Source organism: Psychroflexus maritimus, assembly GCF_011089875.1.
Lineage (GTDB): Bacteria > Bacteroidota > Bacteroidia > Flavobacteriales > Flavobacteriaceae > Psychroflexus > Psychroflexus maritimus.
This window is the reverse complement of sequence record NZ_JAANAS010000050.1, coordinates 1-57,671: the sequence shown is the minus strand read 5'-3', so window position 1 is coordinate 57,671 and position 57,671 is coordinate 1. Positions and strand designations below refer to the sequence as shown.

Sequence of the window (57,671 nt, the reverse complement as noted above, 5' to 3'; positions counted from 1 at the left end):
TTTGTTTGTTTTTTTCTAGTTGAGGCCCTAAATAATTATTCACAAAATCAGTCATTTCTTGGGGTGTATAGTGCATACTCTCCCAATTATTTCCATTTCCGTGTGGTTCATTTTCTACAGTAAACCCCCAAATTTCAATGCCATGATTGGCATAAGCTTCTGCATATTTAGAAAAAAACATGGCCCAAGTAGGATAGTATTTTTTCTCTAGTTTTCCACCTACCCAATCCTTATTATTTTTCATCCAAGGGGGGGCTGTCCAGGGTGAAGCAATAATGTTGAAGCCCTCTGAAGAAATTGCTAAAGCATCTTTAATCATAGGAATGATGTCTTCTTCGTCTTCTTCAACCGAAAAATGCTTCAACTCCATATCGCCTTCAACAGGAGCATAGCTATATTGACTCAAGGAAAAATCGGTTGAATTCATTGGGGTCCTTGTTAATGAATACCTAGCGCCTTCATCTGAAAAATAAGCTTCAATTATTTCTTTTCTTTTGGTCTGACTTAATTGATTCAATAAATAAGCTGAGGCTTCAGTAAATGAACCTCCAAATCCAAGAATAGTCTGGTAGGTAATCGCTGGTTTCAGTTGAATTTTTATAGCCTTTGAAGTTGAAGAATCAATTGGTTTAACCAATGCTAATTGATTACCTGCTCTTGAAGTTTCAAATATTTTAAGTTGACTACCTTCTGCTTTCATGGGTACATTTTCTTGGCAAGCAGAAAACAGCAACAAAAATAAAGGCATTATTTTATATAGTCTTCGCTGCATATTTATTGGGTTAATGATTTACATTCATTTCTTTTCTAACTGGTGGCATATCTACCTCTAACAGTAAATTTTCTAACTTTCCGTTATAGGTCTTTTGAACTGGATTTTCGCCTCGTTTTAAGCTATTAAAAACTCCCTGATCAACTTGATTCCAAAGGGCGTATTTGGCTTTCCCTTCAACGGTAAAAAGACCAAAAAAGTTTTCTGAACCCAAGGGATTATGCGGATCTTTCCAAGGCTCATCAAAAGCCTGAAAATAAAAACAAGCCACCTTGTTTTCTTTGCTCCAAGTCCTCATTTTTTGATAGTACAATGCTTGTTTATACTCATCGGTAGCCTTAGATCCATTTGTTCCGTAAAACCCACTTGAAACACTAGCCCAACCTGTTTCGCCTATATGCACTGGTTTTTCAATATGAAGCGATTTCATGTAATTAACCACAGAATCATATTGAGAAACCGCATAATTTAATGACCTGCTCATAGCTAAATCTAATTTTTTAAGGTTACCTAGCTTAGCTTCATCTGCGGAAGTTCCCCAAAAAATAGGGTTGTAATGCGTGTCGTGCATTGGATAAGTATGAATTGACAAGTAATCAACTTCAGCTATAAGTTGGTTCAAATCTTCCGTATGGTATTGCGCATCACCACCTCCCCAAGAGGCAAAATTATCTGAAGAAGTAATCCATAAATCTTGGTTTAAATCTCCAGCCGACTTTAGGTTTTGAAGATATTTTACCCATTTTAAAATAGTTTTAGGTTGCACGTAATAAGCGGCTGCCCATTTAACCATAGCTTCATTTCCTACAGCAATAATCTTCACTATATCTTGGTATTCTTTAGCTAATTCAACTGCTCGTTCAATTTCCGAAGCATTTTCTTCACTTTCTTCAAAATGATTGATAGGTAAGTCTGTCCATGCGTTTTTACAATCTATCCAAGCACCAAGCATAACGTACATTTCAAACTTATCATCTTCTTGTTTAAGCTGATGAATGGCTTTTAAAACATTAGATGCATGAGGCAATCTAACATTATAAGTCCGCAAAATTTTTATTCCCATAGCATGAATAATCTTCAAATCTTCTTTTAATTCATCTATTGTGGGCTGAATATCTCTTGTTTCTTTTCGGTAACCCCCGTAAGAAATTGCCAAATAATCTGGATTACTTAAAATTTGTTCAGCCGTAAGGTTTCTTTGCATAGTTGTATTTTTTTTCTCTTCCTTATCAGATTGATAAGGCCGCTTATTTTGCTCACAAGAAAACAGTAAGCCTAGGCAGAGCAAACTAATTAGGTAAGCCATTTGTTTTTTCATTTTATACAGTATTAAAAACCGCCCATGAGCTATTTTCTATGATTACTTTAATATTTCCTTGTTTATTGTTACCTTAATATGGTGTATTTCACCTGTTCGTTTTACTAGTTTTTCAGAAAGTTCTAAACTTAACTCGTTGCCATGAATGAGTACTTCCTTTCTGCTACTAAAGGTAATCTGAATACTATTTTCTGTACTTATTTCATAAACAACAGGTACCTGACAAAAGGTAAAAAACAATTGATTTTGAAATACGTCTAAGGTTTGTAACTGAGTATTTAAATCAAAATACTCTACCTTTGAGGCAGCTTTTAAAAACTCATCTTTTCTTAGTAATGTTGGAGAGAAAATTAACTTTCCTGTTTCAATTTTTAGTCCTAGCTCTCCAAATCTACACAGCACATCCTCCTTAACTTGCCCAGTCATACCTGGTTGTTGGGCGCCTTTTCCATAAGGTGTATGCGAATAAGGATCGGTAGGGAATGCGCCGTAAAGTGCGGGCGATTTATGTACGCCAATACCTGCATTAATTTCATAATAATGCTCTAGTAACCTGCCCACTGTTTCTGCTGAATCATTTTCGTTAATGGCTTGAAAGCAAGTTTCTTGAACAGCCAATTGAAGTTTAGAAACCATGTGCCAATAAATAGACCCCAAGCCTTCGTATCCGTAAAATGTACCTGACCTTCCTGTAAATTCTTTATGGTTAAAAACCTCTTCGTAAATAGATAGAATTTTATTTTTTTCCTCTTCGGAAACTAAATAACTGTCTTCAGATATAACTTCGATAGCTTGCTGAAGCTTTTTCGCATTATTAAAATTCGGATTAAAATGATAAGCTCCATTCACGTCTTTTTCAACAATACTAGTATCTTTCATATCAATCATGTGGATCAATAATTTAGACGAATGTACTAGGTTTTTTGGAATATTATTACGTGCTAAAAAGCCTTTAAGTTCTTTGTTAGGATAAAGCAAATAAGAATATTGATCTTTTCTGAAAAGCGCACTAGACTTTAAGGCATCAAGCAATCTCAATGATTTTTCAGGAGATAATGTACCGGAACTTAACACCGCAACTTGACCTTCTAGCATTTCTTGCAGGTAGCTTATTTCGATTTCATCTTTGGTGATGCTAACTAAGTTATAACCATGGTACAGCTCATCTTGGCGTTCATTAACTTTTATAGTTTGATCTAGATAATCTATGCAAATACTAATGAACTTTTGTAATTTTTCTGTTGAAAGACCTCTCTTTTTACCTGAAAAACCATTTTGATAAATAGCGGCTCGATAGTTACTTGCTGGGATCCCCAATCCGTCTAAAACTGCTTTCCTTTCTTTGTTAGAAAAACCATTTTCTAGTTGCTGATGGTGTTTTTCTAAAACGAAATGAGTAGCTTCAAACAACACTACCAATTCTTCTGAAACTTCAAAGTTTTCACTTTTATTAGGTTGGCTAAGTACTTGATTAAAGAAGTTAAAAAACCTTCTTAAGTAAGCTAAAGTCACCAATGAAACTCCATTACCCACTAAGGCATTATTGGCATCATTCCATTCGGGACGTTGGGTATTCATCCAAATGCCTGCTTCTGGAATAAAGTTGGCCATTTTAGCAAGACTAGTAGCTAGTATTTTTTCTAAAAAATTAACTTTTAAGACACCGCCTTCTTTCGTTTCAAACAAAGCGCCATCGGCCCCAATTTTATTTCGTTTAGCTCTAATTTTTTGATCTAATTCGTGATCAAATTCAATAGTGTCTTTTGGGTCATTAAGTAACTCATCATAAGCTTTGATTACATAAGGTACCTTGGCATAAACAAAAACCTCTTTACCGAACCATTCTTGCATAGCTTTAGGTTGTGAGGCTTGGTAAAATTCTAAAAACTTAAGCAAGTAAATGATTTGATGATCACCCCAATAACCAATATAAGACCAAGGATCGTCTGGTTCTATAGTTTCCCAATCAAATCCATCTTTAGTTACACGGTAAGGATTATAACCATCAAAAGTTGTAGCATTTAAAAATTTAAATAACATCCCTTCAATAAATGCCGGATAAGAATAAGCTAAACTTTCCCAGTTTTGAAAAATATCACGCCAATTTCCTTCATAATCTAGTATTTTATTTCCATTATCATCCTTGGTATTGATGGAAAATTTATTCCATGGGCGACTCGGGTCTCCGTGTCTTCGGCTAAATTTTAATGGAAGGTATTCTGTTGCTAAACGCGTGAAATCGGCATCATTTAAATGCTTAACAAGTTGATCTAAATCGAATTTAGAAAAAACCTGATTCAATGATTGAACATCTGTATGCCAGTTTTTAGCTAATTTTTTATTTGCTTTCTTGAGGTAGTTTGTAAAATCAGCTTTTTCAATTTGATAATTATGGTCAAAAACTCCCCCGCGCATAATATTGAACAAAGAGTTAGAAAAATGCCGAATATCTTTCAAAGAATCTTGAGAAAACTGAATGCCATCTGCACTAGCAACTAATTGTTTTAAACGATTAGTTCCTTTTTCTACATCTTGATGAAGTTGTTCTTCAATAGAAGTTTGAGCAATTAAGTTAGTTTGTAATTGAATTAATTTAGCGTGAGTATAATTTACGTCAGCTATAATTTTCCACTGCTTTTGTTCTTCAGCATGGAGCACCAAATTTTGATGCGATAGATAAGCTCCTTTTTCAGCTTTTACATCGGTTTCTTCCTGAATAATTTGGCCTGACCGAAACTGATCTAATTGAACAGAAGACAGTAAAAACTTAGGGTTTTCAAGTCCTAAAGACCATGCTATATTAGCTTTAAGGGCTTCGCTTGGTTCGGCTTTATCTACTGGAATTGCGCTTAAGGCAAAAATTCCTAAGCCAGATTTCTTATCTAATTCGCTTCTTTTGTAAGCATCTACTAAATTACTACTTTGTTTTTGTAATTCGCTATCTACAGAAGCAGGCAAGATATTTTGAAAACCATCAATAATTTCAATTTCAACTGCTGCAAAATTGAGATTAGTAAGCGCAGAAGTTTTTACAAAACCATACTGATCACTAGTAGAAAGTTGATACGTAAATTGAAGATTTAAACTGTGATTAATTTCTTCAAAAATTACTTTATTACCAAAACTATTCTTATAAAGATTTCTTGAAATTTTGTATTTCTCAATAGATTTATTTGTAAAAGGTTCCCAGTATTTATTCCCTTCTGGACCAATAAGTTTTATTAAGGTTTTACTGCCTGTGGTTAAATAAGATTCGGTAATTTTATCGTCTGTATAATATGGAAAGAGAGCTGATTCTGAATTTCTCCTACCGGCTGTTAATCCACCATTACTAGAAATAAAAAGCCAATGATTAGAATAACTTACAATGCTCATAAAAAATGGACGCAACTGATTAGCCTCAGAAATTTTGAGAAACTTCTCTCCATTAATGACTACTTGTTCTAAATCATTGGTGGTGTCATTATTAATTACCTCAACTTGGGTCATAGTTTATTTTATTTTTTTATTTGATCTTTAATTTCTTCTATTTCTACTTCAATATCACGAAGTAAAGTTTTTGCTTTTTGGTTAATTTGTTGCACGCCTATAGTTTCTTGAAAAGGATTAAGTTGGTGCATTTCTTTTAATTTGTGATAAGCTAATCGTGGTCTAAGCTCAAACAAATTATTTTCATTTGGTGGTTGCTTAGTCATTATTCCAAACCACTCTTCATTCATGTTATTTTGATTGGCTTTATAATCTAAATAATACCCCCCATTAGTCCAAGATGCGGTTGTATCCTGAACATCAAGGTTGTAAGTTTGCCCGTGTTTCCACCAGCCGTCGCTCCACTGAAAACTATAACCACCAAGCATATTTTCAGCTTTTCCTAAGTTATAGACATTGGTGTAAATTTCTTTCCAGTTATGTATAAAATAGTAGGCCTGAGCTACTTCGTCTTCCTGTTGAAGCAGGGCATTGTAGGCATCTGCTCCAAACTCTGTAAAGATGAGTGGTTTTCCGTATTCTTTTTTTACTCGTTCAAAGGTATCATCAAACGAAATACCTCTGTAAATATTGATACCAAAGATGTCTATGTCTGTACATTCTTCAGCAATAACATCAAGGTACATTAAATCGCCATTGCAAATTGAAGTCAATGTTTGTTCATCTACAGATTTGATTAAATTGCTAGCCTTATTCATTAAACGATACATTGGTCTAGCTTGATTTTCTATTATTTCTGTATCTAATTCTGCTTGGCTAGGTAAATCTTCAGTTTCAGCACCGTGCCAGAATAAACCATAATTATTTTCATTGCCTAATAAATAAATAAGAAGGCCTGGGGTTTGCTTATAGGTTTCAGCCATTTCTTTGACCTCATCAAGAAGAATTTCTTGTGTTTTTGGATCTGCGTAATTGATTTTTGCAATCCATTTGTCATTAATAGAAAGACCGTATCTTCCAAAAGAATGATTTAGTAAGGTGTAGATTTCGTAGTTTTCATAAATATAAGTAATCCATTTTGGAGGAATTCCAGTATAAACTCGAATGCTATTTACTCCCATTTTTTGTAGGAGTTGCATTTCGTAATCTAAAGCTTTTTGAATAATTTCATCAGATTCATTCCAAAGTGAATAATCGTAATTGGTTTCAATAGGAAAGTAATCCCAATTCATTCCATTAATCACAAAATTTTCACCATCAACAACTAACCGATGGCCATTTTCATCCTGTATTAGTTTAGTTTGCTTATCTGAAGCACAGCTTACACTAAGGAGAAAAATTAGAAAAAGGGGTAAAAACCTGAAGTACATGAGCAACAGTTTTGAAATAATCAATTTTTTTTCTATAAAAAACTTAGGTATTATCCTCATCAAGTGAAGATAACACCTAAGTAGTATGATTTATTATTGATAAACGCGAATGTATTCAATTTCCATATCGCTCTCCTCAAAATCAGGGTCAACGCTATTTCCAACGAAGGTTCCCCCCATGGCTACATTTAAGATAATAAAGAACTCTTGATTAAAAGGTAGGTCTCCATTATTTTGGAAAGTCTGAAAAACTTCATCATTAATGGCCCATTGAATTTGATTTTCATCCCATTCAATAGTATAATTATTAAATTCATTAGAAACTCCTTCTTGAACAGTTGTACCGCCAATAGCGTTTCCTCCAGAGTTCCCTGGGAAGTGAACCGTACCATGGATAACGTCTTGGTCATTTCCACTATGTTCCATGATATCAATTTCTCCACATTCTGGCCATCCTACGCTTGGGAAGTTAGCTCCCATCATCCAAATTGCTGGCCAAGTTCCACCTCCTTCAGGAAGTTTTGCTCTAACTTCTAATCTACCATACTGGAAATCGAAGTTATTTAGTGTATTCATTCTTGAAGAAGAATAATCGAATCCAAAGGTGGGTTCTGCATTAAGGTTAATGACAAGTTTACCATCATCTACAATAGCATTATCTTCTGTATAGTATTGCAATTCTTCATTACCCCAACCAGGAATACCTTGATCTGCGCCATTACCAGTTTCAAAATTCCAAATACTTGGGTCAGGTGTACCGTCCACATCAAATTCATCAGACCAAACTAAATCTTCAAATTGAGTTTCAAGGGTATTATCCTGATCTCCATCTACATCGGTAGTAAATTTAAAATACCAAGCTAATTGATTAGTAGCCGAACCAGACAATGCTCTAACGTATAGAAAATCTTCTGTTATTTCAAGGATTTCATAAGTACTGGTGTTAATGTAGTAACTCATAAATCCGTCATCACTAATGGTGAATTGAGTTCCTGTAGTTATCTCCTCTGGAGTATTAAAACCAGCAGGAGCCAAGCCTAGATTTTTTAGTCCTGTAACATCATAAGGTAAACATTGGTCGTCTGGACCACCACCCCCTCCAACGGTGTTAAATTCTCCGTTAAAGAAAGTTACTCCTACACCATCAGGATTGGTATTGTCATGTTCAAAGGATATTGTTCCATTTATTCCACCAGTTAAAGTAATTGCGTCATCATAAAGACATTCGGCTAACTGATTAGGTTCAGCTGCAAAAAAGTCTGGACCAAAGCTGTCTAAAGGACCAACGCCAAGATGACCTGGTTCATTTCTAGCAATTTTCCATTCCTTAGATTGCCCTTCTCCACCGGTTAAAAATTCATAACTTACCGGATCGTTAAATAAGCTCAAAACTTTCACTTCAATAGTTTCAGTACTCTTTGTTCCACCAGGGCCACTAACCGTAACTTTAACTAGATAGTCGTTAACACCATCTCGTGAAAACCTATGTCTTACTTCACCAGAGGATTGGCGTTGAGAATTGCCGTCACCAAAATCATAGCTATAGTTAATGCCGTTATCGGCGGTTGCTTTGAAATTAACAAAGCCACTACCATCTCCAAAAGGAAAATCTTCGCTTACCCCTTCAATTTCAGTTTCTATTTGAATATTTGTTGGGGCTTTCACTTCGCCTATACTATAATCATCGTCCTGACATGAGGTCAATGATATAAGCATAATTAAGCTTAATAAACTCACTATTTTGTTCGTATTCATAATTTAATGATTTTCAATTATTGTTTCTCTAATTCATATTGCCAAAACACACCATCTCCAGATTCAACATAAATTTCCATTGAAGTAGCACTTAAAGAAGTAATGTTATAAGTTACCTGAGAAGGAACGGGAACATTTGGAAGTTCACCAGCATTCATTGCTTTTGCTAGACCAATGTAAGCTCCTGTGCCGTTCAGGGTTATGGTGTTGTTTTGTTGATTATAGACATAACTTGCAGAGTTAGACCCATCATGTGGAGATACAGGATTGTCACATGAATCATTAGCTACGCCTTGCCAAGCTTCAATCCACGATTCACCGCTAGTACCAAAACCATTTGTGAAGCTACCATCAGCACTGAAGGTATAAGTATCATCAAAATAGCAAGCTCTTTCTTGAACACAACCTGCATCACAAGAAAACCAACTTACATCTCCTACTGCAGGACCAACACCAAGGGAACCGGCTTCGTTTACCATTTGCCAAGTTCCCACTAAATCGTCTGAAATAGTAGTTACATAATCTAGGTCATCAAAGTAAAATTCTAAATTAGCACCAGGGTTGCCAAAATCGAAGAAAAACACAAGAACATCCCAGTTTTCATTAGTATCTGCGGCAGAGAAATCGAATTCTACCTCTACCCATTCATTGGTTGTATTGACCACCTGACTAGCTTCAATTTCAGCATCAGAAGTAGAGCTTTCAAGTTTCAGAATTACTTCATTGTCTGCAATGGGTGACCAAACTTTCATTTTTAAGGTAGAAGAAATACCTAAGTCAATAGGCTCATCTATAGTTAAAACTGAACCTGCAAAAGTAGCTGCTCCAGAAGCCTTTAAAGTTTCAGAAACGTTTGCGCTAGTGTTAATTCCTGACTGATCAGGATTGGGAACAACTTGAGTTGGAGCTCCTTCAAATTCAGTAAAATTATAAAAAGACGCTCCTTGCTCAAAGTCTAATGGAAGACCTAAAACAACAGGGTCTGTCAACCTGATATTATCAAATAAATAAGTTTCACCTTGCCCCGCATTATCGAAATTGAAAAACAGAGCAATAATAGCGAATTCGCCTAAGGTGTTAGCTTCAGGTAAATTAAAGGTAAGCGTTTCCCATTCGTTTGAAGTAGTTGTATTTTGTGTACTTTCTACAAAAATATCTGGGTCACCATCTTGTTCAATTTTTAGTAAAACTGGAGTTCCAACTTCGGGTGAATACACATCAACAGCAACAGTTGTTGTGTTTGAAAAATCGATAGTTTCATTTAAAAATGCTGAAGTTCCAGCCCATGTTTCTGAACCGCTAACTTTAGTATAGGAACCTACTTGGTTACTTGAATTTATCTCATTAGGTGCTGGATTGTCAACAATAACAACGCCATCATCTTCACCTCCTCCAAAATTATTAAAATTATAATTTATGGTTTGAGATTCAAAAGTAATAGGAAGCACAAATGGATCTGTAATGGTGATTTCCTCTGTATAAGTAGTTGTAGCTTCACCACCACTCAAAGCTTCAACAGCAATAGTAAAAGTGCCAATATCTGAATAAGTATAAGTAGCTTCTTCATTAGCTAGAACAAAAACAGGCTCTTCATCATCTACTTCCCCAAAAGTCACATCAAATCCTGCGGCATTATCTGCTGTGGCAGTTACTATGACCGTAAAAGAATCATTAGGATCGGTTGAAATTTCAACTTCCAAATTTTCCGGTGGATCAAAAGAAACTAACAAATCTTTAGTTTGTTCGGAAATATCACCTGCAAGATTTTCAGCAATAATAGTTACTTCATACTCTCCCTCTTGATAGGTATTGATTACGCTATTTCCGGGTTTAATATTTTCTTCCAGTTCACTTCCGTCTCCGAAATTTATGGCAAATTGCTCTACTCCCTCGCCTTTAGGAGTTATGGTTACCTCTCCAGAATTATCTGTTGCAATGCTAAATTCTGCATCGACATTTTGTGGAGCTAACTGTGTAAAGTTAGTTATACCATCATCTTCATCGCAAGCTAAAAATAAGATTACGATAGCTAAACTTATAAATTTTTTCAAATTATTCATCATCATTAATTTTTAATACCCTTGATTTTGTTCCCAATTGTCTTGAGCAAATTGCATTTCTTCCTGCGGAATTGGGAAGACATTATTTTTAGGAGCTACAAAACCATCAATACGATTAGCCGCTCTATTTGTTCTTACTAAGTCGAAAAAGCGATGCCCCTCACCTACAAGTTCTAATCTTCTTTCGTTATAGATGGTCTCCAGTAATTCTGTTCCAGAAGATTGTACACTGCTTAAACCGGCACGATTTCTTACTTGGTTTAGGTAATTTCTTGCTGGTTCATCACCTCCTGTGCCCAACACATTGGCTTCTGCGGCCATGAGTAATACATCTGCATAGCGAATTGCGCGATAATTATTAGGCTGCGTTAAATTTGCATCTGGCAAATTGTCGTTTTCTCTAGGCAAGTATTTTCTATTATAGTAACCTGTATGACCCGTTTGTTCATCTTGGTTACCAATATTAAAACTAGCCCCTGTATCTGAAGCCCAGGCTTCAATATCTAAAATACTTAAATCCCTTCTTAAGTCGTTTGACGAATACGCATTATATATATCTTCTGTAGGCAGTATAAAACCAAATCCAGGTTCAAAGGTTGGTCCGCTGTAACCTCTAACGCCGCTAAATCCAACCATTACATTTCCTGTGCTACATTGTAAACAATCAAAGCCAGCACCTTGAACACCAGTATATTGGATTTCAAAAACAGACTCACCACTATTTTCCCCTTCAAATTCGAAAAGGTTAGCAAACTCCTCATCACCTTGAGTTCCATATAAGTGAAAAGCACCCGTATTAATTACATCAGTTAATTCAGAAGCTGCCTTATCGTATTCTTCCATATAAAGATAAACCTTTCCTAACAAGGCTTTAGCGGCATATTGATTAACTCGCCAAGGTTCTACAGAAGTAGTAGCCATATTTTCAACAGCGTATAATAAATCATCTTCAATATGAGCATAAACATCCTCTACGCTAAATCTAGGTATTGAAAGCTCATCTCCAAGTTCAAATCTCCCTTCAGGTTTAATAGGAATTTCACCGAAAAAACGAACTAAATTAAAGTTATAGAAGGCTCTTAAGAAACGAGCTTCAGCTAAAAATTGTTCTTTTCCAGGGAAATCTGTTTTGTCTTGATTTTCAATCATGAAACTAGCTCTATACACTCCAGCAAAATTGAAGTCCCAAACATCTTTCACTTGTTGATTAATAGGTGTGTGGATCATTCGGTCCACTTGTTGCCAACCAATCACATCGGTTGGGCTTTCACCACCTGTGTTAATATCATCAGAAGCTACTTCAGCTAACATCACACTGGCATAATTTGCATTTAAAAGGTCATAAATTGCAACTAATCCATTTCTATAATCTTCTTCAGAAAGAAAAAAGTTTTCTGTATCTACTGTATATGGTGGATCTGTTTCAACAAAATCATCTGCACATGAAATACAACAGAGAGTCAGCACCGTTATTAATATATATTTTTTCATCTTTATTAAATTTTTCGATTAAAATTGTGCGGTTAAACCTAAAATAGCTGTTCTTGGTAGAGGATAGAAACCGAAGTCAATTCCTTGTCCAATGGGTTGTCCTGTAGAAGCTGTTGGATCATAGCCTGAGTAACCTGTAAAGGTGTAGATATTATCTACTTTAGCATATAATCTTAAGTTACTCACTTTAATTTTTTCAAGCAATTCTGGTTTAAAACTATAGCCAACACTTAGGGTTTGTAGTCTTAAGAACGATCCATCTTCAACAAAGAAATCTGAAAAGACATTATTAGCTGTAGCTCCCGAGGTGAGCCTAGGAACGGTATTGGTAGAACCTGGCCCTGTCCATCTTGCTTTATTATAAGCTAGCATATTCACATTGGGCTGGTCACGTTCAAAATTCCTAACAATATCATTACCAATATTAGCAAACATGTAGGTAGAAAAATCCCATTGTTTATAATTCAAACTTAAATTATAACCTAAAGTAACATCAGGAATTGGATTACCAATATTAACTCGGTCACTTTCATCGATAACACCATCTGCATTAGTATCTACAAATCGTAAATCACCTGGTTGTGCATTTGCACCAAGCGCCTGTTGAGATGGATGAGCATCTACTTCAGCTTGATTTTGGAAAATTCCATTGGTTTGGTAACCGTAGAAATATCCTATTGGCTGTCCCACTTGCATTCTTGAGGGTAAGGGTTGCCCTACGCCAAACTGACCGCCTTCAATAAAATCAGCTCCGTTTATAGCGGTAACTTCGTTATTAATGGTAGAAACATTAAAGCTTGTATTGATACTCAAATCATCTGTCCAATTATCTGAATAGGATAATTCAATTTCAATTCCTTGGTTTCTTACCGAACCTGCGTTTATAACTGGTGCGCCAGATCCTGGAGCAGCAATTCCTGTAATACCCGTTACTGGTAAGCCAGGAATTAATAAATCGCGGGTATCTCTTCGGTAATAATCCATCACTAGATTTACTTTATTATTCCATAAGCGTAAATCAAAACCAATATCGAACATTGTATTTTCCTCCCATTTTATTTCTGGATTAGGCAACAAGGCTGGAGATTGTCCGGTAATGATACCTCCTGATGCATCTACATAACTAGCAGCACCAGAGGCCAGTGATGAGCGATAAGCAAATTGGGGAACTCGATCATTTCCTAACACCCCAAAACTACCTCTAATTTTAAAGAAATCGATGGCTTCAATTTCAGGAAAGAAATCTTCATCTGAAGCAATCCAACCCGCTGTAGCTGATGGGAACCAGCCTACACGATTATCTGACGCAAAAATATTGGAGGAATCTCTACGTAACATTCCTGAAAACAAATAACGATCTTTTAATGTGTATTGCACACGCGCAAAGTAGGATAAACGCCTTAAGTCATAGGCAAATGAAGTGGAAGTATTTTCGTCTCCTGTTCCTGTTGCTGTTCCTATATTAGCAAACTCCCATGAATTGTTTGGCACACCTGTTCTTGAGCCTCCAACAAACTCTCCATATTGTCTAAATGCATTCATTCCTATCATTATAGTCACCTCGTGAATATCGGCAAACTTATTCTCGTAAGTATTGAAAACATCAATGGTATAATCATAATCACTTTGTTGGTTTTGATTAACCAAATTGTCTTCTAATCGATTAAAAACCTTATTGGGTCCATAATTGAAAACTGGTAAAAATTCTCTAAATCTTGTATTAGCCGAATTAAAACCAATTCTTGCTTGTAAATCTAAGTTATCGTAGTATTCCCAAGTTCCATGTACATTACCACTAATGCGGTTGGTGGTACCTTCATTAAAGGTATTTCTTATTTGTGTAAGTGGATTAACTACTTCATTCCCTAAATCAATAAAGCCTGTGAGGTTATCTACATTTGTACCAATAGTAGGCGCCATATTAATGGCATTAAAAAGTACAGAACCTAATCCAAAATCGTTTAATCCTCTATTTTCTGTATGGAAATAATTAAGGTTAGTTTTTAAATTTAAATTGTCTTTTAAATCTGTATCTAAGGCCAGTTGTGCGGTTTGTCTTTTAAAACCAGACTTATCCCCTCCTACAATACCTTCTTGTCCTAGATGCGAGGCGCTAATTCTGTAAGAAGTTTTTTCTGAACCACCACTCACCGATAAATTATGACTTACTACGGGTGCCGTCTCAAAAACCTCATCTTGCCAGTCTGTTCCTCTTCCTAAGCCAGTGATATTGCCTAGCGGACTTACCTGACCAGCATTGGCGTACTTTTCGTTAATTAAAAGACCGTACTCGGTAGCATTTAGAAGCGGTAAAGTTCTTGTGGTTTGTTGTAAACCATAATACGTTGAATAATCAAATTTGGCTTCTTGATTCCGCTTTCCTCCTTTAGTGGTAACCAAAACTACACCGTTTGCACCAAGTGTACCATAAATAGCGGCTTGGGCATCTTTTAAAACAGTAACTTCTTCAATATCTTGTGGGTTAATTGAATTAAGACCACCCTCATATTGAATACCATCAAGAATAATTAATGGTCTGTTATTTCCATTGGTGGAAATTCCGCGAATACGAATATTAGCTTCAGCACCAGGAGAACCTCCAGTTGGGGTAACATTTACCCCAGAAACTGTTCCTTGAAGCGATTGAGCTGCGTTTAACGGCTCTAATTTTTTGATATCCTCGCTTCCTACTTTAGAAACCGAACCTGTTACATTACGTCTGCTCTGTTTACCGTAACCAATAACAATGGTTTCTTCAAGTTGTTCAACATCCGATTCAAGTTTTAAATCGTAAACGTCTCTATCATCTATTGTTACCTTTAAAGTTTTAAACCCTATATAGGTAAACAACAAGACATCACCGGAGCTTAAGCCATCTAGCATAAACTCACCGTCAAAATTTGTAGTTGTTCCTTGATCTGTTCCTTCTACCTGAATTTCAACACCAGGTAAAGGTATGTTTAGGTCGGCATCAACTACAGTACCGGAAACTTGTTTTTCTTGAGCATAAAAAACACTCGTCATGAAAAACAGTAATAATGTAAATTTTTTCAACATATTTTTTGAGTTTGATGTAAAACTAAATCGTTTTCTTGAGATTTTACTAAAAATTCCGTTTACAAAATACATACAATGTAAATAATGATAGTGATTTTTAAATTAATGATAGCAAATTCAAGGAAATACCTAAACTTTAAGCTAATGTTAAACTAAGGTTTTTTTAAGATAAACAAAAGCAAAAAATAAGAATGTAGTGGTTTTGTATAGGCAAAAAAGCTAATTGTATAGTATTATAATTCAAGTATATAATTGGTTAGACTAACGTCTCTATCTAAATCCATTTTTTTACGCAAACGATAGCGTTTAACTTCTACACTTTTTGTAGAAATATTAAATAATGGAGCGATTTCTTTTGAACTTAAATTTAAACGCAGGTAAGCACACAATTTTAAATCGTTGGGTGTTAAGTTAGGATGAATTTCTTTAATTTTCTTAAAGAAATCTTGATCGGCGTTATTGAAGGCTTTTTCAAAAAACTCCCAATCGCTATTTTGATTGAGTTTACGATTAATAATTTTACCAATCTGAACAATCCCCTTCTTTGGTTCTTCTTTGTATTTATTAATTTCGGATTGCAATTGATTTAAAAATTCATTCTTTTTAATAAGGCTCATTGTAGAAATAGCAAGCTCTCTGTTTTTACTTTCAATATCCTTTTCTAGTTGCTGATTTTTCACTTCAATTAATCGCAATTCGTTTTCGCTTTCTTTTAACTGAAGTTCCCTCTGGTTTTGTAATTGAATTTTTTGCTTTTGCTTCTTGTAATAAAGTTTATAAGTATTATGAGTAATTAGAACAATAATGATAAAAGCAATAATGTATAGTACAATCATCAAGTTAGACAGCCAAAAAGGTCGTTTAATTGAAAAATCATAAATCTCTGCTTCAGAAAGCATATCATGACCCATTCTAGCTCTCACCTGAAACTGATAATTTCCAGGATTTAAATTACTAAATCTAGCCGTTGAATTAGAAGACCAATCGCTCCAATCTTCAAACAAACCTTTTAATTTATATTGATATTCAATATTGAGGTAATTGGTATATTCTGGAACACTATAATCAATCTCTAGCGTATTGTATTCCGCTTCAAATTTATTTATTTGATTAGCAAATGAAACTGGCAATTGATGTCCATCTACAGATGAAATAGTAACCGCATTAATATTCATGGCTAAGTCACGCTGAAATTTTTCGTATAAATTGAAATGGAAAGTCAAGTAACCGGAATGATTTCCAAACAAATATTGGTCGTCTTTGAGTCTTATAACATTCTCATAACCAACCAATGAACTTCTCATCGTATTAGTAAGTGGAAAGCTTTCAACAAGTAAACTATTGTCTAGTGTATTTTTAGAAACACGATAAGTAAACTTTTTGGTAAACAAGAAGAAATCCTCTTCTGAGGTGGGCACTAACTTTCCCGTAGTGTAGGTTTCTTCAGAAAGTAAGTCACCAATTTGCGGATGTAATTCAAATTTTTCTTTTGTAGGATGATAAGCAAATATTCCATTACTATTGGCATACAAGACCTGATTTTGGAACTTAATAAGACTAGAATACAGTCCTTTTTCAACTGAAGAATCTTGTTCTTGAGCGATTACATTATTAAAATCTTCATCAAATTTGATTCGGTAAACCCCTTTATATTCGTGATCTAGAAGGACAGAATAATCGTCTATAAATTCAAATGCTTTAGCTGAAACCTGAAAGCCATCAATTGAATTTCTAAATTTCCAAGTATCATTTACTTTCTCTAATAAGCTAAACCCCTGGTAATTTCCCTGTAACAACAAATTAGGATGATTAGGCACTTCTTTAAAATTCCATGTACCAGGTTTAGCACTTACTGGGTTAAAATTCTTTTCTTGAACTAAAAAAGTTCCGTTATTGTGTCCACAAAAAAGTTGATTATCAAAAATAAATAACTCCCAAACCTGACCAGTACTCCCTTTAATAAGCTCAAAATCTGAATTTTTATCATTTAACTTTTTATAAAACAGACCTTGATTAGTTCCTAAAAAAAGTTGGTTATTAAAAACTTTGGAAACGTAAACAGTGCCTAGTCTTCCTGTTTCGTCTGTATAATTTTTAATAGGCGAAAATGTGTTAATAAAGCTAATTCCATTATCTAAGCCCAACCAAATATTTTTATCTCTATCTTCATATATTGAGAGAACCGTATTATTAGCAAGACCATTTGTTCGGTTAATTTGATACTCTATTTCTCCAGTACTAGAAATGCGATAAACACCATTTGAAATTGTACCAAGGATTAAATCTCCACTTTCAGTTTGCAAGCTATTATAAACATCAATTGATTCAAAGATAGGTAAATCAAAAGAAGGGTGTTTTTGAGGAGTTTCAGCTAAGGTGAAAATACCTTTTTTATTGGTTTGTACAACGAGCTGATTCTCTACGGAATACATATTGATGATTGTATTCTCTTTGAAAATGGAGTGATTGTTTATTAATTTGGGTTTTGCATTTACTATCTGAAAAACACCATTACCAGGTTGGCTAAAGTAAATCTTGTTATTCACTTTAAAAACTTTGGTTACAGCATGCGAAGTATCAATTTTCTTAATTTCTTCAGATGAAGTATTGTAGAGATAAATGTTATTTAAGGATTGAAAAATAATCCAATCTTTGTAATCTATAATTTCCCAAAACTGCTCGTCTTCATTTAATTCAATTTGAGCTGAAATAGAAGCATAGGTTAAGTGGCCGTATTCATTTTTTTCCCAAAAGCCAAACTCCCTAAAACAGCCTGTATAAATACGCTCTCCAACAGCGTGAACAGAACGAATTATACTCTGGTTAGGCGATTTATACAAACTCCAATTCTCACCATCATAAGAAAGTAAGCCTTTATTATTAGCTACATAAATCCATCCTTCCTCCGATTGTGTAATGGACCAATTTTGATTATCTGCTTTATAATCTTCAGCGCCATAAGAAACCACGGGAGGTATTTCTTGGGCAACACCAAATTGAAAGTAGAGGAAAAAGAAAAATATTGGCAATAATCGCATGGAAAGTATTTAGCGCTAAAGGTAATTAAAAATCAGGAATAGTAAAAAGCGAGTTTACAAAAAGCACAAGTAGTTTATTTACCAATAAGGCTCACCCCACAGACTATCTACATTTCTTTTATGAAAATAATGTTCCTTTCTTTTTAAATTATCCCAACTTGCAGCCCTACTACGTGGCTTTGTTTTGGCCTTTAAAATGGTAAGCGAATCAATTATTTCATACACATTGAACCTATATCTTCCACTTGGTACAAAAAATTCAACAAGTATTTTCCCATCCTCAAAAGTATAATACCCAACAGTAGCTCTGTTAAAAGTTGAAAAATCCTTACCAACAAACTCTTCATCATATTTACCTGCCAAAAAAACATGACCACTACTAAAAAATCGTAAAAAACTATATTTATTATCAAAATGATATGGGCCCGCATATCCTTCTCCATAATTAATAATATATACTGCTGTAGTATCAATTAAAAATTCACCTTCATATTCTTTTAACTTTCCCTTTAAGCTAAAATCAGGTTCTTTTGGAAAAAGTGTCCCGTAACTATTATCAAATGCTTTTCGTTTGTTAATATTAGGTCTAAGGAAACCATCTCCATCCAAATAGACACTTCCACACGCAATAAAGCAGAGAGTTGAAATGGAAAATAATAAAAAGTTGAGTTTAGTTTTTATTTTATTCATTGCTGTATTTTTTTCTATAAATCTTCAATTCAAGTACTTTATCGAACCAATGCTTTAGATTTGAACGAAAGTCTGTGTAATTTACTATTTCCATATTACAAAGATAATAAAAAGTACTTGGTTAAGTACGTTTTATTTAACAGTCAACTTTTAGGATTTAAGTTATTAAATTTAAACTACAATCTGAAACAAAAGAAGTTTAGTCTTTGATGATTTGAAGCCTAATGAAAGTTATACCATTTATCAATTAAAGTCACCTTACTAAAATACCTTTTTTAAGTTTCAATTTGAAGCACGAAAAGACGAAATACAATTAGTTGCTATCGCTTTGCTGACCAATAGGTTTGCCTGTATAAGACACAATCGCTACATCAACTAAAAAAACTTTTACTCCTCCCAAACATTCTCCAAATCTTCTAGGCTTTTGCCTTTGGTTTCAGGTATAAACTTGTAGGTAAAAAACAAGGTAAAAAGGATAAATACGGCGAATATGTAATAAGGTAAAGAACCATTCCACGTTGAACTCATGTTGAGTTCACTTTCCGATAAAACTGGAAAAAGCTGAGAAACCAGGTAATTGGTGAACCATTGAAAAGCAACGGCAATCGACATGGCTAAACTTCTAATTTTATTTGGAAAAATTTCAGATAAAATCACCCAAACAACGGGGCCCATAGACATGGCAAAAGAAGCTATAAACAATAAAATACCTATTAAAGAAATCCAACCTACTTGTTCTGTTTGCAAACTTATAGCCAGCATTAAAAACCCAGTTAACATGCCTGCGTCTCCAATATAAACCAACTTTTTCCTGCCAAATTTATCTACCGTGAACAAAGCCACAAAAGTGAAAATTAAATTGATTAAAGCGAGTATAGTTTGTTGAAGCAAAACATCATCTTTGGTAAATCCAAGGGTCTTTTCAAAAATATCTGACCCGTAATAAAGTACTGCGTTAATCCCCGTTAATTGCTGAAGCGAAGAAAAAACTAATCCAATTAATATAATTTTGAAAAAAGGACTTTTCAATAAGTTAATCTTCCCTCCTTTTGATGCTTTTTTGATGGATTCTAATATGCCTATTTGAACAACACTTGCTTGCTTCTTACCATTTATTTTCTTTAATATGGTATAGGCTTCAGGCTCTTTTCCTTTCAAGTAAAGCCACCTTGGACTTTTCGGAACAAAAAACAAAAGAATAAGAAACAAAATACTAGGAATTAGTTCAGACCAAAACATTCTTCGCCATCCAAATTCTATATTTTGTGCTTCGGTAAGGTTTTTTCCTATAAAATAAGTCACCAAAAAAACCACAAAAAAACCAATTACAATTGCCAATTGATAGTAAGAAACTAGACTTCCTCTTTTTTCAGGTGGTGCTATTTCGGCAATATACATTGGTGCCGACATAGAAGCTATACCAATTCCAAACCCACCAATAATTCTAAAAGTTACTAATAAGCTTACCGATTCAGGTAAAAATGAAGGCATACCAGAACCCCAAGCAGAAACAGTAAATAAAATAGCCGATAAAATAAGTGCGTTTTTTCTTCCTATTTTAAAATTGATTGGCCCGGCAATTAAAGCGCCCACTAAACACCCCAACAATGCGCTTCCTACTACCCAACCTTTCATGGTTGCATCTAAATCAAAATGCTTGCTTAAAAAAAACTGTGCGCCATTTATTACACCTGTGTCATAGCCAAAAAGCAAGCCTCCTAAGGCAGAAACTACAGTAATCAGGAAAAGGTATAATTGTTTGGTCATTTGTTAAATATTTTAGCGAAAGTAGTAAGAAGTAGAGGAAATAAAAACCCCTATTTTCATTTGTATAGTTTTTGTATAGGGAAATAAATTGTAATTCGCTTATTTACAGCCACCTATAAAAAACTATGTTAAGTGAATAAAACAAATGTGATGTTTAAAAACTTCGATTAAAAAAAACCAAGCACGCTAAACTAATTGGCTTTCGAATTATAATATGCTATAATAGCTTCAGAGGATTTACCAAGGGCTCATTGTTTGTTAGGTTCTTACTTTATTAAAGCTTCATGATAAACTATTCGTAACGATCCTAGAATTCAGAATTATTATCATAAACACTTAGGAAAATAACTATTAAGGTAACCCGAAAACTAGTAAGTAGAAAATTAGCAGTAAATAAGAAGGAAACACCTTGTCAAGTTGGGAATGTAAGTTAAACAGAATTAAGTTTTCTAGTTCTAAACTAATAGCTTCTTTGTAGTAAATTAAAAAATGGTCCATCTTTTTTATATAGGTTTTAGACTCTTGATTTAAAGGGTGATTATTAACTTCATCAAAAGCTTCTTGAAAATCTTGTGCCACGGTATTTTCTAAAATTTTATCTAAATTCATTCCTTCTTTTTCTGCCCACTCGTTAAGCAACTCTGTAGCAATTTCAAAACTTTTTTTAATGTTTTCAAAGATGTTTTTTTCGTCTTTTTGATTATTTGCATTTTCAACAGAAGCAAGCATACAACGATTAGTGAAATTACATTTTTCACACCATCTATTGCAATAATTGTAGATTCCCGAAATTAAATTAGAATTTTGGGCAGCTTTTTTGAAGTCGTCTGAACTCATCATTTAAATTTTTAAAATAAATTTCAATTTAAAAAAAAATTGAGAAACAGAGAGTAGATATGCAACTACAAGAAAGAGTCAAAAAAACATAAAACAAAAGCTACAAACCATCTAATATTGTCTATTTTTGGTTTAAAAAAGTTAATGGAAGTAAGTCAATTAATTCATTCAGCTCTAGAAAAGGCGCAAAATTACAAGAGCTTCAAAAGCTATATTCAAGATTTGTTTAGCCAAGGAAAAACCACTGGAGATAATCAATCTGAAGCTTATATAAATTACACCGAATTGAGCTTACAACGCATGAAGCGCTGGGAAAAGATAGGAAAAATAAATCCGGAACTTGCCGAAAAAATAAAAAGTGTTGAGCAAGAACAAACTTGGTTACTTATTACAGAAGCCTGGTGCGGAGATGCCGCTCACGCGCTTCCATTTATTGAAAAACTAGCAGGGCTCAATCCAAAAATAGAGTTGAAAATTGTTTTAAGAGATGAAAATGAAGAGCTTATGAACCAATTTTTAACCAATGGCGGAAAGTCTATTCCTAAGCTAATTGCTTACGCAAAAAAACAAAACGAAGTCTTGTTTACCTGGGGCCCTAGACCAGAAGAAGCAATGCAGCTAGTCAAGAAAGAAAAAGAGTTAAAGGGTGAGTTAGATGAAGCGTTTAGAAAAAAACTACAACAGTGGTTTAACAAAGATAAAGGAAAAAAAACAGTAAGTGATTTGGTTGAGTTAACTGTGAAAAACGACAACAAATAAATGATAAGATAGTTGCTAAAAGTAAAATTGAACTTGATAGAAGTACAAATTTAAAATCAAATTTATAAGGATATAGTTCATGCAAATAGGTATTTTTGTGATTAAAATTTATAACCGTGATTAAGAGCAATACAAGTGATAATGTTTTCGACCTTCTGTTTCAAGGAATTTCTGAAGGTGTTTTAGTGGTCAACGAAAACCAAATTATTGCTGAAGTTAATAATTCTGTTGCAGATATGTTTGGCTACCTGCCTAACGAATTAAAAGGCTTGCATTTAAATACACTAATTCCAACTAGAGTTCATGCCAAACACGATCACTATTTTAAAGAATTTATTAAGCGAGGTGAAAGCAGAAAAATGGGAATTGGCATGGACCTATATGGCATTAAAAAAGACGGCTCTAAATTTCCCGTTGAAGCAGGTCTTAATCCATTTAAAGTAGATAAGACAAACTACGTGATGACTATTTTATCAGACATCACCGTAAGAAAAGAAGCTGAAAAAGAAATTAAAGCATTAAATAATCAACTAGAAATAAAAGTTGAATCAAGAACTGAAGAGCTAAAAAAAGCTATCAAGCAATTAAAATCTAGTAATGAAGTTTTAGAATTGGAAGTCGCTAAGCGTAAAAAAGCTGAAGCTAAAATGAAAAATGCGCTCAATAAAGAAAGAGAATTAGGCGAACTTAAAACTAAATTTTTATCCTTAGTTTCTCATGAATTTAAAACTCCACTTAGTGGTATTTTAACTTCCGCTACTTTAATTGGCAAGTATGAACAAGCAGAACAACAAGCAAGACGAGATAAACACATAAAAACCATAAAAAACAAAGTCCATTACTTAACTAACATCCTAAATGACTTTCTTTCGATAGAGCGTTTAGAATCTGGAAAAGTGACCTATAAATTTGAAGAATTTAGCTTACAAACTTTAATCAACGAGGTGATTTATAATGCTAATGTTACTTTAAAAAGCGGGCAACAAATTGAGTACCCTAATTCAATTGAAGACTGTTTACTTCGTCAAGATAAAAATGTAATGGAATTAGTTTTATCAAATTTACTTAGCAATGCTATAAAATATTCGCCAGAAGATTCCATTATCAACTTTAAGATTGAACAAACAACTGAAAAACTTCATTTTGAAGTAAAAGACCAAGGCATGGGAATACCTCAAAAAGATCAAAAACATATTTTTGAACGCTATTTTAGAGCAGAGAACGCCATTAATAATCAAGGAACAGGAATTGGATTAAATATTGCTAAAGTACACCTAGAAAACTTAGGCGGAAAAATATATTTTACTTCAGAAGAGAACCAAGGAACAAGTTTTTATGTAGAAATACCAAAGAGACATGAGTAAAAAAATAGTATTAATTGAAGACGATCAAACGGTAAGAGAAACAACTGAAGAGATGCTAGAACTTGCAGGCTATGAAGTCTATACTGCAAAAAACGGAAAAGAAGGAGTTGAAAAAGCAAAATCTTTGAATCCGCATCTTATTGTTTGTGATGTAATGATGCCACAGATGGACGGGTATGAAGTGTTAAAAACCTTAGCTAAAGACGAACATACTTTTGAAATCCCTTTTATCTTTTTATCAGCTAAAACCGACCACAAAGACATTAGAAAAGGAATGGATTTAGGAGCTGACGATTACCTAACTAAACCTTTTGAGGAAGAAGATTTAATAAGTGCCATTGAAAGTAGGTTAGCAAAAACAGCTATTCTGCATCAAAAAAAAGAACGCAAGAATACTATCATTGAATCTCATTCCATGAATTTGGAAAACTTTAAAGCAGAATTGAAAGGTTTTTCAGAGCAAAAATTTAGTGCAGGTGAAGTTGTTTATCGTCCAGGAGATACGGCTAACCAATTTTTCTTAGTGAAAAGAGGCGTAATTAAAACCCATAAAACAGATGGTCAAGGAAAGGAATTAATTACTGCTTTATTTAAGATGGATGATTTTTTTGGCAACTTAGTTTTTAATGAATCGGTGAATTATAAAGAATATGCTACTCCTTTAGAAGACTCTGTTTTATACATTATTCCTAAAGTTGAATTAAAGAAGTTGCTACAAAACAATCATCAAGTTTTATTTGAAATTATTAAGGTTTTAGGAGATCATTTAGATGAATCTAAAGAACAGCTTCTAGATATGGCTTATAGTTCAGTTCAGCGAAAAACCGCACAAACCATATTACTATTTACAGAACGTTTAAAGAAAAACAAACTTAGACAAATACGTATTTCAAGATCAGATTTAGCCGCTGTAGCTGGTATTGCTTCAGAAAGTTTAATTAGAACCTTATCAAAATTTAAAAAACAAGGCATTGTTGAAATTGAAGGACGTAACATTAAAATAATTGATTTTGAAGCACTTGAAAAAATAAAGTAAGCTAATTATTCTTTTATAAAGAACTTAATTAAGAACAGAATAGCAATAAAAACTAGAAAACCTAAAAGGATAAAAAGGCTTCCCTTGTAGTATTTCTTATGTAATTTTTTGTCTTTCCTGTAACTTAAAATAATCAAAACAGAGAAAGCAATAACAAAGAAGACTGCAAAAAACCATTGTCCGTTTGTAAACATTTTTTTTAAACAAAAATAAGGCTAATTATGATTAAAAAACCTATAGAAAGCGTAAAAAAATTTCACGATGCATTTGAAATTGGCTATAAGAATGCACCAACAGTTAATTTAAGTCCTGCAAAAATTGAACTTAGGCATAAATTAATGGCTGAAGAAAATGAAGAATATCTTGAGGCTGCAAAAAACAAAGACTTAGTAGAAGTAGCTGATGCGTTAGGTGACATGTTGTACATATTGTGCGGTACTATTATTGAACATGGTATGCAAGATGTTATTGAAGATGTCTTTGATGAAATTCAGCAAAGTAACATGAGTAAACTTGACAAAAATGGAAAGCCTATTTACCGGGAAGATGGCAAAGTAATGAAAAGCGAATTGTATTTTAGGCCCAACCTAAAGAAGTTTTTTCCTAAAAAAGACCATTAATTTCAGCATCAATTTTTTCTATAATTCCACCTAAGTGCTCGGGATTATCAACAAAGTCAATTTGGTCAACATCAATGACCAATAGCTTTCCTTTGTCGTAACCTTTAACCCAAGTTTCATAGCGGTCATTAAGCTTGTTCAAGTAATCTATTGATATGGAGTTTTCGTAATCACGCCCACGTTTCTGAATTTGTTTTACTAAATTAGGAACAGAACTACGTAAGTAGATTAATAAATCAGGTGATTTAGTAACCGATTCCATTAAATCAAAAAGCGATTTATAATTACTATAATCGCGGTCACTCATTAAACGCATTGCATGTAAGTTGGGCGCAAAGATATAGGCGTCTTCATAAATGGTTCTATCCTGAATTATATCCTTTCCGCTTTCTCTTATCGCTAAAATTTGTCTAAATCTGCTATTCAAAAAATAAATTTGAAGATTAAAACTCCATCTTGCCATGTCATCATAAAAATCTTCAAGGTATGGGTTTTCTAGAACGTCTTCAAATTCTGGTTCCCAATCAAAATGTTTGGCTAGTAATCGGGTTAAAGTAGTTTTTCCTGCGCCAATATTTCCTGCAATAGCAATGTGCATATTATTGTTTTTTCAAGGTATAAATATAAAGTTCTTTTTTGTTGTAAAGATATATTTTTTCATCATTTAGAAAAAAGGCTTCCGCCGAAATTTCAGGAAAATCTATAGGAATTAATTCATGCGCAGAATTCAATAAGAAATAACCCTGGTCTTGCGTCTTTAAAAGCACCCGGTTTTTATAGGTATCAAATGCTTTAAGCTTTAAATTAAATTGCTTGATGATACTTCCATAAATATTAAATTTTAAAAACGAATTTTCTGTAGCCAAATAACAAAAATTGAAATTACTTTTTTGAAGTAAAACCTGATCATAAATCGGAATTGAACGAGCAAGAATTTTCTTTCTCCGGTGGTCATAGACTTGTAATTCGTTCACATCAATATTAAATGTCCACACACTATTATCATTAGCCATGCTAACAAAATCAAAATTGCTATTGTTTTTTAAAAAATTGAAATTAATACGGTCTAATTCATTCATTCGATTATCTAAAAAAACAACTGTATTTGCTTCTTTGTAAAATACTAAAAGTCGAAGTGGATTTAAATAATCTACATAATGAATCTTTCCTAATTGTAAGTCTCTAAACTCCAGTTCTTCATCATCAAAAAATTTAATGAGGTTTCCTTTGCGTTCGTAATACAGGTTCCCTTTTTGATCTACCCCATGAAATTGCCCAACATCAAGGGGTTTCTTTGTAATTAGCTCGGCGGTATATTGTTGAGCATTTACAGTTAAGAAACTGAAGAAAACTAGGAAAAACAAGTGTGTAAGTTTTCTCATAATGACTTGAGTTATTGTTATTACAAATAAAGATTAAAGTTACTTATTCTTTTTGTAAAAGTTTAAAGTTCTTGGCAAAATCCAAGAATTATGTCCAAAATAATTCCATTTCACACTAGCTAAATCTACTTGATCATCAATTAGTTTCTTGTAAGGTCTTCCGTTCACACTAATTTTCACGTGAGCAAAAACTTCTACATCCTTTCCTTTTTGTTTAAAATCCTCTTTTATCACTTGTGCATATTGCCAAGCTCCGTCTGGCTTAACAATGGTTTTATACTGTTTATTTTTAATGTAATCTGAATTATTAATCCATTTCTCTTCACCTGTATTTTTATCAACTACGCGCATTGAGGTTACTCCATGTTTAGACCTCAGCATCATTCGCCAACTAAGCCTATGCCCTTCTTCCGTCCAAAGCACATCATCATCTATAAAATGATGACGTACAGGCAAAGCAATTTGAACAAAAAACCAACTCACTGCAAAAGGCATAAGTATGGGTTTATAATTTGGAACTTTTACTTCATTGCCGGCATAAAATGGTTTTCGTTTTAAAAAAAGCCGATTAATTAGCGCTGGCGGAAAGAAAAATAATGAAAAGGCTAAAGACATATAAGGAAAGATTCCTATATGAAAAACATAACTATTGAAAAGGTGAAAGAATATGCTGAAAATAAAAATAAACAAGCGTGTTCGCTTCCATAAAAGAAGTGGAATTACAAGCAAATCGAATAAAATTCCCACATATTTAATGCTTACATGTGCTAAATGCGTTTGAAGAAAATCTCCAATAATAGGCGTGCTTTGTTTACCTGCCATTAATAGCTTAGGAAAGGTTAAATCGAGCCAATCTGGATAAAATTTGGCAATAGAAGCGTAAGTATAAACAATCCAAATTTGAAGAATTAAGAACCAAGGTACCCACTGAGGCATGGAAATGGATTGTATAGACGGGTTTCGTTTAGCGTCTAAGGAAAAGTATTTATGTGCAGGCGAAATAAGCATAAACACACAAAGTAAAATAAGTAAGTAATAGTGATTATTGTAGGAAGATTTTTGCATAAGATAAGCCATAGTCCACAAAAGCGTGTATATAAAAATACTTAATCTATACCGGTAGCCTAGCATAACAAAAACACCAAATAATCCCATTAAAAAAAAGTAGAAATACATGAACTCTCCTTGCAAGTATTGAAGAAAATCAAATCCTATAAAGTTAAATGTAAAATCGGGTTCTACTAAAGTAATTCTTACCCAACCTGTAGCAATTGCACCCCATGCTTCTAAAGTAATAAGTAATCCAAATAAAATTCTAAAAACAACTAAACTTGAATTGTCAACTTGTTTAAATAAGGTATTAGTTAGATTCATCGTTAATAAAATTTATAACAAACTCTTTATCCTTTTTCATGGCCTTAATCAACTCGTCAACGCCATTAAATTTTTTTTCATTTCTAATTTTTTTAAGCAAATTTACTTTAATTTTCTCTCCGTAAATATCTTGATTAAAATCAAAAAAATGAACTTCCAAGCTTTGTTTATTTTCGCCTAAAGTTGGATTTACACCAATATTCATCATTCCGTAATAAAGCTTACTATTAATTTCACCTTTCACTACATAAACACCGTGTGCAGGTATTATTTTATAGGTTTGTTCAATTTTCAGATTAGCGGTGGCAAAACCAAAATCTTTTCCTAGTCCTTTTCCTTTAACCACCTTTCCTTCAAGGCTAAATTGAGCATTCATGTATTGATTAGCTAAACTTATATTTCCTGCTAAAATAGCTTTTCTTATTTTGGTTGAGCTTACAGCAACATCTTCAATATCTTGTTTTGAAATCTCTTCTACTTCAAAACCAAATTCATTACCAAACTTGTGCAAATCCTTAATATCTGCTGTTCTGTTTCTGCCAAATCTATGGTCATATCCTATAATTACTTTTTTAGCTTGCAAGCCTTTTACTAAAATTTCTTCAACATAAGCTCTGGCAGTAAGTCGTGAAAATTCTTTGGTAAATGCCTGTATCACTAGATTTTCTAACCCAGTTTTTGCTAATTCTTCCTGGCGTTCTTTTATAGTATGGATGAGTTTTAAATCATTACTTTGCTGAAGCACCATTCTAGGATGTGGAAAAAAAGTAAGCAAAGTTGATAAATAGCCCTCTTTTGAAACTTCTAAAAGTTGATTTATAATTTTTCTATGGCCAATATGCACCCCATCAAAGGTACCAATAGTAACTACTGTGGGTTGACTTGTTTTAAAATTATTGACGTTATTAAATACTTTCAATGCACTAGTTATTTACCGTTAAATTCGTTCATTGTTATGGAAGGTCCAGCTAAGCAGAAAGATTTTACCAGTGCTTTTGCCTTTTCTAGTCGCTCTGGCATAAATTCTTTTTCGTGGTCACCCCATTTACCTAACACATAATTGACTTGTTTTCCTTTTGAAAACTGGTCGCCAATGCCAAACCTAAATCGAGGGTATTGATTGGTGTTAATTTCTTGCTGAATGCTTTTTAGCCCATTGTGTCCTCCATCACTTCCTTTCATTTTTAGGCGGAAAGTTCCAAAATCTAAATTTAAATCGTCTGTAATTACCAACATATTTTCGATTGATATTTTCTCTTTTTCTAACCAATACTTACATGCCTTTCCGCTTAAATTCATGAAGGTGTTGGGCTTCAACAGGAATAATTTTTTACCTTTAATTGAAGCTTCTGCAATTTTTGCGTAGCGTCTTTCTTGAAAATCAACTTCAAATTCTTCAGCTAATTGATTAATTATTTTAAATCCTATATTGTGTCTTGTATTTACATAATCAGCTCCAGGATTACCTAGGCCTACAATTAAAAACTTCTTCATTGTATCAGCTTTCGATTTTTTTGATAGTAATCTTCCAAAAAATGCTCTCACTTTAAATTTTTAGTAAAAATAAAAAAGCATCACCAATTGGGATGCTTTCTTATCATTATTTTGTTAGAAGACTAAATTTATTCTTCAGATTTTGCTTCATCTGTTGCTTCAGCTCCTTCTTCAGTTCCTTCTCCATCTTCATCATCATCGTCTGCATCAATTGCTGCAACGTTTCTAGATGTTCTTACTTGACAAATTACAGTGTTATCTGGGTGAAGGATTTTAAAATCATCGCTAGCTGCACCAGTTACATAAAATTTGTTTCCAATTTTAAGTTTAGTAATGTCAATTTTAATGGTATCAGGAAGTTTCTTAGCCAGACCTCTAACATAAAGTCTTCTTAAGTTAAATCTTAATACACCACCATTTTTAACTCCCTTAGGAATTCCTTCAGTTTCTACAGGAATTTCCATAGTAATTGGTTGGTCTTCTTCAAACTGGTAAAAGTCCATGTGAAGGATGGCATCCGTTACTGGGTGAAATTGAATGTCTTGTAAAACTGCATTCAATTTTGTACCGTCATTTAATTCAAGATTTACGGTATGCACGTCTGGCGTATATACTAAATTCTTGAAAGAAATTTCAGGTGCGTTGAAATGAATAGCCTCTTTCCCTCCGTAAACTACGCAAGGGACCTCACCAGCATTACGTAGGGCTTTGGTTGCTTTCTTGCCCACGCTTTCTCTTTTAGATCCTTTGATCGTAAGTGACTTCATAATTTATTTATTTATTACATTAAAAATTTAGAGCTAATTGATTTATTGGTTTGTATAGCTTTCATTACTTCAGCAAATAATTCGGCACAACTTACCAGCTTAATCTTTTCACTCTTTTGTTTAAGAGGGATACTATCGGTTACAATAAGCTCCTCTAGTTTTGAATCTCTTATTTTATCATAAGCACTTCCTGATAAAACAGGGTGCGTACAAATTGCTCTTACACTTTTAGCTCCACGCTCCATCATTAAATTAGCAGCATGCGTTAATGTTCCAGCAGTATCTACCAAATCATCTACCAAAACAACATTTTTACCAGTAACATCCCCTATTAATTCCATGTGAGAAATCACATTGGCTTTAGCACGTTGTTTGTAGCATATAACTACATCAGATTTCATTGCTTTTGAATAAGCATAGGCCCGCTTAGAACCTCCCATATCTGGTGAAGCCATGGTTAAATTATCTAAACCAAGGTTTTTTAAGTAAGGTAAAAACACTGTAGAGGCATACAAATGATCAACTGGTTTTTCAAAAAAGCCTTGAATTTGATCGGCATGTAAATCCATGGTAATAATTCTCGTAGCTCCAGCTGTTTCAAGCATTTTGGCAATCATTTTTGCGGCAATGGGTACTCTTGGTTTGTCTTTACGGTCTTGTCTTGCCCACCCAAAGTAAGGAATTACTGCAGTAATATGCCTTGCTGATGAGCGCTTTGCCGCGTCTAACATGAGTAACATTTCCATTAAATTGTCTGAATTAGGAAAAGTAGAACCAATTAAAAAAACGCGAGACCCCCTTACCGATTCTTCAAATGAAGGCTGAAACTCACCATCACTATACTTATTAGTGATTACATTTCCTAATGGAATTCCATAGTATTTGGCAATAGACTCTGCTAACTCTACACTTTGTGAGCAAGCAAAAATTTTCGCAACCTTTTCTGTTTCAGGCATAATACTTTGTATTGTGTTGTAATTTAATGTGGGTGCAAAAATATAAATTAAATTGAAAGTAGCTTCAAAAAAAATGAGCTATTTTAATTCTAAATTCAAATTTTTATTTAGCTTTGCAATTCAAAATTTGCCTAGGTGGCGGAACTGGTAGACGCGCTGGATTCAAAATCCAGTTTCTTCGGAAGTGCGGGTTCGATTCCCGCCCTAGGTACTTTTATAACTATTTAGTTTTTTGATAGTTATAGTTCAAAATTTAGTAGGTGGGATTCCTACTGGGATTATTTTATAAGACTTTGGTTTACGGTGTTAATCATTAATACCGTAATAAAAAAAATGTCTAAACTCCAAAATTTTCAAAATTCTTCTAAACAATTAGCCCGAGTTATAGGGCTTACTTCAAAAGATTCAGATGCACGAATTATTATAATACCTCTACAAATTTAGACCATTTGTTAAGTTGAAAAAATTCCCTATGGCTGACGAAAATGGTGATGTGTGGGACCAAGTTGCTGTTGGCTCATCAACTAATCCTGATTTGCAATTAGATATTTTGAATGCAAATGATGATTTTATTTATTCAAGTGAAGCTTTGGTTGATAGGGCAAGTAGCGGAAACTGTGATGACACAAATTACTTCTTTCCAGCTGTTCAATTGAGTGGCGAGCAAATATCATCACAACTAAGTTTTGAATTATATGATGAAGACTCGACAGATTGGGAAGGTATGGGAGGTTGGATAATAGGTGGGCTTTATTCATCAAATAATGGTTTCCCAGACACTATTACAATTGGAGAATGCTCAGATAATATTGTTTTTGAAGTTGATTTAGATTATTCTTGGTAATTTTAGACCTGCATTAATCATTCTTACTTGTTAAAAAAAGTACTTTCAAATGTTTTAATTTAATCAGCATTTGTAGGTACTTTTTTATTGATATTTTAAAAATTATAGTGAAAGTTGCATTTACTTGTTGAATTCAAGGAACAAAACAAGGCATTAATATTTTTTGTTACCACTCCCCTATTCATAAATCCTAGACCCCCACATTATCAATCTCCTTCATTAGCCTATCTGTTTCGCTTAGATAATGCTGTACCGCCTTTAAAAATGGTTTCTTTTCCTATTTCACTTTTAAAAATGCTAAACAAAGCATAGGTTACCCAATAGTCTTTTTCAATATATTCGGGTTTTAGCTTCATTTGTTGAGCGGTAAACCGAATAGCATCTCTATATAAAGCTATGTTTTTGTGCAACTTCATTCGATATACCAATTTGATTGATTAGGCAATTCTCCTTTATTTACTCCCAATTTTATGGTTGTGAGTGGATTGAGACTTTCTTTTAGTTGTTCAATGCCTTTAGGGGTTGTACCCAAATTTTCAAGAACTGCGCCTGCCAATGCTCTTGCTCTTGGCGGATACATTAAGGCATATTTAATGAATGATTTGGTTTGTTTGTCGTTGATTTTGTTGACTATGCTACTTAGTCTTTTTATCGCCTGAGCAATGGAACAATCGGGAATAGTTTTAATGTCTTTGAAGGCATCCAGCAAACCCAAAATCTCATAATTACTATCCGTAACTTCGGCATAGCTTTTTACGGCATCTGCTTTTAAATTCTCCCGATTGATGTTGATGCGCTTTTTACGACTAGCAATTTTTGTACGAAATGCCATTTGAGTAGTCAAGCCTAAACGATTGTATAATGAAGTGCCTGTTTCGTATGCTACTCGCTTACCATTTTCAAATAAATAGGGACGTAGCAATTCGCTGTAATCTGGTTTTAACTCGCCAAACACTGTTTTTTCAGGTTTATAAAACACCCCTTTTGAAAGTTTTTTTATCACGCCTTGGTTTTTTAGACGTTCCAGTGCTTTAGCCACAGTAGTGTAGTCGTTTTTAGCAATGCGCAAATCGTCATATCCAAAGGTTTTTCCTTCGGGTAAAGATTTTATTTTTTTGCGTATTTCTGTTGCTAATGCCATAATGCAAAGATACTTACTTTTTATTAATGTCAAGTTTATGGTTCTAAAAACTTGACATTTTAGAATTTTTTCCAATGTATATGGCTTTTAGTGTTGGCTTCTTCATTTAAGATTCTTTTTCTTTCGTTTTAAGTTTATAATTACCAAGTCTTAATAATGCAACAATTAGCAATAGCATAACTGCTGATGTGTAATTCTTAGTTGTAAAAAAGCAATGAGCAACATTGTTTCTCAAATTCATTCCGCTTGATGTGAAAAGAAATTTAAAAAAGGCAATATCATCTTCAGGAATCAATGCCTTTAATTTTTCATTATCCAATAATTTATCGAAACCAATCCTTTCTTCTGTACCATTGTCTTTAATTTCTATTGTCTGAGCACCAATCATTCTTGAGAATTCACGCAATAGTCCTTCAAATTTCAATACCAAACTATCTATTGCTAATATGTAGCCTTTTGGATTGTGACTGTTTGTTTTTAAATCAATTTCTGTTTGAACAAAAAAGCTTTGCAGAGATGGTGAAAGTAGCTCAATCCAATTAAAACCTTGAGTTTCGTTATTTGAATCTATGTGAGTGAAATCTTGACCGTACCAAGAATCATTTTTTAAGTAATCGATTAAACTTTCAAAGGAAATTTTACCACTTTTAATTCCTTTTGAAACAACAAGCCAAATGTGATTAATGGAAAAATTTTTTATATGTATTGAATAGGAATTAATAACACCTGATTTATTTTTGCTGACGTTTTTATTAATGTCAAATGTCATTGTCGAAACTAAATCAAGCATAACTGATTTTATTTCTTCATTCAAGACAGTCGCCTTAGGTAATAAATTATCTAAAACCAAATAACCGTAGATATCCTTAGCATTTCCGTTTTCGATTAATTGAGTAGTTTTTTCCTTAGTAGAATCCCACCATTGGTTTAAAAGCTTATTATATTTCTCATCTTCCAATTCAAATGAAACTTTTTTAAGGTCAATGCTCTTTTTCGCTTGCTCTAATAAAACAGCAGTTTGTTCAATCTTTTCTTTATTATTAGCCTTTTTATATTCTTCTAAAGCGTTTGTGTAATAATGATGAGAAATAAAACCTTTGTTTTTTTCATTTTCGAGTTGTGATATATGATAGTCGCCTAGCTTTTCGTGAAATTCACTTGGTGAAGTATTAAGTTTTCGACTAAGAATCACGAGTAATTTTAAATAGCTTTCTAAAACCCTTTCGTCTAAATCGGAAATCTTGTTTTTTGAGTAATCAAAGAATTTTTGAGTAATTGAAGAATCTATTTTTTTACCATTTTCAATGATAAAATCCATCAACGAATATTTTGTAAAATCGTTTAGTTTATCACTTTCCAAAAGTGAAACCAAATAACTTATAATTTCATCTTTTTTGTGGTTTACAGTTTGGCTAAGGATAAAAAGATTTTTGAAGTACTTGCCAAATGACAAGCATTGCAAATTATCATCAACTGAAAACGAAGACTTTTTTAGAAGCATTAAATAACTTTCAATTGCTTCTTTGGCAAAATCAATGTGTTTCTGTGGACTTAACCAAAGTAGATGATTGTATTTTGCTTTGTATTTTGGGTTTTGTACTTTATTTGCTCGTGTTTTGATGTAATCAAAATTGTCATCAAATAGCTCTAATGTTGGATAAGCATTTGCACCGCTTTGGAATTTTGGAATATGTTTACCTTCTTCAATGGAAAAGTCAGCAAAAAATAATTCATACGAACATAACTTTTTCGTGTTTTCATCTTCAATTTTATCTCGTAAAGCCGTTATGTATTTGTACGTGTTTAAATCTAAATACTGGAAATTGGTATCATTTTCTAGGTATTCGTAATATTCATCTAAATTCTTAAAATCCATTTTGTAGTAGGGTTTAGATGATTTCAATTTTATCAATCTCCTTCATCAGCCTATCCGTTTCGCTTAGAGCGACGATAATTTTTTGATAGTGCAAAATATCATCAAACTCTAATTGGCGACCTTTACGGTCTTTGAGCCATTTCTGGGCGGGTTGATAACCACCGATGTAAAACTCCCAAGCCACTAATGGCACATTCTCAAAATACTGCTCATCGTTTATCCAAACTTTACCCTGTGTTTCATTGTCAGGCACATAACCAGGACTACTTTTAGTGATTTTACGTGTGACTTCATTATTGCCATTTATTGGGTATTGCGTAATGTATTGCTTCACTTTTGGACTTTCCAATAAATGGATTTGGCGTATTTCTCCGCCTAATTTTACCAATTGCCAAAACGTATCTTGGTCTTTTGGATAGGGCACTCTTGGAAAATCAATTTTTAAAAACTCTTTGTATGTCGAACGGTAAGTGGGTGAATGCAAAACCGCATAGATGTAATCTAAAATGTCAATTGGGGCAAAAGTGTTATCTTTTATATCTTTCTCAATAGTAAAAATTAAACCAATTTTTTCGGCTAAACACTTTACTATTTCAAATTTAAAGTTTGGAGTTCTTTCGGTTATATTACCAATTGTTTGTTGTCCGTTCGTTTCAGGATAAATGTAAAGTGGGAAAACACTACCACCGCCACGATAATATATGTTTTGGTCTGAAATTGTGTTAGTGATAAAGGATAAATTCCATTGCATACTTCCAACAGCTTGACCTTGTCTACCTGATATTATTGCAAAGTTTTTACCATCTCGTAAATTTTTCATAATACGATTTTGGCTGTATGCAAAAAAACCTTTTGGCTTGCCTGTGAAATAAGTCCATCTGTTATCAAATGGACGATATGTAATCATTTTGAAATTGTTATCGCTAAAATTTTCAGTTAAATCTTCCTTTGCTTTTGATAAAATCCAATCTCTACTATCACTTTTTAAGTTGTAGATTTTACGCAATTCAGATTCTTCTAAATTTCTAAAGTTTTCAATTATTCTATTTAAAGATGATTTTTCAAATTCGATAGTCACACTATCATTTTTTGATAAAACACCTAATGACGATTCTATAAACAACTCCGTTAATTGAAAGCCTTTGTCATATTCGTTTTTATCTTCAAAATCTTTAGGCATTAAAAAATATTCTGGAGCAGTTAGTTCAACTTCATTATAGGGTGTTGATTTTAGACTGTTTTCGGTTAGAAAATCATATTTTAATTCTCGTTTACCATAAAGGTCATAATGATAAACTTTGCCTAATTCGTTTGGTTTTTTCTTACCTGTTTTTATGAAAAAATTGATTGAAACGCCTTGTTCAATATCAAAAACATTTACATCTGCTGTACCATCTGGGGCAGTTTCTTTTTTCTTGGCGTTTCCGTGTAAATCAATCGTATAAATTTTGTCATACGTTTTTAATAAATGCCAACGCATTCCCCTGAAAGTAGGGTTGTCTAAGAATCCGTGAGGATTGATAAAAGCCAAAACACCACTTCCGTTTTTCTCAATAAAATGCTGACCGTATCTCAAAAACTTTACATAATCGTCATTGATGAATTTCGAATTTTGTTCTTTTAGTTTTTCTTTTCCACCTGGTTCTTTTTTGTAATCATCCATTAGGCTCATAATCCATTCACCTTTGTTGGCACTTTCTCCGCTGTATGGCGGATTTCCAATTACACACATTACTGGTGTATCTCTTTTAATATGGTTGGCTTCATTGGCTTCGGTGCTCAACCAATTTGCAAATAGAGTTCCTGTGTCTTGGTGGTGTTCTTCTAAGCTGTTGGTGAGGTAAACACGTAGCCTTTGTTCCCCTCCTTTGGAGGGGTGCCTAACGGGCGGGGTGGTTCTATAGCCTGTTTCAGTCAATAGTAAATCCAACTTTAAATGTGCCATTGCATAACTCGCCATAAGCAACTCAAAACCGTTCAAGCGTGGCAATAAATGAGTTTCAACATAATTACTCCAAATGCCTTGTTGCCCTTCAAATCTTTTGTGAATGTGTTTGATGGTTTCTGCTAAAAACGTTCCTGTGCCTGTGGCTGGGTCAAGAATTTGTACTTTGTGTACTTCTTGTTTTACTTTTTTGCCTTGTATATCAACTTTTATCTCGGTTTTGCTCGTGTCGGCAAGTCCTTGTGGTAAATCAAATTCAGTTTTTAGAATATCATCTACTGCACGAACAATAAAGTTTACAACGGGTTGCGGTGTGTACCAAACGCCACGAGCTTTACGTAATTTGGGGTCGTATTCGCTTAGAAAGGTTTCGTAAAAATGGATAATTGGGTCTTCCATTTTGGTGGCTTTCCCGTAATTCTTTAAAATCTCACTCACATTACACGCCAAAAAGATTTCAGCAAGGTTTTCTACTACCCATTTAATGCGGTCGTCAATGTCGGGTCCTGCAATGTAGCCAAAGAGTTTTCGCAAAAACGGATTGGATTTTGGAATCAGTTCAGCCGCTTCTTGTCGGCTAAAATTATCCAAAGTAGGGTCGTGCAAACGAGCTGCAAACATGCCGTAAGCAATGGTTTGAGCATAAACATCTGCAAAACCTTGTGGTGTAATGTCGTGAATTAAAATCTCTTTAAACGCTAACATTTGTTCTTTAAGCGTAGAGTTTTCTTGGTTTTCTTCATCACTGGTTAAGGACTTTTCGATAATATCAGAAAGTAAGCGAGCCTTACCTGCCATCATTTCGGCTAAACGCTTTGGGCTTTTAATGGTTTGCCCAATGTGAACGCAGAAATCTTTGATGAGGTTATCAAAGTTGGCAAAGTTTTCAGGCAATGCCTTGATGCCGTTTTCTGTAATTTCAGCAATGGCAATGCTAGTCACAAATTCACCTTCTCGGTACAGATGAAAATTGATGTAATCCGTAAAGATGAGATTATCTAAAGATGCTTTATAGCGGTCAAACTGTTCTTTATTGCCTGTTTTCTTTTTTCCATCAAGGTCTTTGTCACCAATGTCTTTCGCTTCAATAAAACCAACTGGAATATCTTTTTTAGTCAGAATGTAGTCAGGTGCTCCGCAAGATTGTCTTTTTGGTTCGTTGGTCGCTCTAATGCTTGGCACTAAGGTTTCTAAAAGTTGTTGTAAGTCGCCACGAAAGGTGTGTTCTGTGGCATTTCCGAGTTTGTAGCGTTGGCTTAAATTATTGATATAGTTATCTATTGTCATTTACTTATGAAGTTAATTATAAAGTTTCAAAAATTATTTTCAAAAATAACAAATTATTTTACGTATAATAGATTTTTATCAAGTTATGCGATTAATAAATCTGCTATCAAAAACAGCTACCGTACATTTACCGCTTGGGTTTGATGGTCTAGATTTTTTTCAAAATTAAATCCATTCGTTTTTTTAGTTTTAGTGTTTAATTTTGAGTTTTTAGTTGCCTATTTTTAAAATGTGTAGCCACTTTAGAATTAACTCTATAACCTACTGAAATAATTAAATCAAGGCTATAAAAATCTACTTGGTATGTTTTACCATCTAAGGCAGTTGTTGCAAAAAATGCAACAACTGAATCTTTTCCTACTTGATTAATCGCACTTGTAAAAATCCCAAAGCTATCGCCTTTTAGGTTGTATAGATTTTTTGAATTTTTAAATTTAATTTTTGATAAAAGTATTGTTTAAAACAATCCCAAAGAACTCATTTCTTGATTATCTAAGCCTACTTGAGCAGCTATTTTTCTGTTGTATTCTTTAATAGCACCATTTAAAGTAAATAATCGTACTAAAAGCCAAAACCCACATCCGGCAAGAGTTACATAATATAAAATTTGAAGCCCTATTTTATCAAGAGAGCCATAAGACCAGCCTAGGAGTAAAAATAATAACCAAATGGTGGTTGGTTTCGCTTTTCTAGTTTCATAAAGCATAAATTTGTCTGTATTCATAACTATGTATTTAGATTAAAATTTAATTACTGTTTTCAAAGTCCACCTCAGTGCCTTGTAAGACTTCAATATCTTTTTTCAGCCCTTGATAAAACCTCAACAAAGGTTTTGGATTATTAATAGTAGTGTTAAAAAAGAACTTGTTTTTAGCCTTTTTATGGATGAAGGGTTTAGTCAATGGGTATTCCTCTGTTAAAAGCAACTTGGCTTTTAAATTGAGTGCCAAACTTACCTGATATGTCTTATCATTTTTTGAAAACCCAAACACATCGGGTTTAGAGAATTGATGTAGATGTTCGTGGCACTGAGGCTCTTCTGTGAGGACTACATCGCCCATACGTTCTATATTGAAAAATTTGTTTTGTTGCTTATCAATTTCAAAAGCACACAAGGAGATGTAGTTTGATGTAAACTTTATGGGTTCTACAAGACGGTCTGATACCTTTTGAGAATTGATAGACTGGTATTGCTTGACTAGGATTTGCTTATTCGTGTGAATAGCTGTGTTGATGAGACTGATGAGCCTAGAAAGTTTGGCATTGTAGATGTCGTGGTTTATAAGTTCAATATCAGAATTTAAGCTTAGTTTGTGGACAATGCTTTGGGATAATTTATTTGAGCGTCCCGACGTCAATAATAATTGCTTTAGGAAGTCTAATTCTTCTTTATTAAAATGAGAGGGAGCAATTAGTTGATTATCTTGAATGCTATATTTTTTAAATTTATTTACTTCAACATTAAATCCAACATTCTGAAGAAGTTCTAGATACCTATAAACTGTCCTCTTAGATGAATCTAAATATTTTGAGATATAACCTACTGATTTTGCTGGCTCTTGTTTGAGAAGTGCAATTAATTTTAAAAGTCGATATAACTTATTTTGATTAGCCACAATTTAAATATATAAAACAAAGAAGGCGATATTTCTTTAATTATAAAAACGATTGACCTTAGTTGTCCATTTTTTTTATTGAGATAAATAATTAATTGAAACAAAAAAGTCCTTAGTTATTTAGATGTGTTTCATATGTTTTTTTTAATGTAAAGTAAAAAAACCACTCTTTGCAGAGTGGTTTTTTTTAATGCTGTTCAAGTTTTATTGAAAATAGCTATAGTCAGCTGCCTGCATTGCCTTTCGCAAACTATCAGCTTTAATATAGTTGTAAAACACCTTTTCGGATTTATGACCAGATATAGCCATAATTAAATGCGGAGGCACGCCTGCATTATAAGCGTTCGTACAAAAACTTCGTCTTGCGGTGTGCGAGGATACAAATTTATACTTAGGTTTTGTTATGCTTACTTTTTCATTTCCTAATGTCTTTTCTAAGGTATAATCCGTAGTGATTTTCGCTCTTTTCGCTATTGATTTAATTATAGCGTTAAGCTGTAATTTGAAAAATGTCTATTATAAAAAAATAGGTGATTTTAAAAAAGAGTTTTTAATAAAGGAATTCTATAAGTGTGGTGTATGTCTTTTATCGTGTTTTAAAAGGGTTACGTTACGCTTAATAATCTATCGTTTTTGAGCTTATTTGCGAATATCCCAAGTTTTTCAAGGTCTTTAAAGAACAAGTTCGATAATTGGACTATGTTGTGTACAACAACCCCTAATATTAGGGGTTTTGTTTTTAAATACTTTTTTTTGCGAATAGAGAAAATTTTGTATCATAACTTATAGATTCTCTTTGCTCCTGTTTTTGTGCTAATGAAAAGCTCTATTTTCAATTTATCCTAATCCTTAAAAACTCACAAAGCTTCAGTTTTCAAAACAAGCTTATTTATTGAAATCAGTTTAGCAAGACGCAAGCCTTAATAGAATTCTTTTAAATAAGTTTAAATTAATTTGTTTTTAATAAAATAAATTAATCATTGAAAAAAAATTGATTTTGTAACAATAGTTACGTTGAATTGATAACGGTGTATATAAATTTGCTCCCATAAAAAAAATCAATGGAAATAATTGAAATCGTTGGATACTTTGGAGCCTTAATTATTGGGCTAGTTTTAGGTCTTATTGGAGGAGGGGGTTCTATATTAACCGTACCAGTACTAGTCTATTTATTAGCTATTAATCCTGTATTAGCAACCGCCTATTCATTGTTTGTTGTTGGCTTTGCTTCACTAGTTGGCGCAGTACGTAATATACAAAAAGGGCTTGTAGATTTTAAAACGGCAACTGTATTTGCTATACCAGCTTTTATTACCGTATATGGAACCCGTAAGTATTTAGTACCTGCCTTACCAGACCACTTCTTTACCATCTCGAATTTTGAAGTCACTAAAGACGTTGGAATAATGATCTTTTTTGCAATAATTATGCTATTGGCTTCTTTTTCAATGATAAAATCGAAAAAAGAAAAAACAACTAAAGAACAACTAGCTGAAGAACAAGAAGTAAAATTTAATTATGGATTGATTTTGTTAGAAGGTTTGGTAGTCGGTGTAATTACAGGAATAGTTGGAGCTGGAGGAGGATTTTTAATCATTCCCGCCTTAGTTCTTCTAGCTAAACTACCAATGAAAAAAGCAGTAGCCACATCATTACTAATAATTGCGGTAAAATCTTTAATTGGCTTTTTAGGTGATGTACAAAACTTAAGTATAGACTGGGTGTTCTTAGGAATATTTACAGGACTTTCTGCCGTAGGTATTTTTATTGGTATATGGTTAAACAATTACATTGATGGTAAAAAATTGAAAAAAGGCTTTGGTTGGTTTGTACTAATCATGGGAATTTACATAATTTATAAAGAAATAGTTTAAAACAAAATAACATGAAAATAGAACAGATTTATACAGGTTGTCTTGCACAAGGTGCCTACTATATTGAAAGTAACGGAGAAGTTGCAATAATAGACCCGTTAAGAGAAGTGCAACCCTATTTAGATAAAGCTGAAAAAAGCAATGCCAAAATCAAATATATTTTAGAAACTCACTTTCATGCAGATTTTGTAAGTGGACATCTAACTTTGGCTGAAAAAACAGGAGCAAAAATAGTCTATGGACCAAATGCCAAGACTTCTTTTGATTCTTATATAGCAGAAGATAATGAGGTATTTCAGTTAGGAAATATAAAAATTAAGGTATTACACACCCCTGGTCATACCATGGAGAGCACAACCTACCTCCTAGTTGATGAGAATGAAAAACCTGAAGCCATTTTTACAGGAGATACTCTTTTTTTGGGTGACGTAGGTCGTCCTGATTTAGCTCAAAAAGCTGCTTCTATGACACAAGAAGAATTAGCAGGAACTTTATACGATAGCCTTCGAAATAAAATCATGCCTCTTGATAATAGCATAACCGTCTATCCTGGTCACGGTGCAGGCTCTGCTTGCGGAAAAAATATGATGAAAGAAACCGTTGATACGCTAGGAAATCAAAAAGAGATGAACTATGCGTTACGCGAAGATATGAGCAAAGAAGAATTCATTGAAGAGGTAACAGCTGGCCTAGCTCCACCACCTAAATATTTCCCTTTAAATGTAAAATTAAACAAAGACGGCTACGAGAGTATTGATAAAATAATAAATCGCGGTACACGCGCTTTAAGTCCAAACGAATTTGAAACCGCAGCTAATGAAACTGGAGCCGTAGTTCTTGACGTAAGACATCAAGACCATTATGCTAAAGGGCATATTCCAGGATCAATTTTTATTGGTCTTGATGGAACTTTTGCTCCGTGGGTTGGTGCCTTAATTGCCGATGTAAAACAACCTATTTTATTGGTAACCGATAAAGATCGTGAAGAAGAAGCCGTTATTAGATTATCAAGAGTGGGTTTTGACAATACCTTAGGCTACTTACAAGGAGGCTTTGATGCTTGGAAAAATGATGCAAAAGAATATGACCAAGTAACTTCAGTAAGTGCAGCAAAGTTTGAAGAAGTTTACAAAGAAAGCCAACAAATAAATATTTATGATGTAAGAAAACCTAATGAATATTTATCAGAAAGAATTCCAGAGGCGGAAAACACACCTCTAGATTTTATTAATGAACACTTAGCTGAATTTCCTAGCAAAAACTCTTTCTATGTTCATTGCGCTGGAGGTTATCGTTCTATGATTGCTGCCTCAATTCTTAAGAAAAGAGGAATACACAATTTAATTAATATTGAAGGTGGCTTTGATGAATTAAAAGAACTAGACATTAAAATGACAGATTTTGTTTGTCCTAGCACCTTGTAAATTTCATGTCAAACACTATAAGAAGTAGGTAAAGTCGTTTCTAAATAGAAGCGACTTTTTATTTATACGTAATGAAAAATAGGAGAATAAAAAAGGTTGATTAAACTTGATGTATAGCCTACATACGTCTTATCAAATTTTACAGCATATTAGATAAACTACAAATTGTTTCATAAAAAAAGCCCTAGAAGCTAGACTTTAAATTTTAGTAGAAATTGGATTTTCTTCGACTCCGTTTCTCTACGCTCAGGCTAAACTTCTCGTCCTTCTTAATCAATAAAATTTAGAGCAAAAAAAAAGAGCTAACTAGTTAAGTTAACTCTTCACTTGTAGCGGGAACTGGACTCGAACCAGTGACCTTCGGGTTATGAGCCCGACGAGCTACCTGCTGCTCTATCCCGCGATTTGGATTGCAAATATACATAAAAATAAAACTTCTTAGCAAACTTTTCTTCAAAAAAATTACTGATCTAAGGTAGTTGCTTGAAAATCTACCACTTGACTAGCAGAAATTTTTATAATAAAGCTTATAGGGTTGCAACATACCTCACAATCTTCCACATATTCTTCCATATTGTGCGATAAATCAACAATAATACTAACTTCCTCCCAGCAATGAGGGCATTGGTAAAAAATTTCTTCTCCCCTATGCATTACTTAATTCTAATTCAATTTCTTCCCATTTCTTCATCAATTCATCAAGCTTTTTCTTTGTTGTTTCATAACTCTCAAAGAAATTAGCATCAGAGGCCAATGCTGGTTTCTTTAATAACTGAGTGTCTAGTTTTTCAATTTCATTTTCTAAAGAATTAATTTTAGTTTCTACTTTAGATAGCTGATTGGTAAGCGATTTCTGTTTTTTTTGTTCCTTAAAGGAAAGCTGATTACTAGTATGCTTTGCCTGATTTGGCTTTGTTGGATTATTTTTCTCATCAGATTCAACAGCACGCATATTTTCAAACTCTCGTTCTTGAAGATAGGCATCAATATCACCCAAAAATTCGTTTACTTTACCATCTCTAAACTCAAAGACAGTATTGGCTAATCCCTGTAAAAATTTACGGTCGTGAGAAACTAAAATCAATGTTCCATCAAAGTTATTTAATGCCTTTTTAAGCACTTCTTTAGACTGTAAATCAAGGTGATTAGTCGGCTCATCCATAATAAGAACATTAAAAGGAGTTAGGAGCAATTTAGCTAAAGCCAAACGATTTCTTTCGCCTCCAGAAAGTACTTTTACATACTTTTCTACTTCCTCTCCACGAAATAAAAAAGAGCCTAAAATATCACGAACTCGTGGCCTAGATTTAGCATCTGCAGCATCAATCATGGTATCGAGTACGGTTTTATTTAAATCCAAATACTCCGCTTGATTTTGCGCAAAATATCCTATCTGCACGTTATGGCCAATTTTTAAGTCTCCTTGATGTTCATGCTCGCCAACAAGGATTTTGGCAAGCGTAGATTTTCCCTGTCCATTTTGCCCTACAAAAGCAATTTTATTGGATCTTTCTATTTCAAAAGAGACATCACTGAAAACGATATGCTGACCAAATTTTTTTGAAATCGATTCTGTTTGAAAAACTACTTTACCCGGTTGATGACTTACTTCAAATTTTAAGTTCATTTGTGCATTGTCTTCTTGGTCAACTTCTATACGTTCAACTTTGTCCAATTTTTTAATTAGCGATTGTGCCATAGACGCTTTAGAAGCTTTAGCTCTAAACTTTTCAATCAGCTTTTCAGTTTGTTCAATTTCTTTTTGTTGATTTTTTTGAGCAGCTAATTGTTGTTCTCTTATTTCACTGCGTATCTTTTTAAATTCAGAAAAGGCTTTTGGGTAGTCATAAATTCTACCTAAAGACAATTCTATAGTTCTATTGGTAACTTCATCTAAAAACATTTCATCGTGAGAGACAATTACCACGCAACCAGGATAAGTTTGTAAGAAACCTTCTAACCAAATAATACTTTCAATATCTAAATGGTTTGTAGGCTCATCAAGTAACATGATATCGTTGTTCTGAAGAAGGAGTTTTGCTAATTCAATTCGCATTCTCCAGCCACCAGAAAATTCATTTGTTAATTTAGTGAATTCTGTTTCCTTAAATCCTAGGCCTTTAAGGACTCGTTCTGCTGTTCCTTGATAAGAATAACCACCAAGCATTTGAAGCTGTTGCTGTACATCGGTTAACTGAACAATTAAGTCTTGATAAGCCTCAGATTCATAGTCTTCGCGTGTCTGAAGCGCATGATTAATTTGATCAATTTGTTTTTCAAGGGTTTTTATTTCTTCAAAAGCTTTATAAGCCTCTTCTAAAACCGTACAGCCTTCATCAAAATCAATGTCTTGTTTGAGTATTCCTATCTTTGTATTTTTAGGGTAAGACAAATCTCCTTCGAAGTCTTTTAACTCGCCTGAAAGAATTTTAAGTAAAGTAGATTTGCCTGCTCCATTTTTACCTATTAAACCTACTCGATCTCCTTTGGTTAATCTAAAGTTGATTTGATTAAAAAGTGGTATTCCTCCAAAGAGGACACTTAAATTAGAAACATGTATCATGAGTTACAAGGAAAACAATTAAAAATTAGTATTTTTGCGAAAGTAAATATAAGAAAATGAAAGGCACCAAATTATATAGTATTTTTACAGGAAAATGTCCAGTTTGTCAAGAAGAAAGCATGTACAAAGAAAAAAATCCTTTCAAACTGAACAAGATTTACGACATGCACGAAAAATGCTCAAACTGCCAAACTAAATACAAAATTGAACCTTCTTTTTTCTATGGAGCTATGTATGTTAGTTACGGAATTGGGGTAGCCATTGCTGTTGCTTCATTCATAATTGCACATTACTTTATTGGGCTAGAAAAACTAAACTCTTTCTTTGTTATTATTGGAGTTTTAGTTTTAAGTATGCCTATTAATATGCGGCTTGCAAGAAATATATGGATTAACTTCTTCTTTAGTTTTAATAAAGAGAAGGCGAACTCTTAAAATGCTTACGCGTAAATCGATTTACATTTACTTGATCCATTATAGTTTCATTAGTTTTAATGGAATTAATTAAATTTTTTGCCAAGTGTGGAGCCGACATTATCCCCCTACTTCCCATTGCATTAAGCGTAAATAAAGAACTATGTTTAGGGTGCTGACCTGAAATAGGAAGGCGGTCTTTTGACGTTGGGCGGATGGCAGAAACTTGATCAACAATTTCAAAATCAACAGTTGTGAATTTTTCTAATTCTTTATTCAAGTTTAAACGTGCTGATGCTGACGGTAAATCATCCGTAAAATCTCTTTCATAAGTTGCTCCAAACTTAAATAAGCCTTGGCCTAACGGAATCAAGAATTTGGAGGGTTTATAAATTTTATCTTGGGATAAATCGGTACACCTTACAATCAGGTATTCTCCTTTATTTCCATAGATAGGTAAGTAATTAAAAAATGGGTTATTGATAACCTGATAGCCATCGGCAAAAATGACATGTTTATAGCCCCTAGAATTATACTTAACACAAGAATCAGAGAGATGCAAATCGGCATAGTTAAAGTTAGCTTGAATAAAACGAGAAGAGCCAATTAGATAATTAGAAAAATCGGAGATAAGCTCACGCAGACGAATTAAATAAGAATCGATAACCTTAGCCGAACGAAACTTATTGTCAACCTTAGCTAAATCGATTAAATCTGAAGACAAATACTTGTTTATTGGCTTAGACTCAGGTTGACTAAACCACAGATTTTGCTCCTCGATACTGGAAAAGATTCTGTAAATAGGCTTATCTTGAAGATAAGATTGACCTAACAATTGGGTGAAACTTGAATAAAAATCTACCGCATAGAAATGGAATAAGTCTGCATTCCACGCTAGTTTTAATCGTTTCAACGAAACAGGGTTTAACAAGCCGCCTGAAACCGAAGATGCTCTAGGTTTTAAGTTAGCAATTACATCAAACGAAGTGTTTTGGTCTAACAAGTGCTTAGCTAAAGAAAGACCAACCACACCAAATCCAACAATTAAAAAATCCTTTTTAGTATCTTCAACTTGCATAAGTAAATTAAATAAGAAGCCCTCTGTATAAGAGGGCTAATTTAAAATAATATCTTGAAAAATAGATTAATGATTCCACATATCCAATTCAAAGTTTCTAATCTCTTCCTTAAGTCGATCAGATTCTAATAATTGCATCATTGCATCATCCTGAATATATTCTTTAACCTTACGGTCTCCATATTCATTTTCAGTTTGATAAATAACCGCATTAAAACGTCTTGAGTTTAAAAGATGATCAAAACTAATAGGTTTAGAACTATTTTGGCTATTAAGAACATTTGCATTGTGTAAAGCGTTTCTAGCATCTGGATACCAAACCCAAAAATATTCAATCGGTTCTCCCTCATCTCCTGAGCCTTTTTTCTTAACATCAACACCAACTGGTGCTATAGCAAGTATTCTATACCTCATTTCACCTTGTCTTTTATCAAAGTACCAAATACCTTTAATGTGGTAAAACTCAATATCTAAAGCTGTGATTTCCTCAGGAATTAAGAAAGGCTCGAGTTGAGCTAACAAATCTGAGGGATACAGCTCAGGATAGTCTTCTAAAGTACCCGCCATAAAACGTTGCAATAGTAAATCTACAGTTTCTGTACCAGTAATACCGTATTGGTCAAGAATATTGTAGGCTGCATCAGGTAATGAAATATGAGACAATCTTGCCAAAGCTTCCTCATCTACGAGTTTAGCATCTTCATTAAAATAACTGGTTCTATAAATCTGCTTAATGGCATTATCTGAAGGTTCATCTGAAGCACCGTCTTTAATCCCATCAACTAAGACTTGAAAAAGAGGGCGTCTATTTTTACTTATCACAGTTCTTTTAGTAGGGTAGTACAAAGGAAAATTAACTTTTTGCTTCAAGTCGATTTTTTCCCATACAGATTTAGACCACAAAATATCTCTATCTCCTACATAACCATAATCTAGTGGTTGATTATCGTCATACTCTTTTTGGTCTTCTGTAAGTTCACCAACTTCTATAGGCGTTTTAGCATTCAAAATATTTGACTGCGCATTTACGCTTGTAAAAGCAATTAAACTTAATGAACCTACGAATAAATAAGTGAGAACACTCCTCATAGTATTATTTTTTAGTTACTTAATTTTACTTGTATTGGTGGCATATTTTTAACGTTAACACCAGGAACGTCTGCTTTTATATCAAAAACCTGAACTACATCACCTGCATTAGCAAGATTCAATAATTGTTTAGCAGAAGCATCAAAACGATCGCCATTAACAGTAACCGCTGGTTGACCAGGAATAGAAACTGAAAAACGCTTAACAACAGGTTTAATATCAAAATCAAAATTTTCAAACTCAGCACCTACGGGTGATATTTCAAGCGCCTTTCTTGGCATAGAAATAGGAGCTCCTTCTTGAAATTGACCTCTTACGGTTGGCGTAGGTCTTGGTAAAGACTTAATACGGAAAACTACTGGGGGAGAATTAACGGGGTCGCCATCAATTTCTCCTGTCACATTAATTTTAACTTCTTTACCGGTTTTAGGTACAAGATTATATTTAGTACCTGAAACATTTTTTAAACCAGGAGCACTAGCTTTCACTTTATTTGCTGGAATACCAGGAATTGAAACCGTAATAGGGTTATCAATACCACGATAAACTACGTTCATTTTATCAGCAGAAACAATTGCTTGCTCTGGTTTTGGTATAACTTGAAAAGTTTGGTTAACATCAACTTCAATTACCTCATCACCTTGATTGAAGAAAAGTTTTCCTTCTATTAGCTTGTCACCTGCACCTCCAGTGGGTACATTTAACTTTACTTGACCTTCTAAAATTTCAAAATCTTTTCCTTCGGTAAGGGGGCTACCATTTAATTTTAATTGAACATCATTAGGAACAGTTGAAGCATCAGTTCTTCCTAAAACTATTGAACCATCAAATGTTGTACCTTGATAGTAAGCTCCTCTATCAGTTTGCAGTAAGGTCTCGTAATTATCCATTGAAGCAATCTGAGTCAACTGACCCGCTAACATTAATGAAAAAGTTTCATTTGCCAAAATTTTCATTTCATGTTGTAGATTAGAAATTTTAGTAATCGTAGAAATCATTGGATAACCTACAAAATGGTGTTCTACATAATTAACTTTAGCGTTTTTAGCAGCTCCCTCTGGTTTAATAGGTTCATCTGCATTAAACTTTTCTTTAATTGTTTTAACAATTTTAGCATACTTTGGGTCATCTTGTAATAAACCAACCATTTTGTCTCTGTAAGTAGCTATATTGGCCATAAACGCTTCGCCTTCAGGCTTCAGTTCGCCATTCTTCATGAAATATTCATTAACAGCTGCATCTTTATCCATTGTTTCGTAGTCTTTTGGATCCTCAACAGAGCCTTCAAATATTTCTTTTACATCTTGAAAGTATGTAAACAATTCCTCGGTATGCTGATTCACTAAATCGGCTTTCTCCTTTACAGCTTTGAACTGATCAGGTTGATCTGCAGCTTTGGTAGCTAAACCTTGCAAAGCTTCTTTGTTTTTATCTTCTAAAGTACTACTACTCTCAACTAAAGATTCGTTAATCTGACCAAAAGCAGACAATACCTCTTTTGACATATTTAGCGCTAGCATTGCAATAAATACGAGGTACATCAGATTAATCATCTGCTGCCGTGGTGATTCTTTTCCTCCTGCCATGTTTATATTTTATAAATTATTATTCAATTATTTAAATCTCAATATATCTACTAGTTAAGCTTTAGGCTTCATAGCACTTAACATTCCACCATAAACCCCGTTAAGTGAATTTAAGTTATCAGTTAAAGAAGCCATTTGGTCTTTTAATTTACCAGCATTAGCAGTTACCGCTTGATTGATTTCAGCCTGTTGTGTAGCTGAATCTAATTGAACCTTATACAAGTTATTCAAAGACTCCATTTGTTGAGCAGCCTTGACCATTTCTTCGCTATATTTTTTCTGAGAACTCATTGCATCAGCTGAAGGAGCAATTCCTTTAGAAGCACTCTCAAAGTTTTTAATACTCTGCCCAAGGCTTTCCATCAACTTAGAATCAATTTTAGCCTCTTTCAACATATTATCTAATTTCTTAGAAAGCATACCTTGCTCGTCCTTAGCTTCAGCTTTAGATTTTTTACCGCTTGAATCGCCACCGGCTAACTCAGGATAAACTTTAGACCAGTCAAGTTCTGTTTCAATTGGTTCAAAGGCTGAATAGGTAAATATTAATGCTTCAGTAACAAGACCAATAGTTAACATTACGTTACCCGTTAAAGGACCAATTTCAAAGTGTACAATTTTGAATAGCGCACCAATTAATACAATTGCTGCTCCAAGACCATATACCATATTCTTAATTCTCTTTCCTGCTTTTGATTGTGCCATAATCGTTAAAAATTTAAGTTATTATTTAGTTGTTTATATTAATTATTAAAAGTTGTATTTTCTTAATTTAGGTTTAAGCTATTTCCAAGAAAATCTTGAACGGTTCTAAAGCCAACATAACTTCTAGCTGAGTCTGCGTATTCATAATCCCGAGTACTAACTTGCAAGAAATAACTTACATCTTTCCAAGAACCACCACGAATCACTTTTCGCTTATTATCTTTGTTATTCACATTTGGATTCATACTAGACATATATTCATAAGAAGCTGCATCATAAGAAGTATTTACCCATTCTGAAACGTTTCCAGACATATTATACAAACCAAAATCATTGGGCTCATACGAATCAGCTTCAACAGTGTAAAGCGCCTCATCAGCAGCATAATCACCTCTTAAAGGCTTGAAGTTAGCCTTAAAACAAGCGCGATCATCTTTAGCATAAGGACCACCCCACGGGTAAGTCGCGGACTCTAAACCACCTCTTGCTGCATATTCCCATTCAGCTTCAGAAGGCAATCTAAACATATTGGTAGGCGCCATATCTTTAGATTTTCTAAAATTGTTTAAGTATTGTGTTCTCCAATCGGAAAATGCCTTGGCTTGATTCCAATCAACACCAACAACCGGATAATTATCGTAAGCTGTATGATTGAAGTAATCGTTGTGTAAAGGCTCATTGTATGAATAATGAAAATCCTTAATCCAAACGGTTGTATCTGGATAAATTGGCACCACATATTCTTTGATGTATTCTGAGCGATCACCTTTAGCACGTGCCGCTGCCTCAACATCCATTTGTTTGTAGGAATATTTAAATTCTTCAACGTTCTTCATTCTTACGCCATTGTAAGATTGATCGTTAGGAAGATAAAATTCATCCATCACATAAACATAATCTTCATCTGGGTATTTAGACTCGTCCCAAACTATATCAACATCCCAATTAATCATTTGATCCATGGGATCGTAATGTCTTGAAAATTCTTGAAAAGGGGTTAAATCACCTTCTTCAGCAGAGCCTTTAAAAGCATAGCTACCTATAGAACGGTCATTTCCTGAATCTCCACCTGTTGCTCCAGCTAATTCAGCTGCTTCAGCTAGTTTTTGTCGAACTACAGAATCTCGAACCCAATGCACAAATTGCCTGTATTCAGAATTGGTGATTTCAGTTTCATCCATATAAAAGGAGGTTACTGTAACGGTTTTTGTAGGAGCATCATTCAATCCTGCGATGTCGTGATCCGCCTTACCCATTATAAATGCCCCGCCTTCAACTAAGACCATACCGTATGGTTTTTCAGGGTTCCATTTTTTTCCTTCTACACCAACTAATTGACCGCGGTCATTATTACCACAGCTAACTAATACTAATGCGACTACTAAAAGTTTAATAAAATTTCTCATTTCTATATGTTATAGTAACGTAATTTTTTTCGGCTGTAAACCTATTTAAATAATTTCTAAAAACCAACTATTTTGCTAAGAGATATTTAATTTAAATTTAATCTTAGAGTTCATTTTTGATTTTTGATTTTACCCAGCGCTCAGGATATTCTAATTCACAAGCACTTAGATAATCTTCTTTAGAACATGATATAAACGTTTTTTCTGTTGGTTTATTATCTTTATTTGCTAAAGGAATTTCAATCCACCAACGTCCAGAAACTTTACTCTCTAAAAAAATGAGGTTTTCGTCCTCAATTGGGACGGTAAATTTAGTGAAATTTTGGTTAAATTGTGGATACTCTTCATTAAATCTAAAATTTAATCCTTCTACAAAATACCACATAACTTGCGCCACCAATGAAATTAAAGCTGGACGCTGATTAAATTTCTGTATTTCATACATCCCAAAACTACTTAGCCTATCACTTATGCCCGCATACCTTGCCATAGCACAAAATTCTTGGGCATTAAATCCATTTACCATAAAATGAGTTGAATCTGCCACTTCTGAAGACTTAAGACAAGTGAAATCAAAACTAGCAAAATCCGTATCTCTTAACAAAGGTTCTGCAAAGTGCAAGTTAGATTTAATATGCCCTAAACGGTAAGTTTCAAAAAAGAGACGTTCCATCAAGTCTATTTCATCTTGATTGACGTAAAACGTCTGGTAACCTAAGTTTGTATAATTAAAAAGATTGTAAGGTTTTTTTACAATAATATGACTTAAATAATTGTTTGTAGCCAGATCTAAATCAGCATCTCCTAGGTCAAAACTATGACTTACACTTAAATGGTTAACCATGTATTTAACTTCAGAATAGGCTCTGTATTGAGCATAAACCAAGTCTTTACTTCCTCCTAAAATTAAGGGTATAACTTTATTTTTTAATAAGGTGGCAAGGATTTTTTCTAAAAGGTAACGCGTGTCTTCTGGATTATTTCCTGCTTGAATGTTTCCTAAATCTAAGATTTTTGACTTCCAATTTCCAGGAAAAAGCTGATAAAAAGACCTTCTTATTTTGCTGAAATCTACCTTTTCTGAAGCTGTGTTTGATGATCTAAATTCAGCTACTCCTAAAATGGCGAGGTCGTAGCTTTTAAAATCTACCTGAGTTAACGAATGGTAAAAATCAACGTTTCTCCCTATTTGTTTGGGATGACCCTCAAGCTTAACTTCTTCCAAAAGCCTTTGATCTAAAGGTTCTAAAAATTCAAATTCCGACATTCAAAACTTAGTTTAATCCTTGTTGTGTTTGCCAAAACTAAGTAATTATTTCTTCTTTGACTTTTTCTTTGTTGTTTTTTTTCTCTTGGTTGTTGATTTTTTCCCTTTATCAAGCATGGCTTTGACTTCCTCTAATGTTAAATTTTTGGCATCGGTAGTTTTAGGCAGCTCTATTTTTTGCTTCCCCTTGGAAACCTTAAATCTTCCCCATCTTGCTTTTTCAACTTTTATTCCTTCCGCTTCCCAATGATGAATTAATTTATCTTTTTCTTTTTGGATTTTATCTTCAATAAGCTCTTCTATATCACCATCACTTAGGTTGTCGAAATCATATTTTTTATTAACGTTTATGAACATCCCATCCCATTTAAGAAAAGGGCCAAATCTACCTACTCCTTTTTGAACAGGCTTTTCTTGATAGTGATAAATAGGTTCTTCAGATTTTTCTTTTGCTTTAATTAATTCTAAAGCACGTTCCATGGTAACATCTAAGGGGTCTTCTCCACGATCTAATGAAACAAACTTTTTACCATACCTTACATAAGGACCAAATCTACCTATATTGGTTTCAACAGCTTCTCCTTTGTATTCGCCTAATTCTTTGGGAAGTTTGAACAAATCCATAACTTCATCAAAAGTAATAGTGTTCAAAGTTTGGCCAGGCCTTAAACTAGCAAATTGTGGTTTTTCTTCATCCTCAACAGTTCCAATTTGAGCCATAGGTCCGTATTTTCCAAGACGAACACTTACAGGTTTTCCGGTGCTTGGATCTTTCCCCAAAACACGCTCTCCTACTTCGCGTTCAGCATTTTCCTCAACGTCTTTAACTCGTGGATGAAACTCTGAATAAAAACTCTTCATTACATCAGTCCACTTTTTATTTCCTTCGGCAATTTTATCAAAATCACGCTCTAATCCTGCGGTAAAATTATAATCTAAAATTCCTGAAAAGTGTTCCACTAAAAAGTCATTAACCACCATTCCTACATCTGTAGGAACTAATTTACCTTTGTCTGAACCTATATTTTCAGACAATTTTTTATGATTAATTTTTTCATCTTGAAGAGTAAACTGATTATATTTTCTTGGTGTGCCTTCTATTTGTCCTTTTTCTACATATTTTCTGTTTTGTATTGTAGAAATAGTGGGTGCGTAAGTTGATGGTCTTCCTATGCCTAATTCTTCTAATTTTTTCACCAAAGCAGCTTCCGTATATCTTGCCGGTGGTCTTGTAAAACGTTCGGTGGCTTGAATCCAATGGCTAAGTAAATCTTCTCCTACTTGAACTCGAGGCAGCAACCCATCTTGTTGCTCTTCTTCCTCATCATCACTACCTTCTAAATAAACTTTTAGGAAGCCTTCAAACTTAATCATCTCTCCACGAGCAACAAATTCTTTTTTATGGGTATTTGCTTCAATTTTCATTACGGTACGCTCTAATTTAGCTTCACTCATCTGAGAGGCAATGGCGCGTTTCCAGATCAAATCATACAATCTTTTTTGGTCGTACTCATCGCCAGCAGAATGAACGGCAAAATTAGTAGGCCTAATAGCTTCATGAGCTTCTTGTGCTCCTTTAGCTTTCGATTTAAAATTTCTAGATTGTGCGTATTCCTTTCCATAAGCCGAAACAATTTCGTTAAAAGCTCCTTTTTTGGCTTCATCAGAAAGATTTACGCTATCGGTTCTCATGTAAGTAATACGTCCAGATTCATATAAGCGTTGAGCCATACTCATTGTTTTTCCTACGGGAAAATTGAGCTTTCTAGCCGCTTCTTGTTGTAAAGTTGACGTAGTAAATGGAGGAGCTGGCGATTTTTTAGCAGGTTTTGTGGTTAACTCTGCCACCTTAAAATGTGCGCCTAAGTTAGATTTTAAAAAGTTTTCAGCTTCTTTTTGTGTTGGAATATTCTTAGCCAATTTAGCTTTAAAGCTTTGCCCTTTTGATGTTGAAAATTCAGCATCTATACGATAAGAAGCCTCGGCTTTAAAACCTTGTATTTCTCGCTCGCGTTCTACAATTAAACGCACAGAAACCGATTGCACTCTACCGGCAGAAAGTCCGCCTTTAACTTTTCTCCAAAGCACAGGAGAGAGCTCGTATCCCACCAAACGATCTAGTACACGTCTAGCTTGTTGAGCATTTACCAAATTGTAGTCAATTTTACGAGGGTTTTTTATGGCTTTTTGTATGGCGGGCTTAGTAATTTCGTGAAAAACAATTCGCTTACTGTTTGAATCGTCAAGCTTTAATTCTTCTGCTAAATGCCAAGCAATGGCCTCTCCTTCTCGGTCTTCATCACTAGCTAACCACACAATTTCTGATGATTTAGCCAAGTTTTTTAACTTTTTAACTACCTCTTTTTTATCTTTAGAAACCATATATTTAGGAGTAAAATCTCCCTCTACATCTACTCCTAACTCTTTGGATGGAAGATCTGCTATATGCCCAAAACTTGAAGCTAACTTATAATCTTTACCTAGAAATTTTTCGATGGTTTTTGCCTTGGCTGGCGACTCAACTATTACTAAATTCTTAGCCATAAATTTTATTCAATTTGGTTACAAAAGTAGATGATTTTTTTTTCTAGGCGTAAATTTTAAGAAAAATCGCAAAAAAATTAGAGACTTAGCTCTTGAACATTGGCTAGTTATAAAACGCAAAAACCAAGTAAAAATAGCTCATAATACCTAGTAACCTGAGTTCGATTATAAGCACAAAGTCAAAATTTTATCTTCATCTCAAAACCCTAGCCCTGATTGTAGTGAAAAGGTACTATCTTTAAATCCAAACATTTTTTTAATTTTCAACCATAATTTTTTTATCTTTGATTTTACCGAGAGGAAGCATACTTTGATCACTCACTGGATGTTTACCTTGTATAGCCAAACTTTTTGTTTGGCTATTTTTTTCGCCTCTTTCAGAGGCGTACCGAGAGGAAAGCTCCTTCTCCTCCTCTTGGATATTTTTATTTCCTTTATTTTGATAATTAATATCAAAGGGTTCGTTTTTTTTCCACAAGTAATAAATTGTTAACAATAATTTTTTTTGAACAGCGACAATACCTTTCATTTTGATGCCTGTTCTTTCATAAACTCTAAGGTAAAGGTTCTTAAAAACTGTCCCTTCTGAACCTATTGCTATTAACGATGGCATGTGTAAAATTCGTCTAATCCTTGAGTTTCCCTTTTTCGATATTTTTGTCTTGCCTTTATGAGAACCTGATTGATTTTCTACAACATCATACCCAGAATAACTCACTAGTTGCTTGTAATTTTTAAACAGATTAAATCCATTTGTTTCTGCTATAACAGTAGCTACAGAAAGTATTGATAATCCTCTAACTGTGCAAATATTCTCTACTTTTAATTTTAGCTCCTCATCACTTTTTATGACTTCTTCGATAGCAATTTCTGTCTTTGTTTTTTGCTTTTCTAAGAAACGTATATGGCTTTTCATTTGCTTAATCACATGCTTGTTTGATAAAGCTGATTGTTCTTCTGCATGTAGCTTATTCTTTTCTACCGTAATCGATTCCTGAATGGATTGATACTGTCGTGTTAAAGACCTTAGGCTTACAAAAACATCTTTAGGTCTAATCCATTGAGATAAATTTTGTTCTGCCCCCATTTGTGCCAAACCTTTAGCGTCTATTTTATCATTCTTACTTTTTAAGCCAATAGATTGTAAATACTTTTTTGCTTTGTTTGGTAAAATAATAGAAACTCTATACCCTGCATCATCTAGATAATAAGCAAGTTCTTCGTGATAAACACCAGTAGCTTCTAAGCTAACAACTATTGGAATAGACTCTTTTTTTGTCCATTTATCAATCCATTTTACTAGCTTTAAAAAGCCTGCTTTTGAATTAGAAACACTACAAGAAGACTTAACCTTCACGCTTTGATTACAGTCTATCGTGCTTATACAAGCATCTACTTTTTTACTTGACACATCAAGACCTACTGAAAATTTTAAATTCATAATAAAAGTATTTTTTGCGTAATAATCATTAAAATTTTTCTCTAAGACTTTGCTCATGTAATACAATATCTATAACTAAATTATAGTATTTAGGTACTATTGAATCTTTAAGAAAAAGACTAGGATAGATTTGCCTTTATCAGCATTATCAATCAATGATTGTAACTAGCCCGCAAACAATTTGCTACCCTAGCTTTAATGATTTAACTGTTTAAAAATACAAAGATATGAGCCCG

The 57,671-nt window shown here is 33.7% G+C and carries 46 protein-coding genes and 2 tRNA genes (1 of these 48 running past the window's edge); 9 read left to right on the top strand and 39 right to left on the bottom strand.

Annotation, left to right across the window (positions count from 1 at the left end; translation table 11 throughout):
• The 12 genes from G7034_RS07140 to G7034_RS07085 all read right to left on the bottom strand — a co-directional run.
• Positions 1–748: the 5' portion of a glycoside hydrolase family 30 protein gene (locus G7034_RS07140; protein ID WP_394351937.1), read on the bottom strand. 737 nt of this gene lie to the left of the window's left edge; 748 of the gene's 1,485 nt are visible here — the first part of the coding sequence; it begins with the start codon at positions 746–748; its stop codon lies off the left edge, out of view.
• Positions 749–782: 34 nt separating this feature from the next.
• Positions 783–2,090, bottom strand: coding sequence for a glycoside hydrolase family 17 protein (locus G7034_RS07135; RefSeq protein ID WP_394351936.1), 1,308 nt, complete (start codon positions 2,088–2,090; stop codon positions 783–785).
• Between the two features lie 42 nt (positions 2,091–2,132).
• Positions 2,133–5,579, bottom strand: a complete 3,447-nt coding sequence (locus tag G7034_RS07130; RefSeq protein WP_166400272.1) for a hypothetical protein — start codon at positions 5,577–5,579, stop codon at positions 2,133–2,135.
• An 8-nt stretch (positions 5,580–5,587) separates the two neighbouring features.
• On the bottom strand, positions 5,588–6,913 hold the full coding sequence (locus G7034_RS07125) for a glycoside hydrolase family 2 TIM barrel-domain containing protein (RefSeq protein WP_246166788.1): 1,326 nt from the start codon (positions 6,911–6,913) through the stop codon (positions 5,588–5,590).
• A 69-nt stretch (positions 6,914–6,982) separates the two neighbouring features.
• Positions 6,983–8,644 carry a family 16 glycosylhydrolase gene (locus G7034_RS07120; RefSeq protein ID WP_166400271.1) on the bottom strand — a complete coding sequence of 554 codons (1,662 nt, stop codon included), beginning with the start codon at positions 8,642–8,644 and terminating at the stop codon, positions 6,983–6,985.
• 17 nt (positions 8,645–8,661) lie between these two features.
• On the bottom strand, positions 8,662–10,704 hold the full coding sequence (locus G7034_RS07115; RefSeq protein ID WP_166400270.1) for a hypothetical protein: 2,043 nt from the start codon (positions 10,702–10,704) through the stop codon (positions 8,662–8,664).
• 12 nt (positions 10,705–10,716) lie between these two features.
• Positions 10,717–12,195 carry a RagB/SusD family nutrient uptake outer membrane protein gene (locus G7034_RS07110; RefSeq protein ID WP_166400269.1) on the bottom strand — a complete coding sequence of 493 codons (1,479 nt, stop codon included), beginning with the start codon at positions 12,193–12,195 and terminating at the stop codon, positions 10,717–10,719.
• Between the two features lie 18 nt (positions 12,196–12,213).
• Complete coding sequence (locus G7034_RS07105) at positions 12,214–15,252, bottom strand: SusC/RagA family TonB-linked outer membrane protein (protein WP_166400268.1); 3,039 nt, start codon at positions 15,250–15,252, stop codon at positions 12,214–12,216.
• A 233-nt stretch (positions 15,253–15,485) separates the two neighbouring features.
• Positions 15,486–18,290, bottom strand: a complete 2,805-nt coding sequence (locus G7034_RS07100) for a triple tyrosine motif-containing protein (RefSeq protein ID WP_166400267.1) — start codon at positions 18,288–18,290, stop codon at positions 15,486–15,488.
• A gap of 78 nt (positions 18,291–18,368) precedes the next feature.
• Positions 18,369–18,980: a hypothetical protein gene (locus tag G7034_RS07095; protein ID WP_166400266.1), complete on the bottom strand. Its 612-nt coding sequence runs from the start codon at positions 18,978–18,980 to the stop codon at positions 18,369–18,371.
• A gap of 387 nt (positions 18,981–19,367) precedes the next feature.
• Positions 19,368–20,747: a sugar porter family MFS transporter gene (locus G7034_RS07090; RefSeq protein ID WP_166400265.1), complete on the bottom strand. Its 1,380-nt coding sequence runs from the start codon at positions 20,745–20,747 to the stop codon at positions 19,368–19,370.
• Between the two features lie 351 nt (positions 20,748–21,098).
• A complete protein-coding gene (locus G7034_RS07085) occupies positions 21,099–21,584 on the bottom strand; it encodes a hypothetical protein (protein ID WP_166400264.1) in 486 nt (161 codons plus the stop codon).
• 144 nt (positions 21,585–21,728) lie between these two features.
• Here G7034_RS07085 and G7034_RS07080 point away from each other — a divergent pair, with 144 nt between their 5' ends.
• The 3 genes from G7034_RS07080 (at position 21,729) to G7034_RS07070 (ending at position 24,743) form a co-directional block, all read left to right on the top strand.
• On the top strand, positions 21,729–22,343 hold the full coding sequence (locus G7034_RS07080) for a thioredoxin family protein (RefSeq protein WP_166400263.1): 615 nt from the start codon (positions 21,729–21,731) through the stop codon (positions 22,341–22,343).
• A gap of 116 nt (positions 22,344–22,459) precedes the next feature.
• Complete coding sequence (locus G7034_RS07075; RefSeq protein ID WP_166400262.1) at positions 22,460–23,707, top strand: PAS domain-containing sensor histidine kinase; 1,248 nt, start codon at positions 22,460–22,462, stop codon at positions 23,705–23,707.
• Complete coding sequence (locus G7034_RS07070; RefSeq protein ID WP_166400261.1) at positions 23,700–24,743, top strand: response regulator; 1,044 nt, start codon at positions 23,700–23,702, stop codon at positions 24,741–24,743. Before G7034_RS07075 ends, G7034_RS07070 begins: the two co-directional genes overlap by 8 nt.
• A gap of 5 nt (positions 24,744–24,748) precedes the next feature.
• Here the strand turns inward: G7034_RS07070 and G7034_RS07065 are convergent, their stop codons facing one another.
• Positions 24,749–24,937 (bottom strand): hypothetical protein, encoded by a 189-nt coding sequence (locus G7034_RS07065; RefSeq protein ID WP_166400260.1) that lies wholly within the window; start codon positions 24,935–24,937, stop codon positions 24,749–24,751.
• A gap of 30 nt (positions 24,938–24,967) precedes the next feature.
• On the opposite strand from G7034_RS07065, the gene G7034_RS07060 reads away from it, so the two are divergent.
• On the top strand, positions 24,968–25,363 hold the full coding sequence (locus G7034_RS07060) for a pyrophosphohydrolase domain-containing protein (RefSeq protein WP_166400376.1): 396 nt from the start codon (positions 24,968–24,970) through the stop codon (positions 25,361–25,363).
• On the opposite strand, the gene G7034_RS07055 is transcribed toward G7034_RS07060, so the two are convergent.
• The 7 genes from G7034_RS07055 to G7034_RS07025 form a co-directional block, all read right to left on the bottom strand.
• Positions 25,347–25,961, bottom strand: coding sequence for a deoxynucleoside kinase (locus tag G7034_RS07055; protein ID WP_166400259.1), 615 nt, complete (start codon positions 25,959–25,961; stop codon positions 25,347–25,349). The genes G7034_RS07060 and G7034_RS07055 overlap by 17 nt on opposite strands.
• A gap of 1 nt (position 25,962) precedes the next feature.
• Positions 25,963–26,745 (bottom strand): hypothetical protein, encoded by a 783-nt coding sequence (locus G7034_RS07050; protein WP_166400258.1) that lies wholly within the window; start codon positions 26,743–26,745, stop codon positions 25,963–25,965.
• Between the two features lie 39 nt (positions 26,746–26,784).
• Positions 26,785–28,119, bottom strand: coding sequence for an HTTM domain-containing protein (locus G7034_RS07045; protein WP_166400257.1), 1,335 nt, complete (start codon positions 28,117–28,119; stop codon positions 26,785–26,787).
• Positions 28,106–29,038 carry a bifunctional riboflavin kinase/FAD synthetase gene (locus G7034_RS07040; RefSeq protein ID WP_166400256.1) on the bottom strand — a complete coding sequence of 311 codons (933 nt, stop codon included), beginning with the start codon at positions 29,036–29,038 and terminating at the stop codon, positions 28,106–28,108. The genes G7034_RS07045 and G7034_RS07040 overlap by 14 nt, the downstream gene beginning before the upstream one ends.
• 8 nt (positions 29,039–29,046) lie before the next feature.
• Positions 29,047–29,613 carry an aminoacyl-tRNA hydrolase gene (gene pth / locus G7034_RS07035; protein WP_187349877.1) on the bottom strand — a complete coding sequence of 189 codons (567 nt, stop codon included), beginning with the start codon at positions 29,611–29,613 and terminating at the stop codon, positions 29,047–29,049.
• A gap of 128 nt (positions 29,614–29,741) precedes the next feature.
• Positions 29,742–30,380 carry a 50S ribosomal protein L25/general stress protein Ctc gene (locus G7034_RS07030; RefSeq protein WP_166400254.1) on the bottom strand — a complete coding sequence of 213 codons (639 nt, stop codon included), beginning with the start codon at positions 30,378–30,380 and terminating at the stop codon, positions 29,742–29,744.
• Positions 30,381–30,394: 14 nt separating this feature from the next.
• Positions 30,395–31,336, bottom strand: coding sequence for a ribose-phosphate pyrophosphokinase (locus G7034_RS07025; RefSeq protein ID WP_166400253.1), 942 nt, complete (start codon positions 31,334–31,336; stop codon positions 30,395–30,397).
• Positions 31,337–31,465: 129 nt separating this feature from the next.
• Between G7034_RS07025 and G7034_RS07020 the strand changes: the two genes are divergently transcribed.
• Both G7034_RS07020 and G7034_RS07015 read left to right on the top strand, forming a co-directional pair.
• Positions 31,466–31,547, top strand: a tRNA-Leu gene (locus G7034_RS07020).
• A gap of 261 nt (positions 31,548–31,808) precedes the next feature.
• Positions 31,809–32,180, top strand: coding sequence for a hypothetical protein (locus G7034_RS07015; protein WP_166400252.1), 372 nt, complete (start codon positions 31,809–31,811; stop codon positions 32,178–32,180).
• Between the two features lie 224 nt (positions 32,181–32,404).
• Here the strand turns inward: G7034_RS07015 and G7034_RS07010 are convergent, their stop codons facing one another.
• The 8 genes from G7034_RS07010 to G7034_RS06975 form a co-directional block, all read right to left on the bottom strand.
• Positions 32,405–32,596 carry a hypothetical protein gene (locus G7034_RS07010; protein WP_187349876.1) on the bottom strand — a complete coding sequence of 64 codons (192 nt, stop codon included), beginning with the start codon at positions 32,594–32,596 and terminating at the stop codon, positions 32,405–32,407.
• Entirely contained in the window at positions 32,593–33,321 is a 729-nt protein-coding gene (locus tag G7034_RS07005) for a DUF6088 family protein (RefSeq protein WP_166400251.1), read from the bottom strand. Before G7034_RS07005 ends, G7034_RS07010 begins: the two co-directional genes overlap by 4 nt.
• A 106-nt stretch (positions 33,322–33,427) precedes the next feature.
• A complete protein-coding gene (locus G7034_RS07000; RefSeq protein WP_166400250.1) occupies positions 33,428–35,197 on the bottom strand; it encodes a DUF4209 domain-containing protein in 1,770 nt (589 codons plus the stop codon).
• Positions 35,198–35,210: 13 nt separating this feature from the next.
• Complete coding sequence (locus G7034_RS06995) at positions 35,211–38,429, bottom strand: type ISP restriction/modification enzyme (RefSeq protein WP_166400249.1); 3,219 nt, start codon at positions 38,427–38,429, stop codon at positions 35,211–35,213.
• A gap of 196 nt (positions 38,430–38,625) precedes the next feature.
• Complete coding sequence (gene rhuM, locus G7034_RS11910) at positions 38,626–38,799, bottom strand: RhuM family protein (protein WP_317163756.1); 174 nt, start codon at positions 38,797–38,799, stop codon at positions 38,626–38,628.
• 87 nt (positions 38,800–38,886) lie between these two features.
• Entirely contained in the window at positions 38,887–39,153 is a 267-nt protein-coding gene (locus G7034_RS06985; protein WP_166400248.1) for a TM2 domain-containing protein, read from the bottom strand.
• Between the two features lie 22 nt (positions 39,154–39,175).
• Entirely contained in the window at positions 39,176–40,045 is an 870-nt protein-coding gene (locus G7034_RS06980) for a helix-turn-helix transcriptional regulator (protein WP_166400247.1), read from the bottom strand.
• Positions 40,046–40,249: 204 nt separating this feature from the next.
• Positions 40,250–40,450 carry a tyrosine-type recombinase/integrase gene (locus G7034_RS06975; RefSeq protein WP_394351939.1) on the bottom strand — a complete coding sequence of 67 codons (201 nt, stop codon included), beginning with the start codon at positions 40,448–40,450 and terminating at the stop codon, positions 40,250–40,252.
• 656 nt (positions 40,451–41,106) lie between these two features.
• Between G7034_RS06975 and G7034_RS06970 the strand changes: the two genes are divergently transcribed.
• Together G7034_RS06970 and G7034_RS06965 are read left to right on the top strand one after the other, a co-directional pair.
• Positions 41,107–41,919 (top strand): sulfite exporter TauE/SafE family protein, encoded by an 813-nt coding sequence (locus G7034_RS06970; RefSeq protein WP_166400246.1) that lies wholly within the window; start codon positions 41,107–41,109, stop codon positions 41,917–41,919.
• Between the two features lie 11 nt (positions 41,920–41,930).
• On the top strand, positions 41,931–43,343 hold the full coding sequence (locus tag G7034_RS06965) for an MBL fold metallo-hydrolase (protein ID WP_166400245.1): 1,413 nt from the start codon (positions 41,931–41,933) through the stop codon (positions 43,341–43,343).
• A gap of 330 nt (positions 43,344–43,673) precedes the next feature.
• On the opposite strand, the gene G7034_RS06960 is transcribed toward G7034_RS06965, so the two are convergent.
• From G7034_RS06960 to G7034_RS06950, 3 genes are all read right to left on the bottom strand, one after another.
• A tRNA-Met gene (locus G7034_RS06960) sits at positions 43,674–43,746 on the bottom strand.
• A gap of 59 nt (positions 43,747–43,805) precedes the next feature.
• Positions 43,806–43,997, bottom strand: a complete 192-nt coding sequence (locus G7034_RS06955) for a CPXCG motif-containing cysteine-rich protein (RefSeq protein WP_166400244.1) — start codon at positions 43,995–43,997, stop codon at positions 43,806–43,808.
• Positions 43,990–45,906 (bottom strand): ABC-F family ATP-binding cassette domain-containing protein, encoded by a 1,917-nt coding sequence (locus G7034_RS06950; RefSeq protein WP_166400243.1) that lies wholly within the window; start codon positions 45,904–45,906, stop codon positions 43,990–43,992. Before G7034_RS06950 ends, G7034_RS06955 begins: the two co-directional genes overlap by 8 nt.
• Before the next feature lie 56 nt (positions 45,907–45,962).
• Here G7034_RS06950 and G7034_RS06945 point away from each other — a divergent pair, with 56 nt between their 5' ends.
• On the top strand, positions 45,963–46,340 hold the full coding sequence (locus G7034_RS06945; protein ID WP_166400242.1) for a DUF983 domain-containing protein: 378 nt from the start codon (positions 45,963–45,965) through the stop codon (positions 46,338–46,340).
• Here G7034_RS06945 and G7034_RS06940 read toward each other — a convergent pair.
• The 8 genes from G7034_RS06940 to G7034_RS06905 all read right to left on the bottom strand — a co-directional run bounded on the left by G7034_RS06940 (position 46,315) and on the right by G7034_RS06905 (position 57,435).
• A complete protein-coding gene (locus G7034_RS06940) occupies positions 46,315–47,397 on the bottom strand; it encodes an NAD(P)/FAD-dependent oxidoreductase (RefSeq protein WP_166400241.1) in 1,083 nt (360 codons plus the stop codon). The genes G7034_RS06945 and G7034_RS06940 overlap by 26 nt on opposite strands.
• A 66-nt stretch (positions 47,398–47,463) precedes the next feature.
• Positions 47,464–48,486, bottom strand: coding sequence for a type IX secretion system ring subunit PorN/GldN (gene porN / locus G7034_RS06935; RefSeq protein ID WP_166400240.1), 1,023 nt, complete (start codon positions 48,484–48,486; stop codon positions 47,464–47,466).
• 11 nt (positions 48,487–48,497) lie between these two features.
• Complete coding sequence (gene porM, locus G7034_RS06930; protein ID WP_166400239.1) at positions 48,498–50,072, bottom strand: type IX secretion system motor protein PorM/GldM; 1,575 nt, start codon at positions 50,070–50,072, stop codon at positions 48,498–48,500.
• A gap of 54 nt (positions 50,073–50,126) precedes the next feature.
• The gene (gene porL / locus G7034_RS06925; protein ID WP_166400238.1) at positions 50,127–50,777 is read right to left on the bottom strand and encodes a type IX secretion system motor protein PorL/GldL; all 651 of its coding nucleotides are present in this window, start codon (positions 50,775–50,777) and stop codon (positions 50,127–50,129) included.
• A 62-nt stretch (positions 50,778–50,839) separates the two neighbouring features.
• Positions 50,840–52,183, bottom strand: coding sequence for a T9SS ring complex lipoprotein PorK/GldK (gene porK, locus G7034_RS06920; protein WP_166400237.1), 1,344 nt, complete (start codon positions 52,181–52,183; stop codon positions 50,840–50,842).
• A gap of 103 nt (positions 52,184–52,286) precedes the next feature.
• Positions 52,287–53,450: a formimidoylglutamase gene (locus G7034_RS06915; RefSeq protein WP_166400236.1), complete on the bottom strand. Its 1,164-nt coding sequence runs from the start codon at positions 53,448–53,450 to the stop codon at positions 52,287–52,289.
• A 45-nt stretch (positions 53,451–53,495) separates the two neighbouring features.
• On the bottom strand, positions 53,496–55,994 hold the full coding sequence (topA, locus tag G7034_RS06910) for a type I DNA topoisomerase (protein ID WP_166400235.1): 2,499 nt from the start codon (positions 55,992–55,994) through the stop codon (positions 53,496–53,498).
• 256 nt (positions 55,995–56,250) lie between these two features.
• Entirely contained in the window at positions 56,251–57,435 is a 1,185-nt protein-coding gene (locus G7034_RS06905; RefSeq protein ID WP_166399234.1) for an IS110 family transposase, read from the bottom strand.
• Positions 57,436–57,671: the final 236 nt, after the last annotated feature.

Bases quoted from the DNA above. Each gene is read 5' to 3' on its own strand.
- porM (WP_166400239.1), bottom strand. From the start codon at position 50,072: ATGGCAGGAGGAAAAGAATCACCACGGCAGCAGATGATTAATCTGATG.
- G7034_RS07025 (WP_166400253.1), bottom strand. From the start codon at position 31,336: ATGCCTGAAACAGAAAAGGTTGCGAAAATTTTTGCTTGCTCACAAAGT.
- G7034_RS07135 (WP_394351936.1), bottom strand. From the start codon at position 2,090: ATGAAAAAACAAATGGCTTACCTAATTAGTTTGCTCTGCCTAGGCTTA.
- G7034_RS06905 (WP_166399234.1), bottom strand. From the start codon at position 57,435: ATGAATTTAAAATTTTCAGTAGGTCTTGATGTGTCAAGTAAAAAAGTA.
- porN (WP_166400240.1), bottom strand. From the start codon at position 48,486: ATGAGGAGTGTTCTCACTTATTTATTCGTAGGTTCATTAAGTTTAATT.
- G7034_RS06995 (WP_166400249.1), bottom strand. From the start codon at position 38,429: ATGACAATAGATAACTATATCAATAATTTAAGCCAACGCTACAAACTC.
- G7034_RS07130 (WP_166400272.1), bottom strand. From the start codon at position 5,579: ATGACCCAAGTTGAGGTAATTAATAATGACACCACCAATGATTTAGAA.
- G7034_RS06955 (WP_166400244.1), bottom strand. From the start codon at position 43,997: ATGCATAGGGGAGAAGAAATTTTTTACCAATGCCCTCATTGCTGGGAG.
- porL (WP_166400238.1), bottom strand. From the start codon at position 50,777: ATGGCACAATCAAAAGCAGGAAAGAGAATTAAGAATATGGTATATGGT.
- G7034_RS07090 (WP_166400265.1), bottom strand. From the start codon at position 20,747: ATGACCAAACAATTATACCTTTTCCTGATTACTGTAGTTTCTGCCTTA.
- G7034_RS07050 (WP_166400258.1), bottom strand. From the start codon at position 26,745: ATGAGAAAACTTACACACTTGTTTTTCCTAGTTTTCTTCAGTTTCTTA.
- G7034_RS07120 (WP_166400271.1), bottom strand. From the start codon at position 8,644: ATGAATACGAACAAAATAGTGAGTTTATTAAGCTTAATTATGCTTATA.
- G7034_RS06965 (WP_166400245.1), top strand. From the start codon at position 41,931: ATGAAAATAGAACAGATTTATACAGGTTGTCTTGCACAAGGTGCCTAC.
- G7034_RS07010 (WP_187349876.1), bottom strand. From the start codon at position 32,596: ATGAAGTTGCACAAAAACATAGCTTTATATAGAGATGCTATTCGGTTT.
- topA (WP_166400235.1), bottom strand. From the start codon at position 55,994: ATGGCTAAGAATTTAGTAATAGTTGAGTCGCCAGCCAAGGCAAAAACC.
- G7034_RS07000 (WP_166400250.1), bottom strand. From the start codon at position 35,197: ATGGATTTTAAGAATTTAGATGAATATTACGAATACCTAGAAAATGAT.
- G7034_RS07095 (WP_166400266.1), bottom strand. From the start codon at position 18,980: ATGAATAAAATAAAAACTAAACTCAACTTTTTATTATTTTCCATTTCA.
- G7034_RS07045 (WP_166400257.1), bottom strand. From the start codon at position 28,119: ATGAATCTAACTAATACCTTATTTAAACAAGTTGACAATTCAAGTTTA.
- G7034_RS06970 (WP_166400246.1), top strand. From the start codon at position 41,107: ATGGAAATAATTGAAATCGTTGGATACTTTGGAGCCTTAATTATTGGG.
- porK (WP_166400237.1), bottom strand. From the start codon at position 52,183: ATGAGAAATTTTATTAAACTTTTAGTAGTCGCATTAGTATTAGTTAGC.
- G7034_RS07080 (WP_166400263.1), top strand. From the start codon at position 21,729: ATGGAAGTAAGTCAATTAATTCATTCAGCTCTAGAAAAGGCGCAAAAT.
- G7034_RS06985 (WP_166400248.1), bottom strand. From the start codon at position 39,153: ATGAATACAGACAAATTTATGCTTTATGAAACTAGAAAAGCGAAACCA.
- G7034_RS07065 (WP_166400260.1), bottom strand. From the start codon at position 24,937: ATGTTTACAAACGGACAATGGTTTTTTGCAGTCTTCTTTGTTATTGCT.
- G7034_RS07105 (WP_166400268.1), bottom strand. From the start codon at position 15,252: ATGTTGAAAAAATTTACATTATTACTGTTTTTCATGACGAGTGTTTTT.
- G7034_RS07110 (WP_166400269.1), bottom strand. From the start codon at position 12,195: ATGAAAAAATATATATTAATAACGGTGCTGACTCTCTGTTGTATTTCA.
- G7034_RS06940 (WP_166400241.1), bottom strand. From the start codon at position 47,397: ATGCAAGTTGAAGATACTAAAAAGGATTTTTTAATTGTTGGATTTGGT.
- G7034_RS07005 (WP_166400251.1), bottom strand. From the start codon at position 33,321: ATGGCATTAGCAACAGAAATACGCAAAAAAATAAAATCTTTACCCGAA.
- G7034_RS06915 (WP_166400236.1), bottom strand. From the start codon at position 53,450: ATGTCGGAATTTGAATTTTTAGAACCTTTAGATCAAAGGCTTTTGGAA.
- G7034_RS06945 (WP_166400242.1), top strand. From the start codon at position 45,963: ATGAAAGGCACCAAATTATATAGTATTTTTACAGGAAAATGTCCAGTT.
- G7034_RS07100 (WP_166400267.1), bottom strand. From the start codon at position 18,290: ATGCGATTATTGCCAATATTTTTCTTTTTCCTCTACTTTCAATTTGGT.
- G7034_RS07055 (WP_166400259.1), bottom strand. From the start codon at position 25,961: ATGCACATTGCTATTGCAGGAAATATTGGCGCAGGAAAAACTACTTTA.
- G7034_RS07070 (WP_166400261.1), top strand. From the start codon at position 23,700: ATGAGTAAAAAAATAGTATTAATTGAAGACGATCAAACGGTAAGAGAA.
- pth (WP_187349877.1), bottom strand. From the start codon at position 29,613: ATGAAGAAGTTTTTAATTGTAGGCCTAGGTAATCCTGGAGCTGATTAT.
- G7034_RS07085 (WP_166400264.1), bottom strand. From the start codon at position 21,584: ATGAGTTCAGACGACTTCAAAAAAGCTGCCCAAAATTCTAATTTAATT.
- G7034_RS07015 (WP_166400252.1), top strand. From the start codon at position 31,809: ATGGCTGACGAAAATGGTGATGTGTGGGACCAAGTTGCTGTTGGCTCA.
- G7034_RS06950 (WP_166400243.1), bottom strand. From the start codon at position 45,906: ATGATACATGTTTCTAATTTAAGTGTCCTCTTTGGAGGAATACCACTT.
- G7034_RS07115 (WP_166400270.1), bottom strand. From the start codon at position 10,704: ATGAATAATTTGAAAAAATTTATAAGTTTAGCTATCGTAATCTTATTT.
- G7034_RS07030 (WP_166400254.1), bottom strand. From the start codon at position 30,380: ATGAAGTCACTTACGATCAAAGGATCTAAAAGAGAAAGCGTGGGCAAG.